General features: G+C 32.1%; 50 protein-coding genes (2 of these 50 only partly in view). 31 read left to right on the forward strand and 19 right to left on the reverse strand.

Annotated features, from left to right (window positions below; all coding sequences use genetic code 11):
* A protein-coding gene (locus tag IEV63_RS03095; RefSeq protein ID WP_188405295.1) for an ArnT family glycosyltransferase crosses the window boundary here: on the forward strand, positions 1 to 627 show its 3' end. It extends 786 nt beyond the left edge of the window; 627 of the gene's 1,413 nt are visible here — the last part of the coding sequence; the start codon falls outside the window, past its left edge; the stop codon is at positions 625 to 627.
* Here the strand turns inward: IEV63_RS03095 and IEV63_RS03100 are convergent.
* Genes IEV63_RS03100 through IEV63_RS03110 form a run of 3 tightly spaced genes read right to left on the reverse strand, consistent with a single transcriptional unit; the run spans position 624 to position 4,573 of the window.
* Positions 624 to 3,137: a TonB-dependent receptor plug domain-containing protein gene (locus IEV63_RS03100; RefSeq protein ID WP_188405296.1), complete on the reverse strand. Its 2,514-nt coding sequence runs from the start codon at positions 3,135 to 3,137 to the stop codon at positions 624 to 626. The two genes, IEV63_RS03095 and IEV63_RS03100, sit on opposite strands and share 4 nt — an antisense overlap.
* Positions 3,124 to 4,014 carry a FecR family protein gene (locus IEV63_RS03105; protein ID WP_188405297.1) on the reverse strand — a complete coding sequence of 297 codons (891 nt, stop codon included), beginning with the start codon at positions 4,012 to 4,014 and terminating at the stop codon, positions 3,124 to 3,126. Before IEV63_RS03105 ends, IEV63_RS03100 begins: the two co-directional genes overlap by 14 nt.
* A gap of 40 nt (positions 4,015 to 4,054) precedes the next feature.
* A complete protein-coding gene (locus tag IEV63_RS03110; RefSeq protein WP_188405298.1) occupies positions 4,055 to 4,573 on the reverse strand; it encodes an RNA polymerase sigma factor in 519 nt (172 codons plus the stop codon).
* Between the two features lie 180 nt (positions 4,574 to 4,753).
* Here IEV63_RS03110 and IEV63_RS03115 point away from each other — a divergent pair, with 180 nt between their 5' ends.
* Positions 4,754 to 5,782: a hypothetical protein gene (locus tag IEV63_RS03115; protein ID WP_188405299.1), complete on the forward strand. Its 1,029-nt coding sequence runs from the start codon at positions 4,754 to 4,756 to the stop codon at positions 5,780 to 5,782.
* A 58-nt stretch (positions 5,783 to 5,840) separates the two neighbouring features.
* A complete protein-coding gene (locus IEV63_RS03120) occupies positions 5,841 to 6,812 on the forward strand; it encodes a PepSY-like domain-containing protein (RefSeq protein WP_188405300.1) in 972 nt (323 codons plus the stop codon).
* A 261-nt stretch (positions 6,813 to 7,073) separates the two neighbouring features.
* Here IEV63_RS03120 and glmM read toward each other — a convergent pair whose 3' ends face one another.
* A complete protein-coding gene (gene glmM / locus IEV63_RS03125) occupies positions 7,074 to 8,456 on the reverse strand; it encodes a phosphoglucosamine mutase (RefSeq protein WP_188405301.1) in 1,383 nt (460 codons plus the stop codon).
* Between the two features lie 89 nt (positions 8,457 to 8,545).
* Here glmM and IEV63_RS03130 point away from each other — a divergent pair, with 89 nt between their 5' ends.
* Positions 8,546 to 9,151 (forward strand): acyl carrier protein phosphodiesterase, encoded by a 606-nt coding sequence (locus IEV63_RS03130; protein ID WP_188405302.1) that lies wholly within the window; start codon positions 8,546 to 8,548, stop codon positions 9,149 to 9,151.
* A 35-nt stretch (positions 9,152 to 9,186) separates the two neighbouring features.
* Here the strand turns inward: IEV63_RS03130 and IEV63_RS03135 are convergent, their stop codons facing one another.
* Together IEV63_RS03135 and IEV63_RS03140 are read right to left on the reverse strand one after the other, a co-directional pair.
* Positions 9,187 to 9,726, reverse strand: a complete 540-nt coding sequence (locus IEV63_RS03135) for an OmpH/Skp family outer membrane protein (protein WP_188405303.1) — start codon at positions 9,724 to 9,726, stop codon at positions 9,187 to 9,189.
* Positions 9,727 to 9,847: 121 nt separating this feature from the next.
* Positions 9,848 to 10,282, reverse strand: a complete 435-nt coding sequence (locus IEV63_RS03140; protein WP_188405304.1) for an SRPBCC family protein — start codon at positions 10,280 to 10,282, stop codon at positions 9,848 to 9,850.
* 129 nt (positions 10,283 to 10,411) lie between these two features.
* On the opposite strand from IEV63_RS03140, the gene IEV63_RS03145 reads away from it, so the two are divergent.
* The 10 genes from IEV63_RS03145 to IEV63_RS03190 all read left to right on the forward strand — a co-directional run bounded on the left by IEV63_RS03145 (position 10,412) and on the right by IEV63_RS03190 (position 21,222).
* On the forward strand, positions 10,412 to 12,355 hold the full coding sequence (locus IEV63_RS03145) for a peptidylprolyl isomerase (protein ID WP_188405305.1): 1,944 nt from the start codon (positions 10,412 to 10,414) through the stop codon (positions 12,353 to 12,355).
* Positions 12,348 to 13,211, forward strand: coding sequence for a hypothetical protein (locus tag IEV63_RS03150; protein ID WP_188405306.1), 864 nt, complete (start codon positions 12,348 to 12,350; stop codon positions 13,209 to 13,211). The genes IEV63_RS03145 and IEV63_RS03150 overlap by 8 nt, the downstream gene beginning before the upstream one ends.
* Positions 13,192 to 14,640 carry a peptidylprolyl isomerase gene (locus tag IEV63_RS03155; RefSeq protein WP_229737162.1) on the forward strand — a complete coding sequence of 483 codons (1,449 nt, stop codon included), beginning with the start codon at positions 13,192 to 13,194 and terminating at the stop codon, positions 14,638 to 14,640. The genes IEV63_RS03150 and IEV63_RS03155 overlap by 20 nt, the downstream gene beginning before the upstream one ends.
* Positions 14,641 to 14,648: 8 nt before the next feature.
* Positions 14,649 to 15,602: an AAA family ATPase gene (locus tag IEV63_RS03160; protein ID WP_188405307.1), complete on the forward strand. Its 954-nt coding sequence runs from the start codon at positions 14,649 to 14,651 to the stop codon at positions 15,600 to 15,602.
* A 252-nt stretch (positions 15,603 to 15,854) separates the two neighbouring features.
* On the forward strand, positions 15,855 to 18,119 hold the full coding sequence (locus tag IEV63_RS03165) for an aconitate hydratase (protein WP_188405308.1): 2,265 nt from the start codon (positions 15,855 to 15,857) through the stop codon (positions 18,117 to 18,119).
* A 168-nt stretch (positions 18,120 to 18,287) separates the two neighbouring features.
* On the forward strand, positions 18,288 to 19,013 hold the full coding sequence (hisA, locus tag IEV63_RS03170) for a 1-(5-phosphoribosyl)-5-[(5-phosphoribosylamino)methylideneamino]imidazole-4-carboxamide isomerase (RefSeq protein WP_188405309.1): 726 nt from the start codon (positions 18,288 to 18,290) through the stop codon (positions 19,011 to 19,013).
* Positions 19,014 to 19,098: 85 nt separating this feature from the next.
* Positions 19,099 to 19,854: an imidazole glycerol phosphate synthase subunit HisF gene (hisF, locus tag IEV63_RS03175; RefSeq protein ID WP_188405310.1), complete on the forward strand. Its 756-nt coding sequence runs from the start codon at positions 19,099 to 19,101 to the stop codon at positions 19,852 to 19,854.
* The gene (gene hisIE, locus IEV63_RS03180; protein WP_188405311.1) at positions 19,851 to 20,459 is read left to right on the forward strand and encodes a bifunctional phosphoribosyl-AMP cyclohydrolase/phosphoribosyl-ATP diphosphatase HisIE; all 609 of its coding nucleotides are present in this window, start codon (positions 19,851 to 19,853) and stop codon (positions 20,457 to 20,459) included. Before hisF ends, hisIE begins: the two co-directional genes overlap by 4 nt.
* Before the next feature lie 256 nt (positions 20,460 to 20,715).
* Entirely contained in the window at positions 20,716 to 21,003 is a 288-nt protein-coding gene (locus IEV63_RS03185; RefSeq protein ID WP_188405312.1) for a Sec-independent protein translocase subunit TatA/TatB, read from the forward strand.
* Complete coding sequence (locus tag IEV63_RS03190; protein WP_188405313.1) at positions 21,004 to 21,222, forward strand: YgaP family membrane protein; 219 nt, start codon at positions 21,004 to 21,006, stop codon at positions 21,220 to 21,222.
* A 9-nt stretch (positions 21,223 to 21,231) separates the two neighbouring features.
* On the opposite strand, the gene IEV63_RS03195 is transcribed toward IEV63_RS03190, so the two are convergent.
* From IEV63_RS03195 to IEV63_RS03205, 3 genes are read right to left on the reverse strand one after another with little or no spacing between them, the layout of a single operon-like run.
* Positions 21,232 to 21,873, reverse strand: a complete 642-nt coding sequence (locus IEV63_RS03195; RefSeq protein ID WP_188405394.1) for an O-methyltransferase — start codon at positions 21,871 to 21,873, stop codon at positions 21,232 to 21,234.
* The gene (locus IEV63_RS03200) at positions 21,873 to 22,955 is read right to left on the reverse strand and encodes an amidohydrolase family protein (RefSeq protein ID WP_188405314.1); all 1,083 of its coding nucleotides are present in this window, start codon (positions 22,953 to 22,955) and stop codon (positions 21,873 to 21,875) included. The genes IEV63_RS03195 and IEV63_RS03200 overlap by 1 nt, the downstream gene beginning before the upstream one ends.
* A gap of 9 nt (positions 22,956 to 22,964) precedes the next feature.
* The gene (locus tag IEV63_RS03205; protein WP_188405315.1) at positions 22,965 to 24,416 is read right to left on the reverse strand and encodes an aldehyde dehydrogenase; all 1,452 of its coding nucleotides are present in this window, start codon (positions 24,414 to 24,416) and stop codon (positions 22,965 to 22,967) included.
* A 205-nt stretch (positions 24,417 to 24,621) separates the two neighbouring features.
* Here IEV63_RS03205 and IEV63_RS03210 point away from each other — a divergent pair, with 205 nt between their 5' ends.
* The 6 genes from IEV63_RS03210 to IEV63_RS03235 all read left to right on the forward strand — a co-directional run bounded on the left by IEV63_RS03210 (position 24,622) and on the right by IEV63_RS03235 (position 31,819).
* Positions 24,622 to 26,343, forward strand: a complete 1,722-nt coding sequence (locus tag IEV63_RS03210) for a TonB-dependent receptor (RefSeq protein ID WP_188405316.1) — start codon at positions 24,622 to 24,624, stop codon at positions 26,341 to 26,343.
* A 69-nt stretch (positions 26,344 to 26,412) separates the two neighbouring features.
* The gene (locus IEV63_RS03215) at positions 26,413 to 27,585 is read left to right on the forward strand and encodes a hypothetical protein (RefSeq protein WP_188405317.1); all 1,173 of its coding nucleotides are present in this window, start codon (positions 26,413 to 26,415) and stop codon (positions 27,583 to 27,585) included.
* A gap of 288 nt (positions 27,586 to 27,873) precedes the next feature.
* On the forward strand, positions 27,874 to 29,514 hold the full coding sequence (locus IEV63_RS03220; protein ID WP_188405318.1) for an amidohydrolase: 1,641 nt from the start codon (positions 27,874 to 27,876) through the stop codon (positions 29,512 to 29,514).
* Between the two features lie 104 nt (positions 29,515 to 29,618).
* The gene (locus tag IEV63_RS03225) at positions 29,619 to 30,143 is read left to right on the forward strand and encodes a hypothetical protein (protein WP_188405319.1); all 525 of its coding nucleotides are present in this window, start codon (positions 29,619 to 29,621) and stop codon (positions 30,141 to 30,143) included.
* Positions 30,144 to 30,154: 11 nt separating this feature from the next.
* Positions 30,155 to 30,604: a DUF2147 domain-containing protein gene (locus IEV63_RS03230; protein WP_188405320.1), complete on the forward strand. Its 450-nt coding sequence runs from the start codon at positions 30,155 to 30,157 to the stop codon at positions 30,602 to 30,604.
* Between the two features lie 69 nt (positions 30,605 to 30,673).
* Positions 30,674 to 31,819: a DUF6268 family outer membrane beta-barrel protein gene (locus IEV63_RS03235; RefSeq protein ID WP_229737163.1), complete on the forward strand. Its 1,146-nt coding sequence runs from the start codon at positions 30,674 to 30,676 to the stop codon at positions 31,817 to 31,819.
* A 130-nt stretch (positions 31,820 to 31,949) separates the two neighbouring features.
* Here the strand turns inward: IEV63_RS03235 and IEV63_RS03240 are convergent, their stop codons facing one another.
* On the reverse strand, positions 31,950 to 32,630 hold the full coding sequence (locus IEV63_RS03240; protein ID WP_188405321.1) for a hypothetical protein: 681 nt from the start codon (positions 32,628 to 32,630) through the stop codon (positions 31,950 to 31,952).
* 92 nt (positions 32,631 to 32,722) lie between these two features.
* Between IEV63_RS03240 and IEV63_RS03245 the strand changes: the two genes are divergently transcribed.
* From IEV63_RS03245 to IEV63_RS03255, 3 genes are read left to right on the forward strand one after another with little or no spacing between them, the layout of a single operon-like run.
* A complete protein-coding gene (locus IEV63_RS03245) occupies positions 32,723 to 33,238 on the forward strand; it encodes an RNA polymerase sigma factor (RefSeq protein ID WP_188405322.1) in 516 nt (171 codons plus the stop codon).
* Positions 33,239 to 33,297: 59 nt separating this feature from the next.
* The gene (locus IEV63_RS03250) at positions 33,298 to 34,203 is read left to right on the forward strand and encodes a FecR family protein (RefSeq protein WP_188405323.1); all 906 of its coding nucleotides are present in this window, start codon (positions 33,298 to 33,300) and stop codon (positions 34,201 to 34,203) included.
* Between the two features lie 2 nt (positions 34,204 to 34,205).
* Entirely contained in the window at positions 34,206 to 36,707 is a 2,502-nt protein-coding gene (locus tag IEV63_RS03255) for a FecR domain-containing protein (protein ID WP_188405324.1), read from the forward strand.
* A gap of 61 nt (positions 36,708 to 36,768) precedes the next feature.
* On the opposite strand, the gene IEV63_RS03260 is transcribed toward IEV63_RS03255, so the two are convergent.
* The 5 genes from IEV63_RS03260 to tamL form a co-directional block, all read right to left on the reverse strand.
* Positions 36,769 to 38,967 carry a polyribonucleotide nucleotidyltransferase gene (locus IEV63_RS03260; RefSeq protein WP_188405325.1) on the reverse strand — a complete coding sequence of 733 codons (2,199 nt, stop codon included), beginning with the start codon at positions 38,965 to 38,967 and terminating at the stop codon, positions 36,769 to 36,771.
* Between the two features lie 149 nt (positions 38,968 to 39,116).
* On the reverse strand, positions 39,117 to 39,386 hold the full coding sequence (rpsO, locus tag IEV63_RS03265) for a 30S ribosomal protein S15 (protein ID WP_188405326.1): 270 nt from the start codon (positions 39,384 to 39,386) through the stop codon (positions 39,117 to 39,119).
* Positions 39,387 to 39,482: 96 nt separating this feature from the next.
* Positions 39,483 to 40,340 carry an acetyl-CoA carboxylase, carboxyltransferase subunit beta gene (accD, locus tag IEV63_RS03270; RefSeq protein ID WP_188405327.1) on the reverse strand — a complete coding sequence of 286 codons (858 nt, stop codon included), beginning with the start codon at positions 40,338 to 40,340 and terminating at the stop codon, positions 39,483 to 39,485.
* A gap of 14 nt (positions 40,341 to 40,354) precedes the next feature.
* Complete coding sequence (gene fbaA, locus IEV63_RS03275) at positions 40,355 to 41,422, reverse strand: class II fructose-bisphosphate aldolase (RefSeq protein WP_188405328.1); 1,068 nt, start codon at positions 41,420 to 41,422, stop codon at positions 40,355 to 40,357.
* Positions 41,423 to 41,482: 60 nt separating this feature from the next.
* Positions 41,483 to 44,014: a translocation and assembly module lipoprotein TamL gene (gene tamL / locus IEV63_RS03280; RefSeq protein WP_229737164.1), complete on the reverse strand. Its 2,532-nt coding sequence runs from the start codon at positions 44,012 to 44,014 to the stop codon at positions 41,483 to 41,485.
* Here tamL and IEV63_RS03285 point away from each other — a divergent pair.
* A complete protein-coding gene (locus tag IEV63_RS03285; RefSeq protein ID WP_308419926.1) occupies positions 44,007 to 44,828 on the forward strand; it encodes a TrmH family RNA methyltransferase in 822 nt (273 codons plus the stop codon). The two genes, tamL and IEV63_RS03285, sit on opposite strands and share 8 nt — an antisense overlap.
* 2 nt (positions 44,829 to 44,830) lie before the next feature.
* Here the strand turns inward: IEV63_RS03285 and porT are convergent, their stop codons facing one another.
* Together porT and ubiE are read right to left on the reverse strand one after the other, a co-directional pair.
* Positions 44,831 to 45,538 (reverse strand): type IX secretion/gliding motility protein PorT/SprT, encoded by a 708-nt coding sequence (gene porT / locus IEV63_RS03290; protein WP_188405331.1) that lies wholly within the window; start codon positions 45,536 to 45,538, stop codon positions 44,831 to 44,833.
* A gap of 25 nt (positions 45,539 to 45,563) precedes the next feature.
* Positions 45,564 to 46,295 carry a bifunctional demethylmenaquinone methyltransferase/2-methoxy-6-polyprenyl-1,4-benzoquinol methylase UbiE gene (ubiE, locus tag IEV63_RS03295; RefSeq protein ID WP_188405332.1) on the reverse strand — a complete coding sequence of 244 codons (732 nt, stop codon included), beginning with the start codon at positions 46,293 to 46,295 and terminating at the stop codon, positions 45,564 to 45,566.
* A 163-nt stretch (positions 46,296 to 46,458) separates the two neighbouring features.
* Between ubiE and trkA the strand changes: the two genes are divergently transcribed.
* The 4 genes from trkA to trmD all read left to right on the forward strand — a co-directional run bounded on the left by trkA (position 46,459) and on the right by trmD (position 50,691).
* On the forward strand, positions 46,459 to 47,808 hold the full coding sequence (gene trkA, locus IEV63_RS03300; RefSeq protein WP_188405333.1) for a Trk system potassium transporter TrkA: 1,350 nt from the start codon (positions 46,459 to 46,461) through the stop codon (positions 47,806 to 47,808).
* Positions 47,808 to 49,304, forward strand: a complete 1,497-nt coding sequence (locus IEV63_RS03305; RefSeq protein ID WP_188405334.1) for a TrkH family potassium uptake protein — start codon at positions 47,808 to 47,810, stop codon at positions 49,302 to 49,304. Before trkA ends, IEV63_RS03305 begins: the two co-directional genes overlap by 1 nt.
* A gap of 78 nt (positions 49,305 to 49,382) precedes the next feature.
* The gene (locus IEV63_RS03310) at positions 49,383 to 49,997 is read left to right on the forward strand and encodes a hypothetical protein (RefSeq protein WP_188405335.1); all 615 of its coding nucleotides are present in this window, start codon (positions 49,383 to 49,385) and stop codon (positions 49,995 to 49,997) included.
* Between the two features lie 10 nt (positions 49,998 to 50,007).
* Positions 50,008 to 50,691, forward strand: coding sequence for a tRNA (guanosine(37)-N1)-methyltransferase TrmD (trmD, locus tag IEV63_RS03315; protein WP_188405336.1), 684 nt, complete (start codon positions 50,008 to 50,010; stop codon positions 50,689 to 50,691).
* 72 nt (positions 50,692 to 50,763) lie between these two features.
* Here the strand turns inward: trmD and IEV63_RS03320 are convergent, their stop codons facing one another.
* On the reverse strand, positions 50,764 to 51,267 hold the full coding sequence (locus IEV63_RS03320) for a WbuC family cupin fold metalloprotein (RefSeq protein ID WP_188405337.1): 504 nt from the start codon (positions 51,265 to 51,267) through the stop codon (positions 50,764 to 50,766).
* Positions 51,268 to 51,389: 122 nt separating this feature from the next.
* Between IEV63_RS03320 and IEV63_RS03325 the strand changes: the two genes are divergently transcribed.
* Both IEV63_RS03325 and IEV63_RS03330 read left to right on the forward strand, forming a co-directional pair.
* Positions 51,390 to 53,828: an alpha/beta hydrolase family protein gene (locus IEV63_RS03325; RefSeq protein WP_188405338.1), complete on the forward strand. Its 2,439-nt coding sequence runs from the start codon at positions 51,390 to 51,392 to the stop codon at positions 53,826 to 53,828.
* Positions 53,829 to 53,871: 43 nt separating this feature from the next.
* On the forward strand, positions 53,872 to 55,752 hold the full coding sequence (locus tag IEV63_RS03330) for a T9SS type B sorting domain-containing protein (protein WP_188405339.1): 1,881 nt from the start codon (positions 53,872 to 53,874) through the stop codon (positions 55,750 to 55,752).
* Between the two features lie 338 nt (positions 55,753 to 56,090).
* On the opposite strand, the gene IEV63_RS03335 is transcribed toward IEV63_RS03330, so the two are convergent.
* Entirely contained in the window at positions 56,091 to 56,450 is a 360-nt protein-coding gene (locus IEV63_RS03335) for a toxin-antitoxin system YwqK family antitoxin (protein WP_188405340.1), read from the reverse strand.
* Positions 56,451 to 56,635: 185 nt separating this feature from the next.
* Between IEV63_RS03335 and IEV63_RS03340 the strand changes: the two genes are divergently transcribed.
* A protein-coding gene (locus tag IEV63_RS03340) for a M3 family metallopeptidase (protein WP_188405341.1) crosses the window boundary here: on the forward strand, positions 56,636 to 57,671 show its 5' end (the start). It continues 1,106 nt past the right edge of the window; the window shows 1,036 of its 2,142 coding nt (coding positions 1-1,036); the start codon lies at positions 56,636 to 56,638; its stop codon lies beyond the right edge, outside the window.

Here is a 57,671-nt window from a genome sequence, read left to right on the forward strand (position 1 = left end):
ATGGGCATTATTTGGTTATTTTTAATTTTATTTAGTCTACCTTGGATAGCTTTTTTGTTGTTCAGAAGTTTGAAAAGGTTTAAATTAAAAACAATTATAAAACGTGTTTCTTCTAAAAAATATGTGTTGTATTTAGTACTTTGGTTGGTGTGGACACCTTTGTTCTTTACTTCTTCAAAAAGCTTGATTCATACATATATGTTGCCTTGCACATTACCTTTAGCTCTTCTAGTTGTTCACTTCTGGAAATACTTTTCAAAATCCAAAACAAATATCAGTATAGCCTTTTCACTTCCTTTGTTAGCATTTTTATTAGGTATAGTGGCATTAAACTTCAGTTTATTTAAAACTTATGCAAATTCTGATAAGTACTTGGTTAAAAATAATATAGATAAAAAGCTCTTTTATTTACAAGAGAAAACTTACTCTAGCCAATTTTATAGCCAAGGAAATATTAACGTCATTTCTGCTAATGACTTTAAAACTAAAAATTATCCAGATGAAGACTTTTTATTGTTGGTTAGAAAAAAAATATTGAAGAGACAAAAGAACTTAGATCTTTCAAATTTTCAAAAAATAGAAGAATCGAATCAATCGGTTTTATATAAGTTTATTACTCATAATTAAAAATAAAAAGTAGCAAAAAAATTAGGAGTAAAACCTAAATTGGTTAACCTTCTAGTCAATATGATTGTGGATGTATTGTCTAATTCATAAAATTCATTTAAAGCAGTTCTTCTATTAAAAACATTCATTACACTTGCCCCAAATTTTAAATTTGATTTTTTTAAATTCATATTATAATCAACCGAAGCATTTACCTGAAAATAAGTGGGTAAATTTTCTTGATTTGGCATATTATACTGAATTTGCGGGTTTACATCTATATTTACAATTGGGTTGTTTTCATTTACAGTTGTAAAAGGTCTGCCAGTATGAAAACGGCCTGCCATAGAAATCGAAAATTGCTTGTATTGGTAGCTAATTCCTGTTGCATTAGCGAAACTTAATTCAAAATTATTCGGAAAAACTGAGGGTGAAAAATTTCTAAAATTATAATCGTTTTTACTCAAAGAAAAATTGGTCCATAACCGAATTTGTTTCCATTTTTTTTGAAGTAAACTTTCCCATCCATACGTAGTATAGGATCCTAAAATATTTGCGAATTCTAATTGATTTTGAAATCCTTGACTTTTAGAATTAAATCCTTCTACCATTTTGTAATATACTTGCGACTGTAGCAGCCAACCTCGATCTGAATACTGCCAACCTAATTCTATTTGTTGGCTTTTAGCCAACTGAAAATCATCCTTGTTATTTAAAGACCATCTTCGTTGATCTACTCCAAAAAAATCTTGCTGTTGTTCGATTAATTGGCTTATACTTTGGTGTTTTTGCTCTCCAAGCAACAAAAGTTGGTGTTGGTTATTGAGTTGATATATTATATTTAATCTCGGTTCAAAAACCACTTCATCTATTCTACTGTAATAATTTGTACGTAAGCCAATTTGGTTCTGGAGCTTATTACCAAAGCTTTTTTGCTTCCATTCAGCAAATAAAGAATGGATTTGTACTACTTTTTTATCCAATTGAAAAATAGAAGGAAATACTACTCGATTTTGGTTAGTTACCCCAATCTCTTGAAAATCATAACCAATTAATAAACTTTGTTTTTCTGAAAATTGTAATTGGTGTAGGTAACTTATTTTAAAATCGATAATTTCATTCTTTTGCTCTATAGATTGACTTGAAATTATTGAAGAATTAAAGCCTTCTAGGTTATAAAATGATCCTGAAATTTGTATTTCACTTTTGTTTTTCTTATTCCAATTTCTTTCCCAATTAAGCATGGCTAAATAACTTTCTTGACTTAATAAGTTTGCTGCTCGCTCGTTGGTAGTTCGATTTACTTCATCAAAATCCAATTGGTTTTGAAAACCTAACAATCCAGCCCTTAATACATCTTTTTCTGTTGCTTTGTACTGTACATTTACCGATAAGTCTTGAAAAAAGAAATCTACATCGCTTGTTTTAATGTCTTCTTGAATTGTATTTACAACATCAGTATTCTGAAAAACCCGTTCAGAAAACTGAAGGTAAGTAGGTGATGTAAGTTCGTTAGTAAAAGAAACTCGCATTGCTGCATCAATCTTCCATTTGTTATTTATTTGTTGGCTTGTTGCTATGCTAGTGCCTAACATATTTGCATGAATTGTATTTGAATTTTTTGCATCAAATTCACTAAAAGTTTTAATATCCATAACAGAAGATAGACCTTCATTGTACTTGGCAGAACTTCCATTTTTATAAACCTTAATTTCGTTAGGAGCAAACGAATTTAAAGCAGAAATCATTCCAAAAAAATGTCCTGTTTGATACATTCTAACGCCATTCCATAAGATTAAGTTTTGATCGTGCGTGCCCCCACGCGTATTAATTTCGGCTATGCTTTCGGTTGTGCTTAAAATTCCAGGGATGTATTGTAAACTATGAAAAGCATCAGGTTGTACAAGTCCAGGAAGGCTTTCCATTTGGTTTGGTTTAATGCTAATGGCCAAGTCGTTTTCTATACGTATTCCAGTTGTTAAGTAATCGGTTATAATTACTTCTTTTAGTTTTTCAACTGGCATTATAAGTACTTTTTGGCAGGTAGCACTTTTTGGTAAAGGAGAAAAGTCTTCAACTAGGGTGTACTTAAAATCTTGCAAACTTAAATGGGTAATTTTTGCATTATCTGTTATAAATACTTTGCCATATTGATTGCTTTGGTAGCTTTCCTGATGGTTGACTAAAAATTGAAGTTGGGGAAGTGATTGGTTTGAGCTAAAATCGATAAATTCTAAACAGTAACTATACTTTTGTAAACTTAGGTTGTAATAATTAGCTCTGTAATTTTCGTATTTTAAATTAGTATGCAAATAAATTTGATGCAAAATGGACGAAAGATCATCTTTTTCATTCAACGTAAATGAAACTTGAATTTGCTTAACTTCTTCGGGTAAATAATTAAAATTTACCTTGTATTTGCTTTCCACATACTGCAGTAGCTCAATTCCATTTTTAAATTGAGTTTGCGAAAAGCTCAGTAAGCTAAACAAACTTAAAGCTAAAAAGATGTTTAATTTATTGCATTTCATTATCAACAAAAATATAATTATTCTTGTTGATTTGTTTGATATCTATAGAATAAGTTGAAGCAATTACAGAAAGACTTTCTTGTAAATTATTAAAAACTAAAGTTCCCGTAAATGCAGAAGGATTTTGCAAAGTAGAATAATCAACTTCTATAGAAAACTGTTCTGAAATTAAGCTTATTAAATCCTGTAAAGCTATAGCATTAAACTTAACTTCATCATTTATCCATATGGGTTGATTGTAATTAAAGTTTTTTTGATTAATTTTCTTATTTACCAAATCAATCTCAACCGATTTATTGGGTTGTAACACTTTTTTTTGATTATCGAAATACACAGCAACTTCACCTTCAAAACACATTACCTTAAAATTTGTCGAGTCACTTTCTACACTAAACTTAGTACCAAGTACTTCTATTTTTCCGTGTTGTGTGTTTACAGTAAATTTTTTGCCTTTTTCAACTTCAAAAAAAGCTTTACCACGGAGTTCGACTACACGATTTAAAAACCAAAAGTAAGAATTATAACTTAGGCTTGCTTTGCCCTGTATATGTACGTTAGATTGATCGGGTAAAATTATATTACTAAGACTATTTTTAGTATTGATGGAAGAATTACCCATAAAAAAAAGGCTGGAGCCAATACCTAGAATTAAAGCAATACTAGCTGCAACCTTTATGTATATCGATAAATTGCTTTTATTTTTTTTAGCTGAATTAATGCGTTGCTTAACTTTTTCTTTATTGTAGCTAGGAGTTTGCAAATCTGCACTATAATCTTTTATTTTTTTAAACAAAGCAAGGTCGGGTATGTTTTTCGCTTCATCTTCACTTAATTGCCCGTTTATCCATTTTGATAATTGTAATTTTTCTTTCATCATTCAATATTTTTTAATTTAAGAACTTCAAATGAGTTGGTGTCTAAATTTCTTTAATGTGTTTTCGTAAATGTTGTAATGCTAAACTCATTCTTTTTTCAACAGCCTTAAGGCCAATGTTTTCAATTTGTGCAATCTCTTTATAGCTTTTCCCATTAATTCTATGCAGCAAAAAAACACTTCGTTGCTTCGGATTTAGATTTTCGATGGCGCTTAATAATCGCTTTTTAAATTCTTTCTCTTCTAATAAAAATTCTGGAGATTGGTTATTTTCGTTAGTTTTACTGTACTGATTTTTATACTTTAATTTCACTTTTTGGTGGTGATGCTTGTTAATTAACCAATTGTTAGAAACGGTGTATAAAAAAGACTTGGCCTTTGCATAAGGTACATCTTTGCACTTTTTCCATAATTTAATAAAACTTTCTTGTACCACTTCTTCTGCCCATTCCACATTGCCAAATTTGTAATAAAAATGATGAAATATCGGTTCTGCATATTCTTCATACACTTTATTGTAAATACGTTCTTCGCAAACTTCTGTAACTAAATCTCGATTCATATTCTGCTAGCTTATTTGTAAAACAGTTGAACTATATTTTACCCTACTTTTAGGGTTATTGCTTTTTCAACTGTTATATGTAAAATAATTACTTATTAAAACCTTTGAAAATTATCTACCTTTGCTACCAATTAGCTTTCTAAGATGTTTTTCATGTAAAATGAATATACAATTGTACTTATGAAACAAAAATACTTGATTTTTTCAGCTTTTATCATCTTTTTAATTTTAGGATGCCAAAATGATGATTTTGAATTTGATTATGATAGTACGACAACTATATCTTCATCTAGTTTATTAGGTTCTTTTTTACAGCGAAGTTTACAAAATGAAACAACAAAAGATAACTTCATTGATGCTAGTAGTGCTGTAAAAATCGAATTTCCATACACTATTCAAATTAATAACCAAAGTTTTAACTTGATTGAAGAAGATGATTATCAGTCTGTTATTAATTATTTAGAAAATGAAAACTTGACTTTTTATGGGGTAGATTTTTCATTTCCGTTGGAAGTTTCTCTGGTAAATTTCGAAAAAATCACTCTTCAAAATTTCAATGAATTTGAAGCCTTAATAGCTAATTCTACTGAAAGTTCAGAAATTAATTGCATACATTTTACATATCCTATTGAACTAAATTCATTTAGTTCTTCCGATGAAAACAGCACAACCCGTATTGTTAATAATCAAGCACAATTTTATAATTTCTTGCAATTTTTAAGAGAACAAAATGGTTTTTTTCAATTTACATATCCTTTAAAATTAAATATAAATGGACAAAATACCGAAATTAATTCTGTTGCCGATTTAGAAAATACCTTTAATGCATTAGCAAACCAATGTTTTGAACCAAATCTATATGTTCCATCTACACCTGTTAGTCAACTTGATGAATTTTTAATGGATGAAAGTTTTTTTGTTTTCAATTTATTTGAAGACGGTGAAGACGAAACAGACGAAGTAGACCAATTTAGGTTTACTTTTAATGCAGATGCTACAATCTTGGTTCTAAATACGGAAAATCAAACTAACTCAAATGGAACTTGGCAAATAGAAGAACACACTAACCAAATTAAGCTCGTTTTAAGTTTTGAAGATGCTGCACTTGAAGAATTAATCGAAGATTGGGTAGTAGAAGAGTTTGGTAATAACAACCAAATTAGCCTTAGCGATGACCAAGATCAATTAATTTTTGAAAAACTTGAATAAAAAAGTAGGGTAGCCTAACTTTAAAATGTTTTACTAATAAATTTAAAAACAACTAAAAATGAAATTTTTAAAAAAGATTACTGGAATTTTAATCGTCGCAAGTTTATTTTCATGTTCATCGAACGATGATGCATCTCAGAACAATGTTAATTACGATACATCTGAAATAGCAATTAAGGTTTCTGCGATTACCAATTCAAACACATCAGATAGACCACAAGCCAAAAATGCTAATTTACAAATCGATGAATTTTGGGTGAATATTTCTAGAATTGAATTTGAATTTGCAGATGGATTTGGACAAGGAATATCTTCACCAAATATAGACGATGACCATATTGCATTTAATGCTCTACCCCAAGAAATACAAAATTATGTAACTGAAAATTACCCAAACGATGCTTTTTGTAAAGCAGAAATGGAAGATGACGACGAAGATCCTTATTTGTACGAAGTAGAATTGCAAAGTGGTACAGAGCTATATTTTACCGAAAACTTTGAGTTATTTGCTGTAGATTTTGATGACGACGGTTGTGATTTAAACGATGATGACGGAGATGATAGTGGAGATGACGATGATGATTATAAAATTTTTGGACCCTTCGAAATTAACGTGTCATCTAATCAAACTAGTATAACCGAAGTTGATATTCCAGTAGCAGAATACGAAGAAGTAGAATTCGAAATGGAGCGAAATAACAATCCTAGCAGCCCTTTATTCCAAAAATCTATGTTAATGACTGGTACACTAAACGGTTTGCCGTTCGAATTTTATCATACCTTTAGTGAAGATTTTGAAGTAGATTATGAAGATGCAGGGCAGAACCTTGTTATTACGAACGAAAACAATAATGAAATTACTTTTCAGTTCGATTTAATTAGTGTAGTTAATGCGGTTAATTTCGATGCAGCTACCGATGCTAATGGAGATGGTGTGATCGAAATAAGCCCGATAGATCCTGATGGAAATAATGCCTTAGCTTCAGAAATTAAAAATGCTATAAAAGTATATGTCGATTTAATAGACTAATAACACTTTTAAAGAATAGCAATCAAACTTAATTGAGTTATAAAAAAACCGTTTCAAATTTTTTGAAACGGTTTTTTTATAAGTTTATTCTTTAATATTTTTAAACCAATAACTTAGATAAATCGTTTTCATGAGCTAGAAATATTGATAAAAACTCTTCTTAATACATCTCTCAAAAAAAGCTGTAAACGACAGTTTTTTAAATAAAGCACCACGAATCATCATTTAAGTTTATCAGGATATTTCAATTGAAACAAAAAATTAAAGTGAATGAATTTCTGAAATTATTTTTTGTGCTAAATCGGAAGCTTCACGCTGAGATTGTGCTTCGGTATATACACGAATAATTGGTTCTGTATTCGATTTTCGTAAATGCACCCAACTAGTAGCAAAATCAATTTTAACTCCATCGATTGTTGTTACTTCTTCCTGACTGTATTTTTTGGCCATTTTCTCTAAAATTCCATCAACGTTTATTTCGGAAGTTAATTCTATTTTTTCTTTAGCCATAAAATAAGCTGGGTAGCTTGCTCTCAATTCAGATACTTTAAGCTTTTTTTCGGCTAATAAGCTTAAAAACAAAGCTAAACCAACTAAACTATCTCGACCATAATGCAATTTAGGATCTATAATTCCTCCGTTTCCTTCACCACCAATAACAGCATTCACTTCTTTCATTTTAGCCACTACATTTACTTCGCCAACGGCGCTTGCATAGTAAGTGCCACCATGTTTTTCGGTTACATCTTTTAAAGCTCTAGAACTTGATAAGTTACTTACAGTATTTCCTTTTTCTTTACTTAATACATAATCTGCAACGCTTACCAAAGTATATTCTTCTCCAAACATTTTACCATTTTCATCCATAAAAGCCAAACGATCAACATCTGGATCTACGGTAACTCCTAAATCTGCTTGGTGACTTACAACCTGTTTAGAAAGTTCAGTTAAGTGTTTTTCTAATGGCTCAGGATTATGCGGAAAAATCCCTGTAGGTTCACAATATAATTTTACAGTTTCAACACCCAATGCTTTTAATAGGGGTGGTATGCTAATTCCACCAGTAGAATTTACACCATCAAAAACAACTTTCAATTTCGCTTTTTTAATTAGTTCTACTTCAACCAATGGATGAGCTAAAACTTTTTCAATGTGAAAATCAATGTAAGCAGTGTTTGTAAATATTTTACCTAGGTTATCTATATCTGTAAACGTAAAGTTATCACTTTCAACATATTTTAAAATTGTTTTTCCTTGTTCAGCGTTCAAAAATTCACCTTTATGGTTAAGGAGTTTTAAAGCATTCCATTCTTTTGGATTATGGCTTGCTGTTAAAATAATACCACCCTGCGCTGCTTCATTAGGAACAGCCATTTCTACAGTTGGAGTAGTAGATAAGCCTAAATCGATTACATGAATACCCATGCCGACTAAGGTGTAGGTTACTAAATTTTGAATCATTTCGCCAGAAATTCTTGCATCTCTTCCTACAACAACTTTCAAGGTATTGTCTTGTTGATATTCACTTTTTAGCCAAGTTCCATATGCTGCTGCAAATTTTACGGCATCTAATGGAGTCAGGTTTTCGCTTGGTTTACCGCCTATGGTTCCACGGATTCCAGAAATAGATTTTATTAGTGTCATATTTGGTTAATTTTTAGCTAAGATAAGCTTTCTAATAATTAGTATAAAACATTATTGAATTCACTTTTTATAATTTAAGTTTGTAAGCTATGAATTACTTGGCACATATCTATTTATCAGGAAATAATCCCGATTTTAAAGTAGGAAACTTTATTGGCGATTTTGTGAAAGGCAATCCCAATGAACAATTTTCTGATGATATTGCCTTTGGTGTTTTTTTGCATCGTAAAATAGATCGTTTTACAGATACACATACACTGGTTAGAAAGTCTAGGAGCTTTTTTTTTAGTGAATTTAGCCATTACAGTGGCGTTATTACCGATGTGCTTTTCGATTATTTTTTAGCACATCATTGGTCTTCCTACCACCAACAAAACCTTACTATTTTTGTAGAAGATTTCTATAAGATTTTAAAGTCTAAATTAAGCGAACTTCCATTAGCTGTTCAAAAAATATTTCCTATCATGGTAAGGCATAATTGGCTTAACAATTACCAAAATTTAGATGGTATTCAGCATATTTTGTATCAAATGAATAAGCGTACAGCTGCTAAGCCAGGTTTGGAAAACAGCATTCTTACACTCAAACATAACTACACCGATTTAAAAAAGTACTTTGTAGATTTTTTTGAAGAATTACGTACTTACACCCAAACATTAATTGAAGCATATCAACAAAAAAAGCTGCACTTATAAAGTACAGCTTTTTTGATATTTTGTTTGATTATTTTTTAATTATCACCTTCGTTTGCAGCAGCATCCTGCTCTAATTTGGAAGTATCTAATCCGAGTAATTTCATTACTTTTTTGGTAACATCGTATTCAGGAGAAATATAAATTAAATTATTTCCTTCATTAAAAATTTGCGTAAAGCTTTCATCTTCAACAATTACTTCTAAGGCATTACCAATTTTAGTATACAATGGTCTAAGCAATTCATCTTGTTTTGTACGCAATTTTTGTTGAGAACCCTGTTGCATATTTTGGATTTCTTCTTCTAAATCTGCAAGCTCGTTAGTTTTAAATTTTTTAATTACATCGTTCATCTCTTCTTCTTTTTCATTGAACTCAGTAACTAACTTTTGGTACTCTGCATATTTATCACGCAACTTTTGGTCTAATTCAGCTCCGTATTTTTTCATTTCAGCATCAACACTTTCCAATTCTGGCATTTGCGATAAAATTACATCGGTATTGATTGTTCCTACTTTAGATTGTGCAAAGCTTATTGAAAATAACAACACAAAAAAGCCTAAAAATATATTCTTCATTATTATAATTTTTTGCAAATTAAAAGATTTTAAATGGTATGATGAAACATTTTATCATTTAAAACCGCTATCTCCTTACTAATTAATCTAAAACCGTTTATAAACAAGACCTTTTTCACCTTTATATTTGTTCAGCGAAAGCTTTAAAATCTTTCATTACTGCGTTAGATCTTTTCTTAAAAATTTCAGGTAAAATTTTGCTAATTAGCACCATAAATCCTGTAAACTTAAATTCGCTTTCGCATTTCCAATGGGTTTTTCCTTGTTCAATTTCATTAAAATAGTTTTTTTGAATGCTTGTAAAGCCTTTACCTGTGTATAAACCATGCCAATAATGTGGCAATTTTTTATCGACGATGGTTTCAAACATGGTAATGCGTTGACCTTCTAGATTTATTTTTAATTTTCGTTTAGCTCCAACTTCACCATTTTTTCCATATATGAGTTTAGTACTTTGTAAACCTCGCTGCCAACAGCTTAATTTGCTACTGTCTTCAAAAATTGCAATTACTTTTTTTAAAGGAAGGTCAATGTCTATTTGCGTAGTATATTTCATAACAGAATTTAGCTTACAAAGAAAAATAAAATTAAACACTAAGCTTTTCTAATCTTCTTTTTTATAAAAACTTAAACATTGTATACGTCTTCATTTTTGTTACTTTTGGGGTTCTAAAAAATATTTAAGATGAAATCGTTTTTTTCGTTCGCATTATTAATTTTTTCATTAAGCCTATTTGCTCAAGATAGCTTTGAAGAAGGCGTTGTTATGAAAGTAAACAATCGTAAAGTTTATTCTTCCGAATTTAAAAATGTGTATACCAAAAATGCATCTATTTTAGATGAAGAAGATAAAATGACTGTTGACGATTATTTTGAATTGTTTAAAAATTACCAACTTAAGCTCGAAGCTGCCTTAGATCAAAAATTAGATCAAGATTCTATTTTTCTAAAAGAATATAAAAAATATTACAAGCAATTAGCAGACAATTATATTGCCAATGGTAAAGTTACCGAACAAATGATAGAAGAAACTTATCAGCGTTTGGTAAACGAAGTAAAAGCCAGGCATATCTTAATAAACGCTAGTGATAATGCTACCGATGAAGAAAAAGCAAAAGCACTAGAAACTGCTAAAGAAATTAAACTAAAATTACAAAATGGAGCTGACTTTGAAGCATTAGCTCAAGAATATTCCGACGATCCTTCTGCTAAAACCAACGGAGGCAACATTGGATGGTTTAAAGCTTTTAAAATGGTATATCCATTCGAAAATGCTGCATATAATTTAAATGTAGGTGAAATATCAGATCCGGTAAAAACAAGATTTGGGTATCATATAATTCAAAAAACAGATGAGCGTAAATCTACAGGAAAGCTTCAAGTTGCACATATTATGGTAAGAATGCAGCAAAGCGATACCCTTAAAACACCAGAACAACACATTAATGAAATATATAAAAAACTCAATAATGGAAGCGACTTTAAAGATTTAGCCAAACAATTTAGTCAAGACGAAAACACAGCAGAGAATGGTGGAATAATGCCAGTATTTGAGTTAGGAAACTTAAACTCTCCTGTTTTTGAAGAAAAAGCTTTTGCTTTACAACAAGATGGAGCAGTATCCGAACCCTTTCAAACTCGATTTGGATGGCACATTGTTAAACGCATTAGCACAGAAGCTTTAGATTCTTTTGAAGAGCAACGTGAGTTTTTAAAAAAACGTATTAAAACAAGTGAACGTTCCAAGCTTTTAAACAATCGAATACAAGAAAATATAGAACAGCTTTATTCAGTTTCAAAAAATAACGAAGCGGTTTCTTATATCGTTTACATTGCAACAGAAGATATCTTAAAAAGTCAGTGGCAATTACCTGAAGATGAACAGATTCCAAATAATATCTTTTTACAAATCGAAGATGAATCTCATTCTTGGCTAGACCTAGCTAAATATGTAGAAAAGCAGCAACGTGCAGCCAAAACCAATGCAAGTAAAAAAGCCATTGTTCAAGATTTAGCCAATCAATTTGTATATGGTAAATTAGTAGAATACCATAAAAAGCGATTACCCGAAATTGACCAAGAATTTGCTTTAACCATACAAGAGTATAAAAATGGTTTGTTGCTTTATGAAGTAATGGAAAGAACAATTTGGAACCCAGCCAAAAATGATAGTATTGCTTTAAAAGAATATTATAAGGCAAACAAAGATGAATTTAAAAGCAAGGAAACAATCGAATTAGAAATTGCAAGTTTTTCAAAAAAGAAAGAAGCAAGGAAATTTCTCAAAAAAGTAAGTGATACGGAAGATTTTTCATTAAAAGCAAACGAAATTGAAGATGTAATTTTTCAAGAAAAAGATGTAAAGGCTGTACATTCACCTGCTATTTCAGATAAATTAAAATTGAACAATGGTGTTTCAAAAATCTATAAACACAACGGTCAATTTGTGATTTACAATATTTTTTCTGTAAATCCTGTTCGACAACTAGATTACGATGAAGTAAAAGGAAGAGTAATTTCAAGTTATCAAAATCAGCTCGAAGCCCAATGGTTAGAAGGTTTGTTAACTAAATTTGAGTTAGAAGTTAATCAAAAAGAATTAAATAGATTAAGAAAAGAATTTGAATAAAACCCCTTCATACATCTTATTTATCTTTTCAATTTTGGTAGTTGCTTCATGCGATTATTTTGAAAGTGAAAATACCCAAACAGCGGTAGCTAAAGTGGGTAATAAGTATTTATTTGAAGAAGATTTACCAAAGTTTTCTTCAGATTTAAGCACTAAAGAAGATAGTTTAGCAGCCGTAAAACGATATTTAAATGAATGGGCATTAACACAAATCATGCTAGAAAAAGCTAAATTTAACTTGCCGAAAGAACAACAAGCGAAGTATGATGAAATGGCAAAAGAATATAGGCAACAGTTATATATAAATGCTTATAAAGATGCTTTAATTGAAAAAAATTACGAATTAAATTATGATACAGCTAAAATTGAAGCCTACTACAAAGCCAAAAAAGAAAATTTTAAATTAAAAGAAACATTACTTCAAATAAGATATTTAGCATTTCAATCTGATTTAAAGGACAAAAATGTAATAAAAACTAAATTTGAAAGTTTTACAACTAAAGATCAAGAGTTTTTAGAAGATAAGCGTCTTGAGTTTAAAAATTTCAATTTAAACGATAGCGTCTGGGTTAGGCTAGTAGATATTCAAAAAAAACTTCCTTCAATTAAAAGTAGTTTGGCAGATTTAGCAAACATAAGTACAAAACAAAAAATCGAAATATTTACTGATTCGTTACATACTTATATGCTTTTTATTAAAGACATTAAAAAGCAAAACCAAGTGCCACCCATGTCTTATTTAGCCCCTACCATTCAACAGATTTTAGAGAATAAGAAAAAACTAGAACTTAATAAACAAATAGAAAAAGATATAATTAATGATGCCATTCAAAATAATGAATACAAAATTTACTAAAGTATTAACCTGTTTTATTTTACTACTTTCCAGTATAAATGTTGTTTCGCAGGTTATTGTAGACGAGAAAGATAACTTAATAAAAGACCAAGACTCAATTGAACAAATTGAATTAAAAGTTGAAGCAAAAAGCAATAAGGTTCGATTAAAAATAGATGGAGTTGCTGCAGTTGTTGGTGAATATTTAATCATTGAAAGTGATATACAAAAATTACAAATTGATGCTAAACAGCAAAATTTGCCAGCTTCGGAAATTACTTCTTGTAAAATGTTAGAGCGACTTATGGAAAACAAACTATTTGCTCACCATGCCTTACAAGATAGTATAATTGTTTCTGAAGAAATGATCATGTCTAGAACTCAACAACAAATTGCAGGAATTGTAGAACAAGTAGGAAGCGAAGAACGCTTGTTAGAGTTTTATGGAAAAGACGATATGGACGAAATACAGCAAGAACTTTTTGAACGGAATTTAGAAAGAGCTTTAGCTGAAGAAATGCAAGGCAGTGTGGTCGATGGAATTGAAGTAACTCCCGAAGAAACCCGTAATTTTTTTGAATCGATTCCTGAAGATGAAATTCCTTTTTTTGGAGATGAAGTAGAAGTTGCTCAAATTGTAATCGAGCCCCAAATTGGAGAAAAGCAGATTGAAGAAGTAGTAGCTAGACTTAACGAAATGCGTACTGAAATTTTAGAAGAAGGAGCATCGTTTACCGCCAAGGCTGTAATTTATTCTCAAGACGAAGGTTCTAGTAAAAGCGGTGGTAAATACACGCTTACGCGCAAAGATCAATTTGTAAAAGAATTTAAAGATGCCGCTTTTAGCTTAAATGAAGGTGAAATAAGTAAACCATTTAAAACAGAATTTGGCTACCATATATTAATGGTCGAAAAAATTAGAGGTCAACAGGTCGATGTTCGTCATATATTATTGTACCCAGAAGTTACTAGAGAAGCTATTGAAGAAGCAAAAACTAAAGCAGAAAAAATAAAGAAATCTTTAGATAATGATGAACTAAGTTTTGCTGATGCCGCTAGATCATTCTCCAACGAAAAGGAAACTAAGCAAAATGGCGGTCAGTTAATAAATAATGCTACAGGCGACAAACGTTTTGAACTCGCTAAAATGGATACTGAATTGTATTCTAGAATATACAATTTAAATGAAGGTGAGACTTCTAGAGTAATTCAAGACGAAGACCGAACGGGTAAAGTTAGTTTTAAAATATTAACAGTTACTAAAAAAATTGACGAGCATAAAGCAGATTTTACTAAAGATTACCCTAGAATAAAGGAACTTGCACTAAAGCAAAAGCAAGTTAAAGAAATTGAACGTTGGAAAAGAATAAAGGTAAAAGACACGTATATTAAAATTAATGCCGACTACAAAAATTGCGAGTTTGTTAAAGAGTGGATGCAAAACTTATAAAATAAGATATGGAAGACGTTGCCAAAATAGATGAGTTAGTCCAAAAAAATAAAGCCTTAAAAACTGAAATTGCCAAAGTTATAGTAGGTCAAGAATTGGTGATAGACCAAGTTTTAAACGCAATTTTTTCAGGTGGTCACGCCTTACTAATTGGCGTTCCTGGTTTAGCTAAAACCTTATTGGTAAACACCTTGTCAAAAGCTTTGGGTTTAGACTTTAAGCGAATTCAATTTACACCAGATTTAATGCCCAGCGATATTGTTGGTTCAGAAATATTAGACGAAAACAGAAACTTTAAATTTTTAAAAGGACCTATATTTGCCAACATTGTTTTGGCAGACGAAATTAACCGTACACCACCCAAAACGCAGGCAGCTCTTTTAGAAGCCATGCAAGAAAAATCGGTTACTGTTGGTGGAAATAATTATACCTTACAAAAACCTTATTTTGTTTTAGCAACTCAAAATCCAATAGAGCAAGAAGGAACTTATCCATTGCCCGAAGCACAATTAGACCGCTTTATGTTTGCTGTACAACTCACTTATCCGAGTTTTCAAGAAGAAGTTAATGTGGTAAAAGCAACAACACAAGATAAGGACTACCAGATAGATGCCTTGTTTAAAGCTCAAGAAATTATAGACTATCAAAAACTAATTCGAAGAATCCCAGTAGCCGATAATGTAATAGAGTATGCAGTAGGTTTAGTTGCAAAAACCCGTCCAAATGAATCTAGCGCAACTGAAATTGTAAAGGAATTTGTAGACTGGGGAGCAGGGCCAAGAGCTTCTCAAAACCTTATAATTGGAGCAAAAACACATGCGGCTTTAAATGGAAAATATTCACCAGATATAGAAGATGTAAAAGCAGTGGCAATTGGAATTTTAAGACACCGCGTTTTAAAAAATTATAAAGCCGAAGCCGAAGGATTGAGTATAGAAAACATACTCGATAAATTACTTTAACATTCAAAGTTTTAAGCAAATTATATAAAACCACTCTAAATTACATTTCTTTTTATGAGCGATACTTCAGTCTAGTCTAATAAAATATCAATTTCGCAAAATATAGAATTTAAAATGATGATTCATTAATTTATTTAAAAAAATAAAGCTTCTTATTTATTATTTCCTAGTTTTTATGATAATTTTAGAGATGTTTTAAAAATGCTACTTATTTTGTATTTTTGTGAGCAATTACGATAAAAACAAAATAATATGGCATTTGATATTGATATGATTAAAAAGGTGTATCAAGACATGGATGAGCGTGTTAATAAAGCACGAGAAATTGTCGGAACACCACTTACACTTTCTGAAAAAATTCTTTACTCTCATTTGTGGGATGGAAATCCTTCCAAAATACTTGAAAGAGGAAAAGACTATGTAAACTTTGCCCCAGATCGTATCGCTTGTCAAGACGCCACTGCTCAAATGGCTCTTTTGCAATTTATGCAAGCTGGTAAAGATAAAGTGGCTGTTCCTACAACTGTTCACTGCGATCACTTAATTCAAGCAAAACAAGGTGCTGCAAAAGATTTACAACGTGCTAACGAAACATCAAACGAAGTTTTTGACTTTTTAGAATCGGTTTCAAATAAATACGGTATTGGTTTTTGGAAACCAGGAGCAGGAATCATTCACCAAGTAGTATTAGAAAATTATGCATTTCCTGGTGGAATGATGATAGGTACCGATTCTCACACGGTTAATGCAGGTGGATTAGGTATGGTTGCTGTTGGTGTCGGTGGAGCTGATGCGGTAGACGTAATGGCTGGTATGCCATGGGAATTAAAATTCCCAAAACTAATAGGTGTAAAACTAACAGGAGATCCACAAGGTTGGACTGCTGCAAAAGATGTTATTTTAAAAGTGGCCCAAATTCTTACTGTTAAAGGTGGAACTGGTTGTATAGTAGAATATTTTGGTGAAGGTGCTAAAAATTTGTCTTGTACTGGAAAAGGTACAATCTGTAATATGGGTGCTGAAATTGGAGCAACTACTTCAACTTTTGGTTACGACGATTCTATGGAGCGTTTTTTAAGAGCAACTGATCGAAATGACATTGCTGATGAAGCTAATAAAATTAGAGAACACCTAACTGGAGATCCTGAAGTATACAACGAACCCCACAAATATTTTGACCAAGTAATCGAAATTGATTTGTCTACATTGCGTCCCCACTTAAATGGACCCTTTACGCCAGATTTAGCAACTCCTGTTGGAGAACTAGGCGAGAAAGCAAAGAAAAACGATTGGCCAATTAAAGTAGATTGGGGTTTAATCGGTTCGTGTACCAATTCTTCTTACGAAGATTTAACCAGAGCAGCTTCAATTGCTCAACAAGCTGTCGATAAAAAATTAAAGCCTAAATCAGATTTTGGAATTAACCCTGGTTCAGAACAAATTCGTTTTACGGCAGAACGCGATGGTTTATTAAAAGTATTCGAAGATTTAGGTGCTACATTGTTTACCAACGCATGCGGGCCATGTATTGGACAGTGGGACAGAAGCGACCGAAAAGGAGATGAGAAAAATACCATTGTACATTCATTCAACCGAAATTTTTCTAAACGTGCCGATGGAAATCCAAATACACACGCTTTTGTAGGTTCACCAGAAATGGTTGCTGCTATTGCAATCTCTGGTAGATTGGATTTCGACCCAATGAACGATACTTTAATTAATGAAGATGGCGAAGAAGTAAAGTTAGACCCACCAAAGGGTATTGAATTACCACCACTAGGTTTCGATGTAAAAGATAATGGATATGTTGAGCCTGTAAAAGATGGTAGTAAAGTAAATATTAAAGTTGCAGAAGATTCTAATCGTTTACAACTTCTTGAGCCATTCGATCCTTGGGATGGTAAAAACTTAATGGGTGCCAAACTCTTGATAAAAGCGCACGGAAAATGTACTACAGATCATATCTCTATGGCTGGACCTTGGTTAAAATACCGTGGTCACTTAGATAATATTTCAGATAACTGTTTAATTGGGGCTGTTAATGCTTTTAATAAACAAACTAATTTTGTGAAAAGCCAAATTACAGGCGAATATGATGCCGTGCCTAAAACACAACGTCAATATAAAGCTGAAGGAATTCCTACTGTAGTAGTTGGCGATCATAATTATGGAGAAGGTTCATCTCGTGAGCATGCAGCAATGGAACCTAGACACCTTGGTGTTCGCGTGGTTTTAGTAAAATCTTTTGCAAGAATTCACGAAACAAACTTGAAGAAACAAGGTATGTTAGGAATTACTTTTCAAAATGAAAACGATTATGATTTAATTCAAGAAGATGATACATTCAACTTTATTGATTTAGAAAATTTCGCAGAAGATAAGCCTTTAACCATCGAAATTGAACACAAAGACGGTTCTAAAGACACTATTAAAGCAAACCATACTTACAACGAAACACAAATTGGTTGGTTTAAAGAAGGATCTGCTTTAAATATGATTAAAAAAATGAATAAGTAAAACCTTTTTAAAAGTTTATTAAAGCCGCTTCATTTTTGAAGTGGCTTTTTTATTTAGTACTGAACAAAAATGAATGTGTTAAATTGATGCTTAATTCCTGTACACATGAGCAGGCTTACCAATTATAATCAATAATTTTGACATTTTAATAACTGAATATTATACTTAATGAGAATCATTCCCGCTATAGATATTATTGAAGGTAAATGTGTTCGTTTAACTAAAGGCGACTACAATACCAAAAAAATTTATAATGAAGATCCGATTGAAGTGGCTAAATCATTTGAAGCTGCTGGAATTGAATATCTACATCTAGTCGATTTAGATGGAGCGAAATCAAACCACATTGTTAACTATAAAATTTTAGAAAAAATTGCATCAAAAACTAATTTAAGTATTGATTTTGGTGGAGGTTTAAAAACAGATAAAGACTTACAAATTGCATTTAATTCGGGTGCAAATCAAATTACTGGTGGTAGCATTGCTGTAAAAAAACCATCTGTTTTCGAAAGTTGGTTAAAGCAATATGGAAGTGATAAAATAATTCTTGGTGCCGATTGCAAAGACGAAAAAATTGCCGTGAGCGGTTGGCAAGAAGAAAGTGAATTAGATGTAATTCCTTTTATTGAAGAATATCATCAAAAAGGAGCAGCTTACGTAATTTGTACCGATATTTCGAAAGACGGAATGCTTAAAGGACCATCAGTTGAATTGTATCAGAAAATACTTCTGCATTTACCAAATATAAAATTAATTGCATCTGGTGGAATTTCAACGATAGATGAATTTCCAAAACTTCAAGAAATGGGTTGTGAAGGAGTAATTCTTGGTAAAGCTATTTATGAAAATAGAATTAGTTTAAAACAAATTGAAGCATTTATTGTTGGGAAATGAGAAATTAGAAGTGAGAAAACAATCTAGAAATATTTACCAAAACTACCAACTAAAGACTAATAGCTAAAACCGCAAACTTTTAAAAATGCAAACCAAACGAATTATACCTTGTTTAGATATTAAAAACGGAAGAACTGTAAAAGGAATTAACTTTGAAGATCTTCGTGATGCTGGAGATCCTGTAGATTTAGCAGAAATTTATTCAGAACAAGGTGCAGACGAATTGGTTTTTTTAGATATTTCTGCAACCGAAGAAAGAAGAAAAACGCTCGCTAAATTGGTCGAGCGCGTTGCTGAACGAATTAACATTCCATTTACCGTTGGAGGTGGAATTTCGACTATTGAAGATGTAAGTATCTTGCTAAATTCGGGTGCAGACAAAGTTTCTATCAATTCTGCTGCTGTAAAAAATCCAGATTTAATTACCCAGATTTCTAACCGGTTCGGAAATCAATGTGTCGTAGTGGCCATCGATGCAAAAGAAGTAAACGAACAATGGAAAGTGCATTTGGTAGGAGGAAAGCAAGCCACCGAAATCGATTTGTTTGATTGGGCCATAAAAGTTGAAAAATTAGGTGCTGGAGAAATACTTTTTACATCAATGAATAACGATGGGACCAAAGCCGGTTTTGCTAACCAAGCTTTAGCCAAGCTTTCTACTTTGGTTAATATTCCCGTAATTGCTTCAGGTGGAGCTGGAAACAAAAAGCATTTTTTAGAAGCTTTTCAACAAGGTAATGCAGATGCAGCCCTAGCGGCAAGCGTTTTTCATTTTAAAGAAATTGAAATTCCTGAATTAAAACAATACTTATCTACTAATACCATACAAGTTAGAATATGAACATACTAAATCAAGCTGATTTCAAAAAAAATGAAAATGGATTATTGCCAGCTATAATTCAAGATTCTGAAACTAAAAATGTATTAATGTTAGGATACATGAATCATGATGCTTTAAAAAAGACCTTAGCAACTAAAGTAGTTACTTTTTTTAGCCGAAGTAAAAATAGATTGTGGACCAAAGGTGAAGAAAGTGGAAATACCCTGGAGCTTAAAGATATTCAATTAGATTGCGACCAAGATACTTTTTTGGTTCAAGTGAAACCGATAGGGCCAACCTGTCACAAGGGGACAGATACTTGCTGGGGCGAAAAGAACGAAACTAATTTCGGGTTTTTAAGTAAGCTTGAAAATACAATTGAACAACGAAGAAATTCGGCATCGAAAGAAAGCTATGTAGCTGATTTATTTGAAAAAGGAATTAATAAAATTGCTCAAAAAGTAGGCGAAGAAGCAGTTGAAGTGGTTATTGAAGCCAAAGATAATCAGGATGATTTATTTTTAAATGAAAGTGCTGATTTACTATTTCACTATTTAATTTTACTACAAGCAAAAGCTTTTAAATTAAAGGATGTAGAACGCATACTTAAATTGCGAGAAAAGTAATATTAATTATTTTGCTTGTTGAAAGTATTATAAATATGGCTAATAATGCCTTTTTATCATTTTTTGGTTAGCTTTTAGTGACTTTAAAACTGAAGGTGTTATTGTTAGCAATAGTAAGAATCTAAGCAGAGGTGAAGTGTTATTTATTTTTTTTTCTGAATAACATATGAATAGATTATAATTGAAACATACAATACAGTAATAATTTATAAATAAAGCCCTAATCTTGCGCTGTAGTATTTTGTATATTTGCCACATGAATATAGTATACTTTATAAGTGGTGGCGAAATTGCTATTATTTTATTAATAGTGGTTATGGTGTTTGGAGCAGATAAAATTCCAGATATTGCTAGGAATTTAGGTAAAGCTGCAAAATCTGTTAAAAACGCTACAGACGACATTAAATATGAAATTACTAAATCTTCTGAACAGACTACTAAGGAGATGAATAAAGTTGATATTACCAAACAAATCGACCAAGAAGCTACAAAAGTTAAAGAAGATATCGACGAAATAACAGGTCCTATAAAACGCCGATTTTAAATGAAATTAAAACATAACATAGGTAAGTTAGACCGTGCTTTACGAACCCTGCTTGCTATCGGTATTGCTTTGTTATATTTATTTGATATAATTACGGGCAAACTAGGCATTAGTTTAATGCTTTTTGCCATCGTTTTATTAATTACTAGCTTATTAAACTTTTGTCCGTTGTACCGTATTTTCAGATTTAATTCTTGTAAATTCGATCCTAAATCATAATTAGAGTATTTATTTTACTCTAGTTAATGTTAAACCATCTCGAATAGGAAGTAAAATAGACTCTACAGCTTCATGTTCATTAATATATGCATTATAGCTTAACAGTGCCGCAGTATCTAAGTCTTTAGGGTTTAATTCTTCTACCACTTTACCACTCCAAAGTACATTATCTGAAAGTATTAAAGCACCTGGATTACACATGGGTAGAATTAAATCGAAATAATTTTTGTAATTAATTTTATCTGCATCAATAAAAACTAAATCGAACTTTTTATCAAGTTTTGTAATGATGTTTAACGCATTGCCAACATGTTGAATTATTTGTAAACCATAATCAGATTCATCAAAATACTTACGTTGCAAATCTTCTAATTCTTCATTTTTATCGATGGTGTGTAATTCTCCATCTGCTTGTAAACCTTCAACAAGAGAGAGGGCTGAATAACCTGTATAAGTTCCAATTTCTAAAATATATTTTGGAGCTTTTAATTTAGAAATCATACTTAATAATCTTCCCTGGAAATGTCCGCTTAACATGCGTGGTTGTAAAACTTTTTGCCAAGTTTCGCGTTGTAAATTTTCAAGTAATTTGGGCTCTTTCATGCTGTGCATTTCAGCATAATTTTCAATTTTTTCTGGTAAAAAATGCATCATCTTAATATTTTATTAACCAAGTCTTTTTTCCCTTTTTCATCCTCGCCATACAACCACTGCAACACATTATCAGACCAGATTTCGTCTCGATCTTTTTCTGTAATTACTTTTTGATCGACCGCCAAATCAAGAATTTTTCCTGGATAAGAAGATTGTTTTTCGCTTTCCATTTCACCTAAAGGATAAGGATCGTCTAAACCTGTAATAATTTGTTTTGGATGTTGATTATCAACTAATAATTTAAAAGATTTCGTATCGTGTACCAACGTATCGAAAAATATGTTTTTGTGTCCAACTGATTTTCTTGGATGTGTTTTTCCTTCAAATAAATCTGGTCTACCATCAAAACCTTGTATTCTTCTTCCTAAGTTTATTTGCGCCAGTTGGCCTCCGTGAGCAAAACAAACTCTCATATTTGGGAATTTATCTGCATATCCATTTAAAGTAAAAAAATGGTAAGCATCTGCGCATTGAGCAAGCATCCAAATTAAATGGAATCGCCAAGAAGTATTTTCTAATTTTATAAATTTTTCACCATCGTACGGATGCACTTCAACTGCTAAGTTATATTTGCTAGCCATTTCGAAAATGGGCTCGTTTTCTTCATCAAAAATACAACGCCATGTGCCAATACTGTCCATATAGTGCGTAGGTAAACAAAGCAAACGCAAGCCTAAATCTTCAACACAGCGTTCAATTTCCCAAAGTGCACCGCGAACAAATCCAGGATGTACGACAAAACCACAGGAAAACTTTTTAGGATGGTCATGTTGAACGCGAGCATTAAAATCGTTTTGGAAGCGTAAGGCCTTTTTCATTTCTTCTACACGCAAACCATTTCCATACAATTGCGATAAATTTAAAATTACTGCATGGTCAATATTAAAACGTTCCATCCACTCCAGTTTTTCTTTTAAAAAAAAACTAGAATCGGTTACCGGGCGTTTCCAACCTTTTTGAAGCATGAATTTTTTATCATCATCTACCCAAAAAATTTCTTTTTCCCGCATAAAATCGGGTATTTCTTCTGGATAAGGAAGCAAATGCGAGTGTCCGTTAATTCGTAATTTTTTTTGCATGAATTTAATTTAAGGAAGTTCGTTATAAGCGATACAAATATTTTTTGGTTCGGTAAAAAAGCGAAGTGCTTCTAAACCACCTTCTCGGCCCATTCCACTTTGCTTAGTGCCACCAAATGGAGTTCTTAAATCGCGATTTAGCCATGTATTAATCCAAACAATTCCACTTTCTAGTTCTTGGCTAAGCCGCATGGCACGATCTATATTTTTTGTCCAAAGTGTAGCCGACAAACCGTATCGACTATCGTTAGCAAGGGCAAGAGCTTCGGCTTCATCTTTAAATGGCATTAAGGTAACTACAGGGCCAAAAATTTCTTCCTGGTTTAGTGAACACTTGTTGGTTTTTACTTCTATTACAGTAGGTTCAAAATAATATCCATTTTCGAAATTTTTAAGTACTACGCGCTTTCCTCCACACAATAGCTTGGCTTCATCGGTATTGATTTGCTTTACATAACTTTCAATTTTTTCTAGATGAGATTTAGAAACTATTGCGCCTAAGTCGGACGATGCTTCAGATGGATGGCCTAGGTTTAATTTTTTCACTTTTGCAACAAAATCAGTTTTGAATTTTTCATATATACGTTCTTCAACAAAAATTCGCGAACCACACAAACAAATTTGACCTTGATTGGTAAACGAAGATTTTACAGTATTCGCTAACATTTTTTCGTAATCGCAATCTGCAAAAATTAAGTTAGGGTTTTTACCACCTAATTCTAGAGATAATTTTTTAAATTGTGAAGCAGCAGCTTTCGCTATGTGTTTTCCTGTAGAAGTACCTCCTGTAAAAGAAATAGCTTTTACTTTGGGATGCGTAACTAAAGCATTGCCTACTTCGTTACCCAATCCGTGTACAATGTTTAAAACGCCTTTGGGTAAACCAGCTTCTATACAAATTTCGCTTAATAAATATGCAGTTAAAGGAGTTACTTCGCTGGGTTTGGCAATTACACAGTTTCCTGCTGCTAGAGCCGGAGCAATTTTCCAAGTAAGTAAATATAAAGGCAAATTCCATGGAGAAATACAACCGACCACGCCAAGGGGTTTACGTAGTGTAAAATTTATAGTCTGCAAACCAATACTCTCGTGTGTTTCTGTCGAAAATTGTGTAATAGCTTTTGCAAAAAAGCTAAAATTATCGGCAGCTCTTGGAATATCAATTTTTGAAGCTAAGTGTATGGGTTTCCCATTATCCTTCGATTCTGCTTTGGCTAAATCTTCGGCATTAGCTTCAATTAAATCTGCAATTTTTTGTAAAATTTTACTGCGGTCAGCTACAGTTGAATTCTTCCATTCTACAAAAGCCTGTTCGGCAGCTTGCACAGCTTCATCAACATCGTCGGCATTGCTTTTTGGTATGCTGCCATAGGTAATTGCAGATGCAGGTTCAATTAAATCCAGATAATTTGAAGATTTTGATTTGGTAAGTTTACCATTTATGTAATTAAGAATTTCCAAAAGCTATATTTGTTAAATAATGCATGCAAAGTACTTATTTTTTCGTGAAATTGATAAATCTTACTGTCAACTTTTGTAAAACTTATTTTTTAACTTCACTTTTAAATACTTAGAGATTTATGCAATAATTAAGCTATTTTTGGGTTATTGAATTCGTTAAAGTTTAGTTTATTTGTAGGAATAAATATGTTGTAAAAACAAGACTATGCCAAATATAAAATATGTTTTATGGATGAGTCTATTTTTTGTGTGTTACCTAAATGGGTTAGCTCAACGAGAAAGAGATACTATAAAGCCCGAAAAATTAATTATTACTAAGCAATACAATCCTAGCGTTAATGATGCTTTTAAAATTAAAAAGCAACCTAGATTAAGCGATAGTATCTTACCTAAACCAAAAACCTTAACTTATTCTATTTTAGATGTGCCTGTAGCTTCTACGTTTACTCCAGCTAAGGGGAGGGCTGGAGGTTTACGCCTACAACCCGATAATATAGATGCTTACACCAACTACGCACGAATTGGAGCTGGTAATTTTACTAGCGTTTTAGCAGAATTCTATTCGCAAGTTGCATTAAATGCAAATCAAAAAATTGATTTAGGTCTATCTCATTTTTCTTCACAAGGTGGAATAGATGAAGTAGTTTTAGATGATGATTTTATGACGAATGAATTGAATTTAAATTTTACTTCTGAAGAAAAAAGTTTAGTTTGGAAATTAAGCGGTGGATTAACATATAATCGATTTAATTATTATGGCGTTAATGAAGATTTAATTTTTGCTTTGGAAACCAATCATAATGATATTTCGCAAAACTATTTAGGCTTCAATTTGGGTGGAGATCTTGAGTTTTATAAAGGTGTTTTTAAAAAAATAACTTTTGATTATTCTAATTTTTCAGACAACTTTGATAGCCAAGAAAATAGATTTAAAATTCAACCACAAATCGATTTCTTTATTGGTGACCAACGTATCGAAAATTTTGTAAAGTTTGATTATTTAGCTGGTGATTTTTCTAATTTAGTATTTCCAGCTTACAATTACGCTTGGGCAATTACTTCTTATAATCCTAATCTTCAAATTAACGAAGACCGATTCAGCTTAAAGTTAGGAGCAGAAGTTGCTTTTTTATCTGATATTGAAAACAGTGAAACCGAGTTTTATGTATATCCTAAAGTTGAAGGGAATTACCAAATTAACCAAGATAACTTAATTGCTTTTGGTGGGGTAGATGGTGGTTTAGACCAAAATTCGTATCAAAGTTTTTCAACAAGTAATCCATTTGTATCACCAACATTTCCAATTGCTCCAACCAATCGTCAATACGATGCTTATTTAGGTTTAAAGGGTGGAAGTTATGCTTGGAGTTACAATGCTAAAGTTAGTTTTACATCGCAGGAGAACAATCCGTTTTTTAGTCGTTTAAATCCACAATTTGTACCTAATGAAGTTTTTACGCATGACAATTCTTTTCAAATAATTTACGATGCTTTAACTACCACAGCTATTGATGTTGAAATAGATTATAGCATTAATAATAAAATAAATGTTGGTGTGGAAGCTAACTATTCGGCCTACGATACCGAAGTCTTAGCATCTGCTTTTAACTTACCTAATACACGCGCTTCTGTGTTTGCTAATTATAAAATGAACGACCAATGGAAGTTTGGCGCATCGGTATTTTATGTAGGCGAGCGTGATGACTTACAAGTTGATCGCTCTTTACAAGCTTTTGGAACTCCAGAGGTGATTACATTAGATAGTTTTGTTGATGCAAACTTTACCGCACAGTATAAAATAAATAGCCAATTACATGCTTTTGTTGAAGCTAAAAATTTGTTTGGTGGTAACTACGAACGTTGGCTAGCTTATCCAGTACAAGATTTTCAGATTTTAGGTGGAATAAGTTTTCAGTTTGATTGGTAATTCTTAACAATTTAGAAACATTGAAATTAAGTTTTGAGTTAATTTTGCAATTCAAACAAATATGCTTTAATGGGTAAGAAACCTAAAAAACCTGCTAAGTTTAAACGCTCAGATCGCAGCAGACCGTACTTAAATGTATTGGACTTTTTAGCTGAAGAAAAAACGTTTTTATCTATTGTTTTAGTTGGTTTAATATTAGCTGCAGCTGTTACTTTTAATGCCAATGCAGCTATGTGGCTAGGTTTCTTTTTTGCTGCTTATGCAGCAGTTGCTAACGACAGTATTCAATCTTTAGGTACTTTTATAGAAAGTAATCGTGCTCGGCAATGGTGGATTTTATGGCTCTACATTGGTGGTATTTTTGTGGTTACTGTTACCTTTAGTTATGTAATTTACGACGGCGATGTAACATACCAACGTTTAATGACTTTAAACGCTGATGGAACTAAAGCTTTTCCGCATCCAACCGAAGACCTAGGGAAAAACTTTAGTTTTTTCCAAGTAATAGCTCCCTTAGTATTATTGATACTTACCCGTTTAAAAATGCCAGTTTCAACAACTTTTTTGTTGTTATCGGTCTTTAGTGCAACATCTTCAGGAATTACGTCTGTAGTTTCAAAAAGTTTGTCGGGTTATGCAATGGCTTTTATAATTTCTTTTGCTATTTGGTATTTGTCTTACAATACTATTCGCAAACATTTTAAAAGTAGAAAACACCATAAAGCATGGTCTGTTGTGCAGTGGGTAATAAGCGGTTCGCTTTGGGCAGTTTGGGTTATGCAAGATGGAGCAAATATTGCTGTTTATTTGCCGCGACAATTAACTATTACTCAATTTTTAATTTTTACATTAACTATTTTTGCTGGTTTAGGTGTTTTATTCTATTTACGTGGTGATAAAATACAAGAAGTTGTAAGTAAAAAATCTCGTATTTCAGATATTCGAGCGGCCACATTAGTTGACTTTTCTTACGTAATCTTGTTAATTTATAAGCTGTTTATCAGTACCGTTCCTTTAAGTACAACCTGGGTTTTCCTTGGAATTATTGGCGGTAGAGAAATTGCTATTAGTTTGTCTAGAAACAAAAAGGGTAAAAAACACAAAAAGAAAGCACGCAACCTTATTCTTAGAGATTTTGGAAATGCTTTTACAGGATTACTTATTTCAGTTGCTCTTGCAGCTGCAGCTAATAAGGGAATTCGTGAAGATATTTTCAATACAATTTTGAATATCTTCAATTAATTAAAATGATTTAGATAAGGCATTTTAAATATAGCTCTTTGCTTAGCTTCATTTTCACTTTGCTTTTTTTTGAAGCCTTCTACACAGTATTTTTTCAGAATTTATTAGCTTAGCATACATATCTGTAGTGAATTATTTACAATAAAGTCTTCGTTTTTTAAAAATAAAAGAAAATAAAAATCTTAATATTAGTTCATAGAAAAACCTTAGGCCTAGGTGTTAAATTTAAGTTTCAGTATTTCTCTTTTTTGAAACTCGGCAATTCTAGTTATATTTAGCCAAAAACATATGACGCGTTATTTTAAACCTATTTACTTATCCTTAGCACTTTTAAGTTTACTTTCATGTTCATCAAAAATGGAAGTCGATTTAATTATTACCGATGCTAAAATTTATACGGTAGATTCATCATTTAGTATATACCAAGCAATGGCTATTAAAGATGCTAAAATTTTAGGCATAGGAAGTACCGAACAAATACTCAGAGAATACACTTCGAGTAAAATTGAATCAAAAGAAGGTAAAATAATATATCCAGGTTTTATTGATGCACATGCTCATCTTTATAACTTAGGAATGCAAATGCAGCAAGTTAACTTGACAGGTGCAACAAGTTTTGATGAAGTGGTTTCAAGAATAGAAGAATTTCAAAAGAAAAATCAAAAAAAATATATAATTGGTCGGGGTTGGGATCAAAATTTATGGGATGGCAAAAATTTTCCAACCAAAGATACTTTAGATGTTCTGTTTCCTAACACACCAATCGCATTATCAAGAATCGATGGCCATGCTATGTTGTGTAATGCTAAAGCACTAGAATTAGCTAAAATTGATGAACAAACACAAACTAAAGGTGGAGCCATTTTAAAAGATGAAAACGGATACTTAACTGGCGTTCTTATCGATAATCCTATGCAAATGGTTTTTAATAGCTTTCCAGAAGTTAGTATAAACGAAATTTCAAAAGCTTTAAGAGATGCAGAACAAGTTTGTTTATCTTATGGATTAACAAGTCTTTCTGACGCAGGACTTTCCAAAAAAGTAATAGAAAGCATTGATAGTTTACAAAAAGCCGATATTTTAAAAATGCGCATCTATGCAATGGTGAGTAATAATGAAGAAGATTTAGACTATTATTTATCTAAGCCACCTTACAAAACCAATAAGCTTAATGTTAGATCCGTAAAAGTTTATGCAGATGGTGCGCTTGGTTCTCGGGGAGCAGCTTTAAAAGAAGAATACTCAGACCACGAAGGCCATTTTGGAAGTATGGTTATAGGGCATGATGAATTTTTACAATTAGCCAACCGAATTGCTAAAACAGAATTTCAAATGAATACGCATGCTATCGGAGATTCAGCAAATGTTTCTGTTTTAAAAACCTATCAAAATATTCTATCAGGTAAGAAAGATAAACGTTGGCGAGTTGAACATGCCCAAATTTTAGATGAAACAGATTTTCAATATTTCAATAAAAATATACTTCCTTCAGTTCAACCAACACACGCAACTAGCGATATGTATTGGGCTGAAGACCGTATTGGTAGCAAACGCATTCAACATGCCTATGCATACAAACAACTTTTAAATCAAGTTGGAATTTTACCTCTTGGAACAGATTTTCCAGTAGAGCAAGTAAATCCCATGTTAACCTTTTATGCCGCAGTAAGTAGACAAGACACCGACGGATTTCCCGCAGGTGGTTTTCAAAAACAAAATGCATTGAGTAGAAAAGAAGCTTTAAAAGGAATGACCATTTGGGCTGCATACGCTAATTTTGAAGATCATGAAAAAGGAAGTTTAGAAAAAGGAAAATGGGCTGATTTTATTGTGTTAGATGAAGATTTGTTGCATATTCATATTCAAAAAGTACCTAATTTGGTGGTGAAGGAAACTTATATAGACGGTAAGTTGGTTTTTTTACATTAACTTAAATGCTTGAAAATTATATCTTTCTAAAAATATTAGGTAATTTTTTCACAGATTATGAAAAATACAATATTTTTATATAGATTTGTTTAAAATCAATTCCAATGAAACGAAATTTTAATTTTTTAATTTGCTTAATCCTTTTTGTAAGTTTATTGAGCACTTCGTGTTCAGTAGAAACAGAAAAACATGAAATAGTAACTCCTGTATTAGAATTAAAGGCTGTTGGACCGCTTTTTGAAGGATCCAACACATCAACAGCAACTTGGGAATTTACATTAGAAGAGTTGTTTCCAACAATTGAAGGTGAAGTAATTATAGAAAAAGCCAGAATTACAGCAATTCAGGTAAAGCCAAAATCCAATTTAGATTTACCAAAAATCAGTAAAATGGTTATGGAAATGAAATCTAAGTACACTAAAATGAATAGGATTGGACTCCTAGAAAGCAATATACAACAAGACAAAACTTACGATTTACAAATTGCCGACGAACAAGAAGAAGTAGATGTTGCTATTACGGATGAACGGATTACTTTTGTAGGTGATTTTGATATGCTTGACGAAGATTTTTACGAAGATGTAATTTTCGATTTGCAAGTTAGCTTTGAAATAGAAACCCGAAAATAAATTTGAATACTATGAAGAATACATTTTTTTTACTTGCCATTTTTTTATTTAGTTTTATAGGTAATGCGCAAGATGCAGACGATATTGTTGGTGTTTGGGAACCTGGACACGGCAAGGCTAAAGTTAAAATCGATAAAATTGATGGTAAATACTATGGTAAAATTGTTTGGCTAAAAGAAGCCAAAGACCCTGCAACAGGAGAACCGAAAGTAGATAAAAATAACCCAGATGAAAGTATGCGAAATGTGCCTTTACGTGGTTACAGAATTTTAAAAGATTTTGTTTATCAAGGCGATGGTGTTTGGGAAGAAGGTACTATTTATGATCCTGAAAATGGAACTACTTACAGCTGTGTAATTACCATGAAAGACGAGAATGAACTTGATATTCGTGGTTATGTTGGTGTAAAGACTTTTGGAAGAACCGACACTTGGAGAAGATTAATATTAAAAAAGAAATAAACGTCTTTTAACTTATAAAACTGCTGAGATTTAGCAATCTCAGCAGTTTTGTTTTAAACACAAGAAAACATGAAACATAATTCCTTTTACATTTTTTTTCTTAGCTTTTTTATCATCGGTTTTTTATGCGTTAATGCGCAGGAAGATGAAGAAGATTATAGTATTTACGACGATTTTGAGTTGGAAAATGATACGCCTATTAAACGCTATGCAAAACCAACTATTTCAGGAATGAGTCCGCAAAAGTTTATAGGAATTAGTTTTGATGCTCAAATGCCGTATCGTTACGAATTTTCGAATGTAACTTTTCCAGAATCAGCAGGAAATGGATTTGATGTAGACGAAGAAAACCCTAACATTAACGAACAGGGAACTGCAAAATTTACAGGTGGTCTACGATTCAATACCAACATCCCTATTATTTCTAAGAGTAGTTTTGTTTGGCAGTCTGGAATAAATTTTATGGACACTCGTTATACCATTGCAGAAGCACCAAACGCTCCAAGACAACCCGTTTTACTTCCTGATGGAACGCAAGCAAGAAGTTTAGGTCAAATTTTAAATGAAGATGGACTAAGAAACATTAATTGGACAAACACCTTCTTTTTTCCTTTGAATGAGACAGAATTTATTGTTTTTCAATCTCAAATGGATCTAAGTGGAAATTACGATTTAGATACTTTTCAATCTTTAAACACTCTTCGTTACAGTGCCGCAGCAGTTTATGGACGAAGAGTAAACGATTATTACCGATGGGGAGTAGGTGTGGCTAGAACATATCGTGTTGGTAACTTAAATTATGTACCTGTAATTATGTTCGATTGGACCTCTGAAAATAGAAAATGGGGTACAGAAATTTTATTTCCCGCTCGAGCTTATGTACGATATAATTTCAGCAAAAATGCCTTACTATTGGCTGGTTTTGATTTAGAAGGACAAAGCTACCGAATAGACGATTACTCCATTAATGGAAATTCTTACGAAATAAGACGTGGCGAAGTACGACCTAAATTAGAGTTTCAAGCTAAAATAACGGGCTATATTTGGGCCAGTGTACAAGCTGGATACCGTTGGGATTGGTCTTATGATGCGGACGAATTAGATGCTAATCAAGATTTTTTCCGTGGATTTTTTGGAAATCAAGAATTTGGTATGGTTAATAGTTTAGAAAATCCTTTGTTTTTTAATGTAGGACTAAATTTTGTAAGTCCATAAAAACGTAAGGATTTTATAAATTTTAAAGCCATTTTACAATTGTAAAATGGCTTTAAAATTTATTGTATTTATCCAATAATTTAATGATCATTATTGCTAATAATGTTAATAGAATAAGAAGTGATTTTTATTATTCATCGCGAATTCCACAAGTATTGTGTGCAATTTTAAAATGGGTTTCTAAACTAAAATTATTTTCTATGCTAAAATATTCTTGTTGAAACATATATATGTTTGCTGGATACACCAGTCTAAAAATTGAATAATTATCCAATTCGTTTAAAAAACTAAAGGTATCCTTATCATTATTTATTTCAATTAAATCGAACCTTCTAGATTGTGTATTGTAGGTGGTTAACTTAATTGGATAAACAAATTCAGCACATTCAATATGTTCATCGTATAGTATACCTTCATTACATTGAAGTTTTAAACTGTTTAATTCAGTTTCATTATTAATGTTATGTATTTCGAAATTTGTAAGGCTTATGCTTAACGGATAAACAAGTTCAATTTCATAATCTACATCGCTATACTCGTCCAAGTCATCATAGGTGTTAATTTCATGCGCTTCATTATTGATAATAATTTCGTAAGGGAAATTGATACTAAAACAATGCGAATCATCAATAAAATCATCGTAGTAAGCTTTATGCGATGTTACAGACTTCATTAGCGAAGTTAAATCATCATCGATGTATAAATTTTCTTCATTTTCTTCATTAATTAGTACCGTTTCATTTTCAAAACAAGAAGTTAAAAAAAGAGGCGTAAAAATCAACAAAGTAAGTTGTTGTATATTGAACTTCATTTCAATGCTATTTTCATTTACAATAAAACAATTCAAAATTAAAATATCCTACCATCTGTTATATTTTTTTACATTTACCCTAAATTTGTCGTATGCAAAAACCAATTTTCACTAATGTTTGCGAAGAACATTTATTTTCAAAGTTACATAAAAAGTATGCTTCAAATTTACACGACTTCATTTATTATAAATTTGGTAATGAAGCCGATGCTTCAGATAAAGTACAACATGCTTTTTTAAAACTTTGGGAAAATTGTAAAGATATAACTCCAGACAAAGCTAAAAGTTTTTTGTTTTCGGTAGCTAATAATGCAACTTTAAATGTTATAAAACATAAAAAGGTTGTGTTGAAGTATCAAAAAATTCCCCAAAAAACTTCAACCCAAATAGACCCACAACACGTATTAGAAGAAAAAGAATATCTTGAAAAATTTCAAAAAGCACTTTCTAATTTAAGTCCAAAAAAAAGAGCTGCTTTTATGATGAATCGAGTAGAAGGGAAAACGCACCAAGAAATTGCAGATGTATTAGGAGTATCTAAAAAAGCAATTGAAAAACGAATTTACACCGCTCTAGTTCAGCTTAAAAACGAACTTGGCGAATTTTAACACTATTAAAGTAGGAATTTTTTAGTTAAAGTTGTCTAATATTTGGGAATGAAATTGTTATGAAAGAAGAAAAACAAATTAAAGATTGGTTGAGTGGTTCGATGTCTGCTGAAGAATTAGCAGACTTTAAATCATCTAAAACATATTCTGCTTTAATGAAGATAGATGATGCAGCGAGTTATTTTAAAGCACCTAGTTTTAATGAAGCTGAATCTTTGGCAAACATCAACTCAACTAAATCACAAAAACAGTTTCAGACCAAGAAATCTTTTTATGTAAAGTTTTCTGCTATTGCGGCATTGTTAGTGGCTGGACTTTTTATTGCATTTAATTGGATGAATAGTTCGGCCGTTAACATTACTACAGCTACTAATCAACAAGAAAGTATAATTTTGCCCGATAGTTCAACCGTTTTTTTAAATGCCAACTCATCGATTACTTACAATAAAGATAAATTTTTAGAGAATAGAAATTTAACATTAGCTGGTGAAGCTTTTTTTAAAGTTAAGGAAGGTTCTACTTTTTCGGTACAAACTCCCAACTCTTTAGTTGAAGTTTTAGGCACATCGTTTAACATTAAATCTAGGAATAAATTTGCAGAAGTAGATTGTTACACGGGTAAAGTTAAGGTAACCGATTTACAAGATAATCAAGCTATATTAACTCCTTTACAGCGTTTTTACACTTATAATGGAGAATATAAGCTTAGTAGTTTTGGAAATAAAGAACCTGGTTGGATAGGCAAGCATACCTCTATTTTTTACAAAACTCAATTAAAAGTAGTATTAGAAGAATTATCTGCCCAATATCAATTAGAAGTTGATTCACGAAATATAAATACTTCACTTTTTTATACGGGTAGTTTTGTACATGATAATTTAGAAGAAGCTTTACAATCTATTACACTTCCATTTCAATTAGATTATACAATTCAAGAAAATCAAGTAACTTTACAAAAAGACTAAGCTTGAAACTTTTTCGATTAATTTTAATACTTCTTTTAGGAGCAAATTGTTCATTAGCTGCTCAGGATACGAGTAATTACAATTCTTTCGAAAAGATACTTCAGGATTTAGAGCGTAAGTATAAGGTTACATTTTCGTATGCAAATAATCAAATCGAAAACCTTGAGTTGTATAATTACAAACCAAAGTCAACACTTCAAGATAATTTAAATCAATTACTTAATTTAACTCCATTTCAATTTAAAAAAATTGATAAGCAAATTATTGCTGTCATTTTAAATCCTAGTTTCGAATACTTTTGTGTACAGCCAATGGATTTTCAAAATGAATTTAAAAGCTTCAATTTAGATTTTTTTTTTAGTACTTATAAAATAAATGCTAAGGAAACTAACCAAGTTACAATTCCTGTAAATAGAAATGCCAATGCTGAAATTTCAGTAAATGCAGTTGGTTTTGATAAGGTAAGGCTTAATACTAAGAATTTAAAAACTGGAAAGTGTTTTGAATTGTATTTGTTTGCTGAAACTATTGATTTGGATGAAGTTATAATTACCAACTACCTAACCAAAGGAATTGATAAAATGAAGGCTGGTCAAATTCGATTTAATCCAATGCACTTTGGGGCTTTACCAGGTTTAATTGAACCCGATGTGTTGCAAAGTATACAAACACTTCCAGGTGTTATGAGTACAGAAGAGAGTGTTTCCTATTTAAACATTAGGGGAGGTACACACGATCAAAATTTATTTTTATGGGATGGTATAAAAATGTATCAAACTTCTCATTTTTTTGGAATGATTACTTCGTTAAATCCATACATAACTCAATCTACTGATATTATAAAAAATGCAAGTAGCCCTGAGTTTGGCGATGGTGTTTCTAGTGTAATTAACATGAAATCTAGCGACCAAATTAATTCAAAATTAAAGGCTGAAGCTGGAGTAAACATGATTCATGCTGATTTTTTTATTGATGCACCTTTACAAGAAAATTCTTCACTACAAGTTACTGGAAGGCAGTCTATAAATCAAATTGCTGAAACGCCAACCTACAATCAATTTTTTGATAAAGTTTTTCAAAATACATCTGTGTTGCCATCTAATACTGATTATACAATTCAAAATGATGAATTTTCTTTCTACGATTTTTCATTTAGATGGCTCTATCAGATTACAGAGAAAGATTTTTTACGTATAAATGGACTCTTTACCTACAATCAATTTTCTTTAAATCGACAACAAATTCAGAGCCAGCAAGTAGCTACAAGAGAAAGTTCTTTAGATCAACAAACATTTGCTTTAGGGGCTTTTTATGAACGTAAATGGAAGCCTGGTTTTACATCAAGCATACAGTTTTATACTTCTAATTATCAACTTAAAAGCATCAATACAGATTTAAGCTTTAACCAGTCTTTAACACAAGAAAACCAAGTTGAAGAATGGGGAATTAAATTAAAAAACAAGTTAAATTTTAGCGATCAACTTAATTTTTATGCGGGTTATCAATTAAATGAGACAGGCATTTTAAATTTCGAAAACTTAAATTTCCCTATTTTTACACGTAGCGTTCGAGAAGCAATTATTACCAATAGCTTATTTGCAGGTCTAGAGTTTCAGCCTTCGCAGAAAACCTATGTTAACTTAGGCGCAAGAGTTAATCATATTACAAAGTTTAATAGTATTCTATTCGAACCGAGAATTAACTTTAGTCATCGTTTTTTAGAAAATTTTATTGTTGAATTCCAAGCCGAAAAAAAGAGTCAAACTACTTCGCAAGTAATCGATCAACAATCAGATTTTTTAGGAGTAGAAAATAGACGATGGATTTTAGCCAAGCCTGGTGAAATTCCCATAATTACAAGTGAACAAGCTTCGGTTGGTTTTCATTTTAAAAATAAAGATTGGTTAGTTACCACCGATTTTTTTTACAAGCGTATTTTAGAAATTACATCGCAAAGTCAAGGTTTTCAAAACCAATTTCAATTTGAATTAGTTCATGGCAATTATGAAGTTTTTGGAGGTGAGTTTCTAATCAATAAAAAATGGAATCGTTTTTCGACTTGGTTAAGTTACACCGTTTCTGAAAACGTGTATTATTTTGAAGATTTTGAACCACAAAGATTTGTAAATAATATTGATATTAGGCATGTTATACATTATGGGTTAAATTATAAATATAAAGGATTAAATTTGGCTAGCGGTGTTTATTGGCATTCAGGATTGCCAACTACATCGGTTGTAATTTCTAACAATAATGAGTTTAATTTTGGATCACCGAATCAAAATAGATTAAGGAATTTTTTCAGAATAGATTTTTCTGCAAATTACCGTTGGACCATTAATGGTCAAGTAAAACTTTATTCGGGAATTTCTTTTTGGAACTTGTTAGGAAGACGTAATTTTTATAATTCATTTTACCAGAGTAGAGATTACACTGCCTTAGATGAAACTTTTCAACAAGGTTTAAATTTTACTCCTAATTTTAGTTTCCGACTTCAGTTTTAAACATAAAAAAAGCCCGATATGTTTACCTATCGGGCTTTTTGTTGATTAAGAAATAATAAATCTAATTGTTTCGATTATTAGAATCTCTACGGTTATCATTTCTGTCGTTACGTCTGTTGTTACTAGGTTTTGGACGATCTTGGTAACCTTCAGGTTTTTGCATTAAAGCTTTTCTAGATACTTTTTCTTTTCGAGTTCTAGAGTCAACACCGAAGTATTTTACATCAATTACATCGCCTAGGCTAAGCACATCGCTAACATTATCGGTTCTTTCCCATGCTAATTCAGAAATATGAAGTAAAACTTCGTTTCCTGGTGCTTCAACATATTCTACAACTGCTCCAAAATCGAGTAATTTAATTACTTTAACTTCGTAAACACTACCCACTTGTGGTTTAAATAACATGGATTCAATACGAGTTAAAACTTTATCGATTCCTTCTTGGTTTGTACCCAAAATTTCAACAACACCTTGTTCATCAACTTCATTTATAACAATGGTAGTTTCAGTTGATTTTTGAAGTTCTTGTATATTTTTACCTCCAGGTCCAATAAAGCTTCCAATATATTCACCAGGGATAGTTCTTGTAATTATCTTAGGTGCATGTGCTTTTACGTTTTCATTTGGAGTAGCGATTGTTTCGGTAAGTTTACCAAGGATATGAAGCCTTCCTTCTCTTGCTTGTTTTAGCGCATTTACTAAAATTTCGTAAGAAAGACCTTTTACTTTAATGTCCATTTGGCAAGCGGTAATTCCGTCTTCGGTACCCGTAACTTTAAAATCCATATCGCCTAAATGGTCTTCATCTCCTAAAATGTCGGAAAGTACAGCATATTTTTCGCCACTTGAAATTAATCCCATTGCAATACCAGATACTGGTTTTTTTAGCTGAACTCCCGCATCCATTAGCGACATTGTTCCTGCACAAACTGTAGCCATAGAAGAAGATCCGTTTGATTCTAATACTTCAGAAACTACTCTTACGGTATATGGGCAATCTGCAGGAATCATTCCTTTTAAAGCGCGTTGAGCTAAATTTCCATGACCTATTTCTCTACGAGATGTTCCACGAATAGGGTAGGCTTCACCAGTACAAAAAGGAGGGAAGTTATAATGTAAATAAAAAGTTTCTTCACCTTGAAGTGTAGGGTTATCTACCATATTGGCTTCGCGAGATGTTCCTAAAGTTACTGTAGCTAATGCTTGAGTTTCGCCACGTGTAAATACAGCTGAACCATGTGTGGAAGGTAAGTAGTCTACTTCACACCAAATAGGTCTAATTTCATCTAACTTTCTCCCGTCGAGTCTAACTTTTTCATCTAAGGTTAAATTTCTTACTGCTTCTTTATGAGTTTCAGCAAAATATTTGTTGATGAAGCTTTCTACTTCTTCAAGTTCTTCTTCAGAAAATTGTGCTTTTATCTCTTCTTTAACTTCAGAAAATGCTTCTCCACGTTCTTTTTTGCCTAGAGCTTGCTTAGCAATGTCGTAACATTTTTGATATGCTTTATCGTTTACTAGTTGCTTAATTTCTTCTTTTTCTTCAGCAACTTCGTATTCACGGGTTTCTTTTTTACCTACTTGCTCTACTAATCTTAATTGAGCTTGACATTGCTCTTTAATAGCTTCATGAGCAAATTTTATTGCTTCTGCCATTTCTTCTTCAGAACATTCGTCCATTTCACCTTCAACCATAGAGACGCTATTTTCTGAAGCGCCTACCATCATATCCATATCTGCTTTTTCAAGTTGTTCGTAACTAGGATTAATAATAAATTCTCCATCGACACGAGCTACACGAACTTCAGAAATTGGGCATTCAAACGGAATATCGGATAATTGAATTGCGGTAGAAGCAGCTAATCCTGCAAGCGCATCAGGGATTACCGTATCGTCATGAGACATTAATTGAATCATAACTTGTGTTTCGTACATATAATCTTTTGGAAAAAGGGGTCTTAAAACACGATCTACTAGACGCATTACTAAAATCTCTTCATTGCTTGGTCTAGCTTCTCTTTTCATAAAACCACCTGGATATCTTCCAGCTGCAGCAAATTTTTCTCTATAATCTAAGGTTAACGGGAAAAAACCCATTGTACTCGGTTTAAATGAAGAAACAACTGTACATAACAACATCGTGTCTCCCATTCTTACTACAACCGAACCGTGTGCTTGTTTTGCTAATTTTCCTGTTTCAATAGAAATTTCGCGACCATCTGCTAGTGTAATGGTTTCTTTAAATGTTTTTGGAATCATAAAATAAAAAATAAATTAAAAATCTAATCTCAGAATTTTCGGTCTGTCCGAGTTGTGTTGTTGTTGAAGTTGTTTGTCCAATTGAGAAACTTAGGCTTTCAATTATGTAGTAAATATATAAAAAAAGGGGCAAATGCCCCTTTAAAATCTTACTTTCTTAATCCAAGTTCTTTGATTATTGCTCGATAGCGCAAAATGTCTTTTTTCATTAAATAGTTTAACAAATTTCTTCGTTTACCTACAAGACTTACAAGCGACTTTTTTGAATTAAAATCTTTTTTGTTTTCTTTCATGTGTTGAGAGATGTGTTCAATTCGCTTTGTCATTAATGCGATTTGTCCCTCTGCAGAACCTGTATCCTGCTCGTTTTTGCCGTGCTTAGCAAAAAGCTCTTTCTTTACTTCTTTTGATAAATACATGCCAATATTGGTTCAATGATTATTATGTACAGATAGATTTTCTATCAGCTTGCAAAATTACAATAAAATTTTAATTTACAATGTTTTAAAATGTTTTTATGCTCGTAAAGGTCTATTTAATATTAAATCTAGGTATTTATTAATATTATCTTTTAACTCTTTACGGTGCGTTATAAAATCTAAAAAACCGTGTTCTTTTAAAAATTCGGCTGACTGAAAGCCTTCTGGTAAATCTTTTCCAGTTGTGTCTTTAACAACCCTTGGGCCAGCAAAGCCTATCAGTGCGCCAGGTTCTGCAATGTTTACGTCGCCTAGCATAGCAAATGATGCCGTTGTGCCACCAGTTGTTGGATCTGTACAAAGCGAAATATAAGGAATTTTTGCTTTAGCCAATTGTTCTAATTTAGCCGATGTCTTTGCAAGTTGCATTAAAGATTGGGCAGCTTCCATCATTCTTGCACCACCGGATTTCGAAATAATAATAAGTGGCAAGTTATGCTTCATGCTGTAATTAGCAGCACGTACAATTTTTTCACCTACAACTGCACCCATCGAACCTCCTATAAATGCAAAATCCATTGCTGCAACAACAATTTTTTTGCCTTTAGACTTTCCTACGGCTACACGAATAGCATCGTTTAAGTTGGTTTTTTTCTGTACTTGCTTTAATCGATCTTTATACTTTTTAGTATCTTCAAACTTTAGTGGGTCTTTAGATTTTAAGTCTTTCTCTAATTCAGTAAATGTATTGTCATCAAATAAAATTTCGAAATATTCTTTACTTCCAATTCTTACATGATAGCCATCTTCTGGGCTAACATAATAGTTTTTTGCAAGTTGTTCAGCATCTACAATTTTTCCAGTAGGGGATTTATACCAAAGACCTTTTGGTGTATCTTTTTTCTCTTCTGTTGTAGTTTGTATGCCTTTTTGTTTTCTTTTAAACCAAGCCATATTAAGCGTCTATTTTATAGGGTATTTACATTATTTAAATCTTCAAAAGCTTGTATTAAGCGTTTTTTGAAAGTTTGTTCGCCTTCGCGTAACCATTTTCTTGGATCATAATATTTTTTGTTTGGCACATCGTCTCCATCTGGGTTACCAATTTGAGTAGAAAGATAATCTATTTTGCCTGTCATATAGTCTCTAATTCCTTCTGTAAATGCAAATTGTAAATCGGTGTCAATATTCATTTTAACAACACCGTATCCAATAGCTTCTCTAATTTGTGCTAAGCTTGATCCGCTTCCTCCATGAAATACAAAATCTATATGGTTGTTTTCTACACCGTATTTTTTAGTTATAAATTCTTGCGAATCTTTTAAAATAGTTGGAGTTAATTTTACATTACCAGGTTTATACACACCATGTACATTTCCAAAAGCAGCAGCGATTGTAAACCGATCGCTAACTTTACTTAATTCTTCATAAGCGTAGGCCACTTCTTCTGGTTGGGTATACAATTTAGAAACATCAATATCTGTATTATCAACACCATCTTCTTCACCTCCAGTAACACCTAATTCAATTTCTAAAGTCATGTCCATTTTTGCCATTCTGGCTAGATAATTTTTACAAATTTCGATGTTTTCTTCAAGAGGCTCTTCAGATAAATCAATCATATGCGAACTATATAATGATTTTCCATGTTCTTTGTAAAAAGCTTCTCCAGCGGTTAACATTCCATCCATCCATGGTAATAATTTTTTAGCACAATGGTCCGTATGTAAAATTACAGTTGCACCGTATAACTCTGCTAATTCGTGAACATGTTTTGCACCCGCAACTGCACCCGCAATAGCTGCTTTTTCGTTGTCGTTAGATAAGCCCTTTCCTGCATTAAATTGTGCACCACCATTCGAAAATTGTAAAATTACTGGCGATTTTAATTCGGCAGCAGTTTCCAATACTGTATTGATGGTATTACTACCTACAACATTAACTGCAGGTAAAGCATAGCCATGTTTTTTAGCATGATTAAAAATATCTTGAACTTCTTTTCCAGTAGCTACTCCAGGTTTGATTGTGTGACTCATGAGTTTAGTTTATTTTATTGAGTTTGTAAAAGTAATAAATTTTAAGCGTTTATGAATTGCTTAAAACGGATAGTTAATACCAAAGTTATAAACTACGTTGGCAAAGTTGTAATTTTGAAACCATTGATTTCCAGTTATCCCTGGTTCGTAGGTTTTGAAGCCTAAATCTAAACGAATTACAAAGAAACTTAAATCGTATCGTAAACCAAATCCTGAACCAATAGAAAGGTCTTTTAAACTTTCTAATCCGTTAAAAGTAGCATCAGTATCGCTTACATTATCCCATAAATTCCAAATATTTCCTGCGTCTACAAAAAATACACTGTTTAAAGATCCAAAAAGATTAAATCTATACTCCGCATTAAATGCTAGTTTAAAGTTTGCTTCATTAAAATCGTTTGCTCCGCCTGTTCTACCGGGTCCTAAATCGTAAGGTTGCCAGCCGCGATTATCGTTTGGACCACCAGCAAAAAAACTTCGTATAAATGGAATAGAATTGGCATTTCCATAAGGAATAGCTGCACCAATATAAGAACGGGTTGCAATTACTTTCTTTTTGCCCAAATCCCAATGTTTTATATAATTTACTTCAGTTTTTACGTATTGCGAAAACTGAACGCCAAACAAATTGAATTTATCGTTAGTATTACGTTCTAAATTAAGAGCCTTTCCTAAGCTAGATAAAATGTTTCCAGCTAATTCTAGACGAGTTCGTATTTGGTAGAAATTATGGTCGTTTATTCCAGTTCTGTTAGAGTAATCGTAGGCATAATTTGTGGCTATTATTAAGTTATTTTCGGTTAAACGGTCTTTACGTTCTATAATTGACGATGCTTGCTTTTGTTCTTCTGCATCGAGTACAAGGTTTTGATCGTTTTGAATTGCATTAATAAATCCGTCGGTGCCAGTTGGTATGCGTAATTGTTCTTCGCCTGCTGTATTGGTTTCAAAAAAATCATTGTTTAATTGATTTCGATTGGCTAATGCAAGGTTATTGATTTGTAAAAATGAATTTCCGAATACTCTAAAATAATTTTCTACGTTTAAATTATTAACAAATTGCACATTTATTAAGTCTAATTGATTGGTAACTTGCTTTCTGGGTTTCCATCGGTAATTAAAACTTCCTGTGAAATTTCTTCTATCTAAACCAATATTACGCTGAGAGCTGAATCCAAAGCCTAAGGATGTGAATGGCGACATTGTTTTATTAATAATGGAGCTTGTTTGAATAGGGAATGCAATTTTAGGCCAACTTAAACGAACATTTGCACCTATCTCATTGATGTTGAAAAATTGGCTACTTGCACTTGCAGCATCTTTAGATGAACCTATAATTCCCCTTCCTGAAATTTCTAGGACTTCTGCACCCCGAAAAACATTTCTTACTAATAGAGATGTATTAAAACCAATACCAATATCCATTATGTTACTTTGTGAAACATCCGTACTTATTGTATATCCAAACTTATCTCGTGGTGTTAAAAATACATTTGCAATTAAATCTTCTTTTTTTGGATCTCTTGGATCTACTTGGTACTGAATATTTGGATATTTAAAAACCCGTAAATCTGATATACGATTAAACGTACGGTTTCTATCTATTTCTCTAAATACTTTGCCTTGCTCTATAAATATAGCATCAGCTAATACTTTAGGTTTGTATTTAAGTTGACCAAAAGAAAAGACTTTTATTTTTTTAAAGTGTATACTATCAGTTACAATTGCATCTCGATTTAAGGCATCGTAATTGGTGAAAATATTAACTTCACTAATCCTGTTTATCTTAAAGGCTTCAGTTGTTAAGCTGTCATTTTCTCTATTTCGGATTATTCTATTTCCAATTTTTAAATTCAGATTTACATGCTGGTTGGTATTTAATGTATCTGCTTCAAATTCAATTTTTTCTCTATCAAAATAATATACTCCATTGTTTCTAAGTAAGTTGGTAATCCGATCGCGTTCCGCATTAAAATCATCTGTATTGTATTGCTTATCCTTTTTTAAGTAGGTTTCATGCAGATGAGATTGATAAATAGAATCGATTGCTGGTGATTGTATTTCGCTTTCAATTTTTCCGATTGCATAAGGTTTACCTGTTGAAATCTGGTATTCGATTTTTGTTTTTTTAGGGTTTGAGGTATCGGTCTTGGTATAATCTACTTTTGCATTAAACCATCCGTGGTTCCAAAACCAAGATTGAAGTCGATTAGCCGACTCCTGACTACTTTCTTCATTATAAATAGCAGGTTTTTCTCCAACTTTTTTTATAGAATTTTGAATACCAACGTAAGCAGTTTGAATATTGGCGACTTGCTTTTTTGAGAAAAAATCATACATTCTTTTTTTACGGTTTGGCTTCTTTAACATCCAATTTGTAAAAGTTTCTTTTGGCTCGGGTTTAGCTAAATTAAAAATATGAAGTTTTACAGGAATCCCTAATAACTTTCCATTAGGTTCTTGTTTCAGTAAATTTAATAAATTTTTTTTTCGGGTTGGTTCGTTATTTTCTATAACAAGGCTTTCAACTAATAGCTGTTCATCTTTTTTTACCCGCTTCAATGCATTACATGAAAAAAGGAAAGTGCTCATTAAAATAATTAATGATATTTTTGCCGAAACCGTTTTCAATAAAGCTAGTTTAATAAATATAAATTTTATGCTCAGTAAAGCACAACAAAAAATAATTACCAGTTTAAGCCGAAAAAAAAGTAGACAAAAACAGGGCATTTTTGTTGCTGAGGGTGTAAAAGTAATCAAAGAATTTTTAAAAAGTAACTACAAACTAGACACATTGCTAACTACTGCTGATATTTTTTCAAATCAGTTTATAGACAACGAAAAATCAATCCATTTTATTTCAGTCTCTGAGCTTAAAAAAATCAGTTTTTTATCCACTCCACAAATTGCTTTAGCTACATTTAAAATACCTGATTTTAAGGATGTCAATTTTCAAAATATAACCTTGGTTTTAGATGGAGTAAGAGACCCTGGAAACATGGGTACAATTGTAAGAGAATGCGATTGGTTTGGTGTTAAAAATATAGTTTGCTCTTTAGATACGGTAGATTGTTATAATCCTAAAGTAGTTCAAGCTTCAATGGGTTCTTTGGCTAGAATTAATGTTCAATATGTAGACTTACATCGTTTTTTATCTAAGCAAAAAGATGCAATTTTAGGAGCTTTTTTAGATGGTGAAAATATCTATACCACAAGTTTGCCAAGTAATAATAACTGTTTTTTAATTTTAGGAAATGAAGCAAATGGTATTAGTACAGAAATTGAAGCTTTAGTTAACCATCGGATTACCATTCCAAGATTTGGTGAATTACGAGAAACTGAAAGCTTAAATGTAGCTATGGCTGGAGCAATTTTATTGAGTGAGCTAAGACGGAGAGAGTTGTAAATTTATTGAAACGTAAAATTAATAAACACACCTCGTGTAGTCATTTCATTTATATTACGAGTCCAAGGACTGCTAGGCTCATTATCAGGGACAATTTCGTCAGATTGACCAAAAACTCCACGAATTGACGGACTAAATTTAAAGTACTCAGTATAAAAATCAATACCAAAACCAACTTCTATATAGGTGCTCCAATCTTTAGACCGAAACTGTCCAGAAGTGTTATCGCTTCGATTATCTTCGTTGCTCGATAAATTGTGTGCAACCGAACCACCCATTACAATAAAGGGTTTGAAATTATTAATTCGTTTAGTCGAAAATTTCACTAAAAACGGAATATGCACATAATTGGATTCTACTTCTCTTATCCGGTCACGATTTTCTTCAAATTGTGGAAATTCTAATATTCGATTGGTGAAAATAACACCAGGCTCTAATCTAAAATCGATATAATCATTTAACCTTACATTTCCGATTAAACCAATATTAAAACCCACATTTTTTTGAACCAAAATATCACTCCGCTCCAGCTCATAATCAAATCTAAAATCGTAAGAGTTCATTCCTAAAAAGTAACCCCAAGACCAAGTTTTTTTGTCAAAATTTTCTAAGTTAATTACCTTATCTTTATTGAATAAATTTAAAAAACCTTGCGCTTGTATATTCGCAAAGCTCACAAAAAAGAAAAGCACAAAACAAATTTTTTTCATAGATGCAAATTAATAAAACGCAAACTTAAGCTTTACTTGCCACATAAATGGTAGCTACTCCAAAGGTTTGCGGTAAATCTTTCACATTACTAAACCCATTTTTCTTTAAAATATTGTTGAAGGCTTCTCCAAATGGAAATTTTGAAGCACTTTCAGATAAATAGGTATAAGCACTTTTATCTTTTGAAAATAATTTTCCAATGCTAGGCAAAATTCCTTTAGAATAAACGCTGTAACCTTGTTTAAAAGGAAATTTAGTAGGCACAGAAGTTTCTAAAACAACAAATATTCCACCAGGTTTTAAAACGCGATTAATTTCGGATAATCCTTGGTCTAGATTTTCAAAATTTCGTACACCAAAAGCTACCGTTACTGCATCAAAAAAGTTATCATCGTATGGTAAATCTTCAGAATCTGCTTGTACCATTTCTATTTTATCGCCTAATTCTTTGGCATCAATTTTTTTTTGGCCAACACTCAGCATTCCAGCAGAAATATCTAAACCCACAATTTTTTCAGCTGAAGAATCGGCTAAAGCAATAGCTAAATCTCCCGTTCCGGTTGCAATATCTAAAATGTTTTTGGGTTGGGTAGATTTTACAATATCAATTAATTTACGTCTCCAAGATTGATCGGTACCTAATGAAATTACTCGATTTAATTGATCATAATTTTCAGAAATGGTATCGAACATCTGCTCAACTTGCTTTTTCTTGTTAAGCTGGGAGTCTTTATAAGGTGTAACTTTTTTGTTCAAAATAATTTTTTTGCAAAGATACATTTTGAAAATAACTTAAGCCTTTGGGCAAAAGCCAATTCTATCTAAATCTATCAAAAAACAAAAGTTAATGTATATAAATAAAATGAAGCTAGACAATACTATAATTTTTAATTTACTTTTGCACTAGAAATAAATCAATATGAAAATATTAATTGCTGGAGCTGGAGAAGTCGGATTTCATTTAGCAAAATTATTATCTTACGAAGCACACGATATTTCACTTTTAGACACCGATAAAGAACGACTTTCTTATTCCGATAAGCATTTAGATATTAGAACGGTAGAAGGCGATGCTACTTCTATAGCAATTTTAGAATCGGCTAATATTGCTGAAACCGATTTGCTTATTTCGGTTACATCCTTACAATCCATTAATATTACAGTTTGCAGTTTAGGTAAGCAATTAGGGGCTAAACGAACTATTGCACGAGTTACTAATCAAGAATATATCGACGAAAATGCAAAAGTTAGTTTTCAAGATATGGGAGTAGACGAATTAATTTCCCCTGAAGCACTTGCAGCAGAAGAAGTAAACCTGCTGCTAAATCAGTCCGCTTTTACCGACACATTCGAATTCGACAATGGTGCATTAACTATGATTGGTCTTACACTTTCGCCCGATGCACCTTTTGTAGGTAAGTCTGTACAAGAAGCATCTGAGTTTTTTCCAGGATTACATTTTGTAACCATTGCTATTCGGCGTTATGCAACTCAATATACCATAATACCTAATGGTAGTACGTGTTTTAAAGCGCAAGATCGAGCCTATTTTATAACCGATAAAGAAGGTGTCGAAGAACTATACAAATTAGCTGGGACACGAAAAAAACGAATTAAAAATATAATGATTCTTGGCGGAAGTAATATTGGTAGAAATTTAGCCGAAGACCTTTGTCAACAAAAGTATCGTGTAAAATTACTAGAACGTGACTATGAGAAAGCTCTAGATATAGCCGACTTAATTCCAGATACCTTGGTAATTCGTGGAGACGGAACCAATGTGGAATTACTAGATGAAGAAAACATTACCCAAATGGATGCTTTTATAGCAGTTACAGAAAATTCTGAAACAAATATTATGTCTTGTCTAGTAGCCAATAGTAAAGGGGTTAAAAAAACCATAGCTTTGGTCGAGAATATGGATTACTTTCAACTATCGCATTCCATAGGAATTCATAGTTTAATTAATAAAAAACTAATTGCAGCAAATAATATTTTTAGATACATTCGTAAAGGTGATGTGGTTGCCATGACCAAATTAAACAATATGAATGCTGAATTACTAGAGTTTATTGTAAAAGAAGAATCTAATATTTGCGATAAACGCATCGTAGACATAGATTTTCCGAGAGGAGCTATTATTGGCGGAATAATACGCGATAACGAAGGAATTATTGCCATGGGAGACTTTTTAGTAAAAAAAGGAGACCGTATTGTAGTTTGCTGTATTCCTAAGTCTATAAAAAAAGTAGAAAAATTATTTAGCTAATGTCTAGCATCAACTTTAAAATTGTACTTTATACTTTAGGAATGCTTCTTCTGTTTAACGGAGCATTTATGTTACTTCCAATTTTTGCAAGTTACTATTACAATGAAAGCATAACCTTAGAGTTAACACTCTCCTTTATTGTTACCATTTTTTTAGGATTAATTATCATGTTTTCAACCCAAAACCATGATAAAAATATTGCCCAGCGAGAAGGTTATTTAATAGTTACCTTAGGTTGGATTTTTATGGCTTTAACGGGAATGTTTCCTTATTTTTTCACAAAAATGATTCCTGAATTTAGCAATGCTTTTTTCGAAACTATGTCGGGTTATACTACAACAGGAGCAAGTATTTTGAACGATATTGAAGCAATGCCTAAAAGTATTTTATTGTGGCGAAGCTTAACACATTGGATTGGCGGAATGGGAATTATCGTACTTACTGTAGCAATTTTGCCTTTGTTTGGAATTGGGGGAATGCAGTTATTTAACGCAGAAGCACCTGGCCCAGGAGCTGATAAATTAAAACCTAGAATAGCAGATACAGCTAAACGCCTTTGGTTAATTTATTTTGTTTACACATTAGCCGAAACAATTTTACTTAAACTCGCAGGAATGGGATATTTCGATGCGGTTAACCACGCGTTAAGTACACTTTCTACGGGTGGCTTTTCAACTAAAAATGAAAGCCTTGCGTTTTGGAACGATTCACCAATGATACAATATATTATTATTGTATTTATGTTTTTAGCTGGCACAAACTTTGTAATGAGTTACTTTGCTTTTAAACTTGACTTTAAAAAAATATGGAAAAATGAAGAATTTAGATGGTTTTTATTTTTTGTAGTTGGTTTTTCTACCATTACTGCTGTACTTGTTTTTTTTCAAGCCGATTTAAGTACAAACCCAATAATGCATCCGTTAGTTTATGGAGCGCTGGAGAGTTCTATTCGCCATAGTTTGTTTCAAGTTTTAGCCGTGGTTACCACTACAGGATTTGTAACTTCAGATTTTACGCTGTGGACTCCTTTTTTAACTATTTTGTTTTTTGGTTTATTTTTCTTAGGAGGTTCCGCAGGTTCTACTTCGGGAGGTGTTAAAGTAGTTCGACATTTAATTTTAATTAAAAATGGATTTCAAGAATTTAGGAGAGTTTTGCATCCCAATGCTATTCTTCCTGTTCGGTATAAAGGAAAATCTGTAGATCAGAAAATTGTATTTACAATTCAAGGCTTTTTTATTTTATATGCCTTGTCTTTTATTATTGGCGCAGTTGTTTTAGCTGCAACTGGTTTAGATTTTGAAACCGCAATCGGTGGCGCTGCTTCATCTCTTGGTAACGTGGGCCCAGCTTTTGGAAAGTTAAGCCCTGTAGATAATTTTAGCAGTCTTTCCAACTTTGGCAAAATTTGGTGTTCTTTTTTAATGCTTCTTGGAAGGTTAGAATTGTTTACCGTACTCATTATTTTTTCTCCTTATTTCTGGCGAAACCGATAAATTATATTTTTGTTTTAAATGAAGTATTTTTTATTTCTAAAAAACCTACTTTTGAAAATGACTATAAACCGACACAAAATGAAATCTCACTTTTTTTATCTAATTTTAATTTATTCTATTTCAGTTGCTTTTGCTCAAGAAGTCGACAATGATAGTATACCAAATCAATCTCAAACTATTGTTGATCAGTACAACGAAATAATCAACGAAAGTGGAAGCTACCAAGAATATAAAGTAATCAAAAAAACAACTTTATCTAATTTTAGGCTAGAGTTGACTAACAGCAAGGAAGCTTTTGAAAAAGAAATTTCTTTGTTAACAAGTGAAATAAAAAAACAAACTGCCGAAATTAAAGCCCTAAGAGCCCAACTTGATTCAACTAAAAATAAACTTGCAGAAGTTGAATCACAGAAAAATAGCATGCAATTTTTCGGTAATAACCTTGATAAAATAGTATTCCAAACCATTGTGTTTGGAATTATTGGAGTGTTAATTTTAACCTTACTAATTGTTTTAATAAAATTTAGAGCTAATTCTGCAGCTACAAAAGATGCTGTCGAATCTTTAGATCGCACAGAGAAAAAATTTGAAGAATACAAACGCAATGCTTTAGAAATGCAACAAAAGCTTGGTAGACAACTCCAAGATGAAAAGAATAAATTGAGTAAATTAAAATCTGGTGGAACCAAGTAATAGCAGCTGTATGCGAATTGATATTTTAACGGTAGTTCCCGACTTACTAAAAAGCCCATTTGAAGCTTCTATTTTAAAACGTTCTATCGAAAAAGGTTTAGTTGAAGTTTATACCCATAATTTACGAGATTACACCACAACCAAATACAAACAAGTTGATGATTACCAATATGGTGGTGGTGCAGGAATGGTGATGATGATTGAACCCATTGACAAATGCATATCCAAATTGAAGTCAGAACGGGATTATGACGAAATTATATACATGACCCCAGACGGTGAAACTTTAAATCAGTCTATCGCTAACGAATTTTCTTTAAAAGAAAATATGATAATTTTATGTGGACATTATAAAGGGGTAGACCAACGAGTTCGCGATCATTTTATAACTAGAGAAATATCCATTGGAGATTATGTGCTTTCTGGCGGAGAAATGGGAGCTTTGGTTTTTTGTGATGCCATTATACGATTAATACCAGGAGTTTTAGGAAATGAAACTTCGGCTTTAACCGACTCATTTCAAGACAATTTGTTAGCACCACCTATTTACACACGACCAGCTAAATACAAAGGCTGGAAAGTACCCGAAGTACTTACTTCTGGAAATTTTGGGAAAATTGAAACTTGGCGTGAAGAAAAAGCCTTGGCACATACTAAAAATAGAAGACCAGATTTGTTAGAAGGTGAGATTTAAGATTTAAAATACTCAATAATAGTTAGCCCCAAATTCAGAATTTTTTTGCTAATTCGACAAACAGTGAAAATTTTATAAGCATTCCCAATTCTTCAAAAAAGATTTAGCTTTTGGATCGTCTTCATTTGGAAAATACGGGTGAAAAGCCTTGTCTGTTTCTGCCTTCCATGGACCAGTTTTATTTTCAAAAACAATAAAAATCGGACTCAGCGCAAGTACTGTATGCCAACAATTTGGTGGAATCCACAACATGCTTTGTTCTGTTGCATCTAAGTTAAACACATCTGTAATATTTGCTTCATCATCAAACTGAATAACTCTTCCTTTTCCTTGTAAAGCCAAAAACGATTCTCCTTTAGTAGTTTTTTCGTGAGCTTCAACATTAACTAAATGCCGATGTGGTTGTACATAACTTCCTTGGCAAAACACATTAATCATGCTGTGCAACTCCGCTTCATGATTAGGGTGTAACTTCAGTAAATGTCTTTTCCGTTTAGCTTTTTTCGCTTCTGCAATTAATTCAGTAAAAATTAATTTTGAAGATTGTATAAATTTAGGCTTTAGCTCGTTAGGCATGTTTAGTTTTCAATTTTTGCTAAAATAACTTTATATAAGCAATTTTCACAAAAGTTTAGAGTCATTTTAGCTGTATTTCTTCTCTAAAATAACTTATATTGCCTTAATCAAATTTTTCCACGATGAAACTTTCTAATTTTTTTTCGAACATCTTAATCTTTTTATTGCCTATGCTCACTTTTGCACAACTAGATTTAGATTATCAAGAACCACACAAAAATATACTGGAATTAGCAGATGTGCAAATGCCACCAGGAATGAGCATTAATTCTGATGGTACAAAAGCCATTTTGCTGGCTAGAAGTCCCTACCAAAGTATACAAGGTTTGGCAGAAGATGAGTTGCGCTTAGCTGGCTTACGCATAAATCCAAAAACAAATATTTCTAGCCGAACTCGTTTTTTTGAAAGCATTAAACTCTTCGATCCTAAAAAGAAAAAAGAAATGCTAATAAAAGGATTACCCGATTCGTTGAAAATTGCAAACATTAGTTGGTCTCCTTTACAAAATTATATTTCATTTACGCATACCACTCCTAAAGGAAATGAGCTTTGGATTGTTAATTATGAAAAACAAAAAGCGAAGAAAATTACAGAAGCAAATATAAATGCTAATATAGGAAGCACTTTTGTGTGGCTACCAGATGAGACTGGCTTGTTGGTAAAAATGCTACCAGAAAATAGACCACAATTAATCGATAACAGTAATAAAGTTCCAACTGGTCCTACAATTTCTGTAAATGAAGCTGGAGTTGAAGCACAAAATAGAACTTATCAAGATTTATTGAAAAACAACGATGACGAGTTTAATTTCGAAGTTTTAGCAACCTCTAGTATTTATTTTGCAGACTTAGACGGAAACACCCAAATATGGAAACCTGCGGGAATGTATCGAAATATTTCGATATCACCCGACGGAGAAAATGTCATGGTTTCTGAAATACAAAAGCCATTTTCTTATTTGGTTACTTATGGAAGATTTCCAACCGATTATAAAGTTTATGCACGAGATGGAAAATTGATTTACACGTTGGCAGAAATTCCTTTAGTTGAAGAAATGCCTAAAGGTTTTATGTCTACCCGTACTGGCCCAAGGAATATTTCATGGCGAAACGACCATCCTGCAACTTTAGTTTGGGTTGAAGCTTTAGATGAAGGAGATGCCAATAAAGAAGCTGATTTTAGAGATGAAGTTTTTCAACTTTCAGCACCTTTTACAGCTTCAAAAAAAACCGTACTAAAAACTGAATTGCGTTTTTCTAATATTACTTGGGGCGATGAAAACACTGCTGTAGTTTATGAATATTGGTGGAATGATAGGATGGTAAAAACCAGTATTTTTAACCCGAGTGATGCTTCACAAGAAGCAGTGGTTTTTAATCAACGTAACTATCAAAATCAATATGAAGACCCAGGGAGTTTTGTAACTCATAGAAATAATTTTAATAAAGCAGTGCTTCAAAAAATAGATGGAAAATTAATTTTAACAGGCGATGGGTATTCCCCAGAAGGTAAATTTCCTTTTGTAGATGAGTATAATTTAGCTTCAAAAGAAACCAACCGAATTTTTCAAGTAGAAGAAAGCGATTATATCGAATCTTTTGTAAATATGATTGATGCTAAAAAAGGAGATGTATTAGTTAGGAGAGAAAGCAGCACAGATTACCCAAATTACTACCTACGCAACATTTACAAAAGTAAATTAAAACAAATATCTAATTTTCAAAATCCATTTAAGGCTATACAAGATGTTCATAAAGAAGTGATTACTTATCAACGTGAAGATGGATTAGAATTGTCTGCAACTTTATACTTACCTGTTGGTTATGATATAGATGAAAAAGAAAAAATGCCTATGATTATGTGGGCTTATCCACGAGAATATAAAGACAAGCAAAGCGCATCTCAGGTAACTTCGAGTAGTAAAGAATTTACGTATCCGTACTATGGTTCACCCATTTATTGGGTAAATCGTGGTTATGTGGTTTTAGATGATGCTGCATTTCCTATAATTGGAGAAGAAGAAGACCAACCTAACGATACGTTTAAAGAACAATTAGTTGCTAATGCTAAAGCAGCAATAGATGCAGTAGACAAACTGGGTTATATCGATCGCAATAAAGTTGCTGTTGGTGGCCATAGTTATGGTGCTTTTATGACGGCTAATTTATTATCTCATTCTAATTTATTTGCTGCTGGAATTGCGAGAAGCGGCGCTTATAATAGAACTTTGACTCCTTTCGGATTTCAATCTGAAGAGCGGAACTATTGGGAAGCACCAGAAGTATACAACACTATGTCTCCATTTATGAACGCGCATAAAATGAAAACACCTTTGTTGTTAATCCATGGCGAAGAAGATAATAATTCAGGAACTTATCCCATGCAGAGTGAACGTTATTTTAATGCCTTAAAAGGGCTTGGTGCTCCAGCTAGATTAGTAATGTTACCTAAAGAAAGTCATGGTTATGCCGCACGAGAAAGTATAATGCACATGCTTTGGGAGCAAGATCAATGGTTAGAAAAATATGTAAAAAATAGTGTAAAAAAAGATACAAATTAATTACATTGTCCCACACATTTGTTAAACATTTATAAGTATAAATATGCTTAATCAATTTTTTAAAACCGTATTTGTTACGGTTTTATTTTGTTTTGCTGCAAGCAAAAACATTCAAGCACAAATTAATTTTTGTCCAGGGAATACAGGAGACCCTATTTTTGAAGAAGATTTTGGACAAGGCGCAAGCAATGGCCCTTCACTAGGTAACGACATTACTTCTTATACATATGTAAATCAAGCACCAAACGATGGACAATATACCATTTCATCTAATTTAATGCAGTTGGATGGTTTTCATAATATATCTGACCATACAGGAAACACCAATGGCAAAGCATTAATTGTAAATGCAGATTTCGATGCTGGTTTATTTTTTCAAATTCCGATAGATGGATTATGTGAAAATAATTCTTACGAATTTTCGGCATTTTTAGTGAACCTTTACAACGCTTCAACTAATTTTTGTCCTGGAACTGGAATTCCAGTAAATGTTCGTTTCCAAATATGGGATGAAACAGATACTGAGCTCTTAGCTGAAGGCGATTCTGGTAATATTGAAGGTAGTTTTAATAGTCCAACATGGCAGCAATATGCCGTAACTTTCGAAACACTACCTGGCCAAACTTCGGTTATTTTAAAGATGTTGAACAATGGTGATGGTGGCTGTGGAAACGATTTAGCTATAGATGATATTGTTTTTCGTTCTTGTGGTGATTTAACCGAAATTTTTGATGATGATGAAGACAGCAATATTAGCTTTTGCGAAAATGAAACTTTAGATAATTTAACCTTAAATGCAGTACCCGATTTTTCGGTGTATGATGAACATTTTTATCAGTGGCAGCAAAGTGCCGATAATGAAAATTGGGAAAATATTTCAGGAGAAACATCGGGTACTTTAGCACTAAACAATATTGAAGAAACACAGTTTTTTCGTGTTTTGGTTGCAGAAGATTTAATTAACGTAAACAATACTTTATGCAACAGTGTTTCAAATGTATTTGAAATAATTCAACAAGATTTTATAGATGCAGAAAGTTTAGGTAATGTAGAAGTTTGCGAAGGAGAAGAAGCCATACTTCTCATTCAAAATAATAACAACATACAAATAGATTGGTACGATTCGCCAACAGGCGGAAACTTACTTTTAGAAAACAGCTTTGATTTCGAACCACAGAGTGAAGGTACTTACTATGCAGAAAGCATTACCATAAACGGCAATTGCATAAACCCTAATCGTGTAGCAGTTAGTTTAAGTATAAATGAAAGGCCAGAAAATGAACCTGTTTTTTATGAAATTTGCCCAGGAGAAACAGTAATTCTTGCATCAGAAACTGAAGAAGTTAGTTATTTATGGTCTACTGGAGAAACTACTTCGCAAATAGAAGTTTCAAATGAAGGAACCTATTCGGTAGAGCAAACAACCATAAATGGATGTTCAACAACAAAATTTTTCGAAGTTGATGTATTAGAACAAGCTCTTGTTCAAAATATTAGTACAGACGAAAATGATATTGTAATTGATTTAGCTAACCAAGGTGATTTTTTATTTTCATTAGGTGGTGCAGCTTTTCAAGCTTCTCCCATTTTCGAAAATGTAGCAGGAGGTCAGTATCAAATTTTTATTAAAAGTAGTAAATGTGGAACCCAAGCTTTTACTTTTCTTCATATTGTAATACCGAGTTACTTTACACCAAATGGAGATGGTTTTAACGATGTGTTTAGAATTGCTGGAGATACTTATTTTAGTGAATTTAATATTCAAATCTTCAATCGATTTGGTAAATTACTCATCTCTGGTAATCGAGCTCCTTTTATTTGGGATGGCACCTACAACGGAAAAATTTTACCATCTCAAGATTATTGGTATAAAATCAACATTAATGGAGAAATTAAGACTGGAAATATCAGTTTAATTCGTTAACAATTTAATGCATTATATGCTTTTTAAGGATTGATTATAAGATTAAAAATAGATGTATTTGTTTTAAGTTTATAGTAAATCTTGATTTAGTTCATAATGCAGTAAGCCGATTTAAGAGGATCTTTAATGTAAAACTCTAGTAGCCATTTTAATGCAAGTAGGTAACTAAATTATAGGTATAATTAGTTTTTATGCAGAATTGGGCAAAACAAAAAGCAGATTAAATAATTAATCTGCTTTTTGTTTGAATACCTATGATATTATACTTAAAAAGTAAAATTTGCTTCTAAAATAATACCTGATAAACCTTATTTTAAACTGTTTATGTTGCTAATGCGTTACCTGTTAACAATATAAGAATCTGTTTTTTGATAATCGTTAACCTTTACGATATGGTTAGAGTCGTATTCAACTTCTGTTAGTTTATTTTCTTTCCAAAAAAACCATCTTCCGTTTTTTACTCCATTATCGTATTGAGCTTGTGTAATTTTATTGCCATTTTCATCATAAACTTTCCATATTCCTGTTGGTTTATTGTCTTTAAAAAAACCTACCTGGCTTATAGTTCCATTTTCATGAAAATAAGTGGCTTCAACTAAATCTCCTTTTTTTTCAAATTTTGCTTTGTCGTTATTCTCTTGAGCGTAAAGGATAACACCCATAAAAAAGAAAATCATAAAAGCTGCTACATTTTTCATATCCATCATATTTTATGCTAATATACAAATAAATTTACAATTATGTTACTTTTACTTAACATTAAATTTACATTGGAGATGCTTTAAAACTGATTTTAGTCAATTTTTCTTTGTTTTCATGTGTTTATTTATTCAACTATAATGAAGGTTTTTCGTATTTTTAAATCGAATTCGATTTTGTATACATGAAAAAAAAATTTTTAAGTCTAGGTTTAGCAAGTATATTGCTAGCTTGTAACACACCAAAAGAAGATAACAGTTTGAATAAAAACCCTTTACTTTCGAAAAATTTTGAAACTCCTTACGAAGTACCCGCATTTTCAGATTTAACTCCTTCAGCTATAGAAGAAGCTATGTTAGAAGGAATAAAAGAACAAAAATCTGAAATTTTAGATATCGTTAAACAAACTGATGCTCCAACTTGGAAAAATAACCTATTGGCTATAGAAAATTCGGGAAAAATATATAGCCGCGCTAGCCGGATTTTTAATAATCTAAATTCAGCACATACCAACGGCGAATTAAAAGCTATTGCACAACGAATTTCTAGCAAAGCAGCCGCGCATACGGATTTTATTTATATGAATGCAGATTTGTACCAACGTGTAGCTAAAGTTTGGGAACATAGAGAAAAAGAAAATTTAAATGCTCAACAACTTAAGGTTTTAGAAAATACCTACAAACGTTTTGTTAGAAGTGGTGCAAACCTGAATAAAAATCAACAGCAAAAGTTAGCTAAAATCAATGCTGATATAGCTGAACTTACCACTAATTTTGGTCAAAATATTTTAGAAGATAGCAATGCGTTTTCCTTACGAGTTGAAAATGAACAGGATTTAATAGGAATTCCTGAAGCTGTTATTGAAGCGACAGCTGAAAAATCTCCTGATAAGGAGAATACAGCTTGGGTTTTCGGACTTCAAAATTCTATTGTAATGCCAGTTTTAGCTTATGCTGAAAACCGTTCACTTCGCGAAAAAATTTATAAAGCCTACAAAAATCGAGGAAATAATAATAATGAATTTAATAACTCTAAAATAGCTATTCAATTAGCTAATTTATGTTTGCAAAAAGCAAATTTATTAGGTTACGATTCCTATGCAGATTATGCATTAGAAAACACAATGGCTAAGGATCGAGAAAGTGTAAATACTTTTCTTGAAAAACTATGGAGACCAAGTTTAAAAGTAGCTCAACGCGAAATCGATCAAATTGCTTCTA

The sequence above is a fragment of the Psychroflexus salis genome (genome assembly GCF_014640175.1).
In the GTDB taxonomy this organism is placed as follows: domain Bacteria; phylum Bacteroidota; class Bacteroidia; order Flavobacteriales; family Flavobacteriaceae; genus Psychroflexus; species Psychroflexus salis.

Coding starts and splice junctions, on each gene's coding strand:
- IEV63_RS03100 (WP_188405296.1), bottom strand. CDS start 3,137: ATGAAATGCAATAAATTAAACATCTTTTTAGCTTTAAGTTTGTTTAGC.
- IEV63_RS03105 (WP_188405297.1), bottom strand. CDS start 4,014: ATGATGAAAGAAAAATTACAATTATCAAAATGGATAAACGGGCAATTA.
- IEV63_RS03110 (WP_188405298.1), bottom strand. CDS start 4,573: ATGAATCGAGATTTAGTTACAGAAGTTTGCGAAGAACGTATTTACAAT.
- IEV63_RS03115 (WP_188405299.1), top strand. CDS start 4,754: ATGAAACAAAAATACTTGATTTTTTCAGCTTTTATCATCTTTTTAATT.
- IEV63_RS03120 (WP_188405300.1), top strand. CDS start 5,841: ATGAAATTTTTAAAAAAGATTACTGGAATTTTAATCGTCGCAAGTTTA.
- glmM (WP_188405301.1), bottom strand. CDS start 8,456: ATGACACTAATAAAATCTATTTCTGGAATCCGTGGAACCATAGGCGGT.
- IEV63_RS03130 (WP_188405302.1), top strand. CDS start 8,546: ATGAATTACTTGGCACATATCTATTTATCAGGAAATAATCCCGATTTT.
- IEV63_RS03135 (WP_188405303.1), bottom strand. CDS start 9,726: ATGAAGAATATATTTTTAGGCTTTTTTGTGTTGTTATTTTCAATAAGC.
- IEV63_RS03140 (WP_188405304.1), bottom strand. CDS start 10,282: ATGAAATATACTACGCAAATAGACATTGACCTTCCTTTAAAAAAAGTA.
- IEV63_RS03145 (WP_188405305.1), top strand. CDS start 10,412: ATGAAATCGTTTTTTTCGTTCGCATTATTAATTTTTTCATTAAGCCTA.
- IEV63_RS03155 (WP_229737162.1), top strand. CDS start 13,192: ATGAATACAAAATTTACTAAAGTATTAACCTGTTTTATTTTACTACTT.
- IEV63_RS03160 (WP_188405307.1), top strand. CDS start 14,649: ATGGAAGACGTTGCCAAAATAGATGAGTTAGTCCAAAAAAATAAAGCC.
- IEV63_RS03165 (WP_188405308.1), top strand. CDS start 15,855: ATGGCATTTGATATTGATATGATTAAAAAGGTGTATCAAGACATGGAT.
- hisA (WP_188405309.1), top strand. CDS start 18,288: ATGAGAATCATTCCCGCTATAGATATTATTGAAGGTAAATGTGTTCGT.
- hisF (WP_188405310.1), top strand. CDS start 19,099: ATGCAAACCAAACGAATTATACCTTGTTTAGATATTAAAAACGGAAGA.
- hisIE (WP_188405311.1), top strand. CDS start 19,851: ATGAACATACTAAATCAAGCTGATTTCAAAAAAAATGAAAATGGATTA.
- IEV63_RS03185 (WP_188405312.1), top strand. CDS start 20,716: ATGAATATAGTATACTTTATAAGTGGTGGCGAAATTGCTATTATTTTA.
- IEV63_RS03190 (WP_188405313.1), top strand. CDS start 21,004: ATGAAATTAAAACATAACATAGGTAAGTTAGACCGTGCTTTACGAACC.
- IEV63_RS03195 (WP_188405394.1), bottom strand. CDS start 21,873: ATGCATTTTTTACCAGAAAAAATTGAAAATTATGCTGAAATGCACAGC.
- IEV63_RS03200 (WP_188405314.1), bottom strand. CDS start 22,955: ATGCAAAAAAAATTACGAATTAACGGACACTCGCATTTGCTTCCTTAT.
- IEV63_RS03210 (WP_188405316.1), top strand. CDS start 24,622: ATGCCAAATATAAAATATGTTTTATGGATGAGTCTATTTTTTGTGTGT.
- IEV63_RS03215 (WP_188405317.1), top strand. CDS start 26,413: ATGGGTAAGAAACCTAAAAAACCTGCTAAGTTTAAACGCTCAGATCGC.
- IEV63_RS03220 (WP_188405318.1), top strand. CDS start 27,874: ATGACGCGTTATTTTAAACCTATTTACTTATCCTTAGCACTTTTAAGT.
- IEV63_RS03225 (WP_188405319.1), top strand. CDS start 29,619: ATGAAACGAAATTTTAATTTTTTAATTTGCTTAATCCTTTTTGTAAGT.
- IEV63_RS03230 (WP_188405320.1), top strand. CDS start 30,155: ATGAAGAATACATTTTTTTTACTTGCCATTTTTTTATTTAGTTTTATA.
- IEV63_RS03235 (WP_229737163.1), top strand. CDS start 30,674: ATGAAACATAATTCCTTTTACATTTTTTTTCTTAGCTTTTTTATCATC.
- IEV63_RS03240 (WP_188405321.1), bottom strand. CDS start 32,630: ATGAAGTTCAATATACAACAACTTACTTTGTTGATTTTTACGCCTCTT.
- IEV63_RS03245 (WP_188405322.1), top strand. CDS start 32,723: ATGCAAAAACCAATTTTCACTAATGTTTGCGAAGAACATTTATTTTCA.
- IEV63_RS03250 (WP_188405323.1), top strand. CDS start 33,298: ATGAAAGAAGAAAAACAAATTAAAGATTGGTTGAGTGGTTCGATGTCT.
- IEV63_RS03260 (WP_188405325.1), bottom strand. CDS start 38,967: ATGATTCCAAAAACATTTAAAGAAACCATTACACTAGCAGATGGTCGC.
- rpsO (WP_188405326.1), bottom strand. CDS start 39,386: ATGTATTTATCAAAAGAAGTAAAGAAAGAGCTTTTTGCTAAGCACGGC.
- accD (WP_188405327.1), bottom strand. CDS start 40,340: ATGGCTTGGTTTAAAAGAAAACAAAAAGGCATACAAACTACAACAGAA.
- fbaA (WP_188405328.1), bottom strand. CDS start 41,422: ATGAGTCACACAATCAAACCTGGAGTAGCTACTGGAAAAGAAGTTCAA.
- tamL (WP_229737164.1), bottom strand. CDS start 44,014: ATGAGCACTTTCCTTTTTTCATGTAATGCATTGAAGCGGGTAAAAAAA.
- porT (WP_188405331.1), bottom strand. CDS start 45,538: ATGAAAAAAATTTGTTTTGTGCTTTTCTTTTTTGTGAGCTTTGCGAAT.
- trkA (WP_188405333.1), top strand. CDS start 46,459: ATGAAAATATTAATTGCTGGAGCTGGAGAAGTCGGATTTCATTTAGCA.
- IEV63_RS03305 (WP_188405334.1), top strand. CDS start 47,808: ATGTCTAGCATCAACTTTAAAATTGTACTTTATACTTTAGGAATGCTT.
- IEV63_RS03310 (WP_188405335.1), top strand. CDS start 49,383: ATGAAATCTCACTTTTTTTATCTAATTTTAATTTATTCTATTTCAGTT.
- trmD (WP_188405336.1), top strand. CDS start 50,008: ATGCGAATTGATATTTTAACGGTAGTTCCCGACTTACTAAAAAGCCCA.
- IEV63_RS03320 (WP_188405337.1), bottom strand. CDS start 51,267: ATGCCTAACGAGCTAAAGCCTAAATTTATACAATCTTCAAAATTAATT.
- IEV63_RS03325 (WP_188405338.1), top strand. CDS start 51,390: ATGAAACTTTCTAATTTTTTTTCGAACATCTTAATCTTTTTATTGCCT.
- IEV63_RS03330 (WP_188405339.1), top strand. CDS start 53,872: ATGCTTAATCAATTTTTTAAAACCGTATTTGTTACGGTTTTATTTTGT.
- IEV63_RS03335 (WP_188405340.1), bottom strand. CDS start 56,450: ATGAAAAATGTAGCAGCTTTTATGATTTTCTTTTTTATGGGTGTTATC.